At 56.6% G+C, this 57,671-nt stretch carries 51 protein-coding genes, 2 tRNA genes and 2 pseudogenes (1 of these 55 running past the window's edge); 28 read left to right on the forward strand and 27 right to left on the reverse strand.

Annotation, left to right across the window (positions count from 1 at the left end; translation table 11 throughout):
* Positions 1-325 precede the first annotated feature (325 nt).
* The 3 genes from NTD86_RS24365 (at position 326) to NTD86_RS19405 (ending at position 1,227) form a co-directional block, all read left to right on the forward strand.
* A complete protein-coding gene (locus NTD86_RS24365; RefSeq protein WP_410016996.1) occupies positions 326-562 on the forward strand; it encodes a penicillin-binding transpeptidase domain-containing protein in 237 nt (78 codons plus the stop codon).
* Positions 499-726 carry a penicillin-binding transpeptidase domain-containing protein gene (locus NTD86_RS24370; RefSeq protein ID WP_410016997.1) on the forward strand — a complete coding sequence of 76 codons (228 nt, stop codon included), beginning with the start codon at positions 499-501 and terminating at the stop codon, positions 724-726. The genes NTD86_RS24365 and NTD86_RS24370 overlap by 64 nt, the downstream gene beginning before the upstream one ends.
* A gap of 120 nt (positions 727-846) precedes the next feature.
* A complete protein-coding gene (locus NTD86_RS19405; RefSeq protein WP_262204580.1) occupies positions 847-1,227 on the forward strand; it encodes a c-type cytochrome in 381 nt (126 codons plus the stop codon).
* A gap of 122 nt (positions 1,228-1,349) precedes the next feature.
* Here NTD86_RS19405 and tnpC read toward each other — a convergent pair.
* A pseudogene (gene tnpC / locus NTD86_RS19410) lies at positions 1,350-2,883 on the reverse strand (IS66 family transposase).
* Complete coding sequence (locus NTD86_RS24375) at positions 2,880-3,098, reverse strand: transposase (protein WP_410016998.1); 219 nt, start codon at positions 3,096-3,098, stop codon at positions 2,880-2,882. Before NTD86_RS24375 ends, tnpC begins: the two are co-directional and overlap by 4 nt.
* A 240-nt stretch (positions 3,099-3,338) precedes the next feature.
* Between NTD86_RS24375 and NTD86_RS19415 the strand changes: the two genes are divergently transcribed.
* The 12 genes from NTD86_RS19415 to NTD86_RS19470 all read left to right on the forward strand — a co-directional run bounded on the left by NTD86_RS19415 (position 3,339) and on the right by NTD86_RS19470 (position 14,758).
* Positions 3,339-3,998 (forward strand): paraquat-inducible protein A, encoded by a 660-nt coding sequence (locus tag NTD86_RS19415; protein WP_262204582.1) that lies wholly within the window; start codon positions 3,339-3,341, stop codon positions 3,996-3,998.
* Entirely contained in the window at positions 3,985-4,608 is a 624-nt protein-coding gene (locus NTD86_RS19420; RefSeq protein WP_262204584.1) for a paraquat-inducible protein A, read from the forward strand. Before NTD86_RS19415 ends, NTD86_RS19420 begins: the two co-directional genes overlap by 14 nt.
* Positions 4,601-6,904: a PqiB family protein gene (locus NTD86_RS19425; RefSeq protein WP_262204586.1), complete on the forward strand. Its 2,304-nt coding sequence runs from the start codon at positions 4,601-4,603 to the stop codon at positions 6,902-6,904. Before NTD86_RS19420 ends, NTD86_RS19425 begins: the two co-directional genes overlap by 8 nt.
* A gap of 363 nt (positions 6,905-7,267) precedes the next feature.
* Positions 7,268-7,798, forward strand: a complete 531-nt coding sequence (locus NTD86_RS19430; RefSeq protein ID WP_262204588.1) for a fimbrial protein — start codon at positions 7,268-7,270, stop codon at positions 7,796-7,798.
* A gap of 55 nt (positions 7,799-7,853) precedes the next feature.
* A complete protein-coding gene (locus NTD86_RS19435) occupies positions 7,854-8,417 on the forward strand; it encodes a fimbrial protein (protein ID WP_315974760.1) in 564 nt (187 codons plus the stop codon).
* A 1-nt stretch (position 8,418) separates the two neighbouring features.
* Complete coding sequence (locus NTD86_RS19440) at positions 8,419-10,977, forward strand: outer membrane usher protein (RefSeq protein WP_262204590.1); 2,559 nt, start codon at positions 8,419-8,421, stop codon at positions 10,975-10,977.
* Complete coding sequence (locus NTD86_RS19445) at positions 10,967-11,728, forward strand: fimbria/pilus periplasmic chaperone (RefSeq protein ID WP_262204592.1); 762 nt, start codon at positions 10,967-10,969, stop codon at positions 11,726-11,728. Before NTD86_RS19440 ends, NTD86_RS19445 begins: the two co-directional genes overlap by 11 nt.
* Positions 11,721-12,305, forward strand: coding sequence for a fimbrial protein (locus NTD86_RS19450; RefSeq protein WP_262204594.1), 585 nt, complete (start codon positions 11,721-11,723; stop codon positions 12,303-12,305). The genes NTD86_RS19445 and NTD86_RS19450 overlap by 8 nt, the downstream gene beginning before the upstream one ends.
* Complete coding sequence (locus tag NTD86_RS19455; RefSeq protein WP_262204595.1) at positions 12,298-12,810, forward strand: fimbrial protein; 513 nt, start codon at positions 12,298-12,300, stop codon at positions 12,808-12,810. Before NTD86_RS19450 ends, NTD86_RS19455 begins: the two co-directional genes overlap by 8 nt.
* 13 nt (positions 12,811-12,823) lie before the next feature.
* On the forward strand, positions 12,824-13,303 hold the full coding sequence (locus tag NTD86_RS19460; protein ID WP_262204596.1) for a fimbrial protein: 480 nt from the start codon (positions 12,824-12,826) through the stop codon (positions 13,301-13,303).
* Positions 13,304-13,357: 54 nt separating this feature from the next.
* A complete protein-coding gene (locus NTD86_RS19465) occupies positions 13,358-13,870 on the forward strand; it encodes a fimbrial protein (RefSeq protein WP_262204598.1) in 513 nt (170 codons plus the stop codon).
* Positions 13,871-13,963: 93 nt separating this feature from the next.
* A complete protein-coding gene (locus NTD86_RS19470; RefSeq protein ID WP_262204600.1) occupies positions 13,964-14,758 on the forward strand; it encodes a hypothetical protein in 795 nt (264 codons plus the stop codon).
* A 147-nt stretch (positions 14,759-14,905) separates the two neighbouring features.
* Here the strand turns inward: NTD86_RS19470 and NTD86_RS19475 are convergent, their stop codons facing one another.
* From NTD86_RS19475 to mksB, 5 genes are all read right to left on the reverse strand, one after another.
* The gene (locus NTD86_RS19475) at positions 14,906-18,427 is read right to left on the reverse strand and encodes an ATP-binding protein (protein ID WP_262204601.1); all 3,522 of its coding nucleotides are present in this window, start codon (positions 18,425-18,427) and stop codon (positions 14,906-14,908) included.
* Between the two features lie 86 nt (positions 18,428-18,513).
* Positions 18,514-19,131, reverse strand: a complete 618-nt coding sequence (locus NTD86_RS19480; protein ID WP_315974761.1) for a response regulator transcription factor — start codon at positions 19,129-19,131, stop codon at positions 18,514-18,516.
* 571 nt (positions 19,132-19,702) lie between these two features.
* The gene (mksF, locus tag NTD86_RS19485; RefSeq protein ID WP_262204603.1) at positions 19,703-22,543 is read right to left on the reverse strand and encodes an Mks condensin complex protein MksF; all 2,841 of its coding nucleotides are present in this window, start codon (positions 22,541-22,543) and stop codon (positions 19,703-19,705) included.
* Positions 22,540-23,208, reverse strand: coding sequence for an Mks condensin complex protein MksE (mksE, locus tag NTD86_RS19490; RefSeq protein WP_262204605.1), 669 nt, complete (start codon positions 23,206-23,208; stop codon positions 22,540-22,542). Before mksE ends, mksF begins: the two co-directional genes overlap by 4 nt.
* Positions 23,198-24,475: an Mks condensin complex protein MksB gene (gene mksB / locus NTD86_RS19495; RefSeq protein ID WP_262204607.1), complete on the reverse strand. Its 1,278-nt coding sequence runs from the start codon at positions 24,473-24,475 to the stop codon at positions 23,198-23,200. The genes mksE and mksB overlap by 11 nt, the downstream gene beginning before the upstream one ends.
* 178 nt (positions 24,476-24,653) lie before the next feature.
* On the opposite strand from mksB, the gene NTD86_RS19500 reads away from it, so the two are divergent.
* Together NTD86_RS19500 and rimI are read left to right on the forward strand one after the other, a co-directional pair.
* Complete coding sequence (locus tag NTD86_RS19500) at positions 24,654-25,430, forward strand: energy transducer TonB (RefSeq protein ID WP_262204608.1); 777 nt, start codon at positions 24,654-24,656, stop codon at positions 25,428-25,430.
* Positions 25,423-25,875 carry a ribosomal protein S18-alanine N-acetyltransferase gene (gene rimI, locus NTD86_RS19505; RefSeq protein WP_262204609.1) on the forward strand — a complete coding sequence of 151 codons (453 nt, stop codon included), beginning with the start codon at positions 25,423-25,425 and terminating at the stop codon, positions 25,873-25,875. The genes NTD86_RS19500 and rimI overlap by 8 nt, the downstream gene beginning before the upstream one ends.
* A 139-nt stretch (positions 25,876-26,014) precedes the next feature.
* Here rimI and NTD86_RS19510 read toward each other — a convergent pair whose 3' ends face one another.
* Positions 26,015-26,437, reverse strand: a complete 423-nt coding sequence (locus NTD86_RS19510) for a serine kinase/phosphatase (protein WP_262204611.1) — start codon at positions 26,435-26,437, stop codon at positions 26,015-26,017.
* A 155-nt stretch (positions 26,438-26,592) separates the two neighbouring features.
* Between NTD86_RS19510 and can the strand changes: the two genes are divergently transcribed.
* Positions 26,593-27,237: a carbonate dehydratase gene (gene can, locus NTD86_RS19515; RefSeq protein ID WP_262204613.1), complete on the forward strand. Its 645-nt coding sequence runs from the start codon at positions 26,593-26,595 to the stop codon at positions 27,235-27,237.
* Between the two features lie 76 nt (positions 27,238-27,313).
* Here can and NTD86_RS19520 read toward each other — a convergent pair whose 3' ends face one another.
* Entirely contained in the window at positions 27,314-28,732 is a 1,419-nt protein-coding gene (locus NTD86_RS19520) for a short-chain fatty acid transporter (protein ID WP_262204615.1), read from the reverse strand.
* Between the two features lie 212 nt (positions 28,733-28,944).
* Between NTD86_RS19520 and NTD86_RS19525 the strand changes: the two genes are divergently transcribed.
* The 6 genes from NTD86_RS19525 to NTD86_RS19550 all read left to right on the forward strand — a co-directional run bounded on the left by NTD86_RS19525 (position 28,945) and on the right by NTD86_RS19550 (position 35,881).
* Positions 28,945-29,112, forward strand: coding sequence for a metallothionein (locus NTD86_RS19525; protein ID WP_048368434.1), 168 nt, complete (start codon positions 28,945-28,947; stop codon positions 29,110-29,112).
* 154 nt (positions 29,113-29,266) lie between these two features.
* Positions 29,267-30,151: a Dyp-type peroxidase gene (locus NTD86_RS19530; protein ID WP_262204617.1), complete on the forward strand. Its 885-nt coding sequence runs from the start codon at positions 29,267-29,269 to the stop codon at positions 30,149-30,151.
* Positions 30,152-30,266: 115 nt separating this feature from the next.
* Positions 30,267-33,035 (forward strand): ATP-binding protein, encoded by a 2,769-nt coding sequence (locus NTD86_RS19535; protein WP_262204619.1) that lies wholly within the window; start codon positions 30,267-30,269, stop codon positions 33,033-33,035.
* A gap of 11 nt (positions 33,036-33,046) precedes the next feature.
* Positions 33,047-34,243 (forward strand): EAL domain-containing protein, encoded by a 1,197-nt coding sequence (locus tag NTD86_RS19540; RefSeq protein ID WP_262204621.1) that lies wholly within the window; start codon positions 33,047-33,049, stop codon positions 34,241-34,243.
* 285 nt (positions 34,244-34,528) lie between these two features.
* Positions 34,529-35,179 (forward strand): response regulator, encoded by a 651-nt coding sequence (locus tag NTD86_RS19545; protein WP_262204623.1) that lies wholly within the window; start codon positions 34,529-34,531, stop codon positions 35,177-35,179.
* Between the two features lie 57 nt (positions 35,180-35,236).
* Positions 35,237-35,881 (forward strand): response regulator, encoded by a 645-nt coding sequence (locus NTD86_RS19550; RefSeq protein WP_262204625.1) that lies wholly within the window; start codon positions 35,237-35,239, stop codon positions 35,879-35,881.
* A 10-nt stretch (positions 35,882-35,891) separates the two neighbouring features.
* Here NTD86_RS19550 and NTD86_RS19555 read toward each other — a convergent pair whose 3' ends face one another.
* The 7 genes from NTD86_RS19555 to NTD86_RS19585 form a co-directional block, all read right to left on the reverse strand.
* Positions 35,892-36,410, reverse strand: a complete 519-nt coding sequence (locus NTD86_RS19555; RefSeq protein WP_262204627.1) for a fimbrial protein — start codon at positions 36,408-36,410, stop codon at positions 35,892-35,894.
* A 7-nt stretch (positions 36,411-36,417) separates the two neighbouring features.
* Positions 36,418-36,900, reverse strand: a complete 483-nt coding sequence (locus NTD86_RS19560) for a fimbrial protein (RefSeq protein WP_262204629.1) — start codon at positions 36,898-36,900, stop codon at positions 36,418-36,420.
* A 50-nt stretch (positions 36,901-36,950) separates the two neighbouring features.
* On the reverse strand, positions 36,951-37,442 hold the full coding sequence (locus NTD86_RS19565) for a fimbrial protein (RefSeq protein WP_262204631.1): 492 nt from the start codon (positions 37,440-37,442) through the stop codon (positions 36,951-36,953).
* 20 nt (positions 37,443-37,462) lie between these two features.
* On the reverse strand, positions 37,463-38,386 hold the full coding sequence (locus NTD86_RS19570; RefSeq protein WP_262204633.1) for a fimbrial protein: 924 nt from the start codon (positions 38,384-38,386) through the stop codon (positions 37,463-37,465).
* On the reverse strand, positions 38,379-41,006 hold the full coding sequence (locus NTD86_RS19575) for a fimbria/pilus outer membrane usher protein (protein ID WP_262204635.1): 2,628 nt from the start codon (positions 41,004-41,006) through the stop codon (positions 38,379-38,381). Before NTD86_RS19575 ends, NTD86_RS19570 begins: the two co-directional genes overlap by 8 nt.
* A 34-nt stretch (positions 41,007-41,040) precedes the next feature.
* On the reverse strand, positions 41,041-41,739 hold the full coding sequence (locus NTD86_RS19580; protein WP_262204637.1) for a molecular chaperone: 699 nt from the start codon (positions 41,737-41,739) through the stop codon (positions 41,041-41,043).
* A gap of 67 nt (positions 41,740-41,806) precedes the next feature.
* On the reverse strand, positions 41,807-42,382 hold the full coding sequence (locus tag NTD86_RS19585) for a fimbrial protein (protein ID WP_262204639.1): 576 nt from the start codon (positions 42,380-42,382) through the stop codon (positions 41,807-41,809).
* Between the two features lie 183 nt (positions 42,383-42,565).
* Between NTD86_RS19585 and NTD86_RS19590 the strand changes: the two genes are divergently transcribed.
* Positions 42,566-45,814, forward strand: coding sequence for a hybrid sensor histidine kinase/response regulator (locus tag NTD86_RS19590; RefSeq protein WP_262204641.1), 3,249 nt, complete (start codon positions 42,566-42,568; stop codon positions 45,812-45,814).
* A gap of 80 nt (positions 45,815-45,894) precedes the next feature.
* On the opposite strand, the gene NTD86_RS19595 is transcribed toward NTD86_RS19590, so the two are convergent.
* Positions 45,895-46,245, reverse strand: coding sequence for a DUF6124 family protein (locus tag NTD86_RS19595; RefSeq protein ID WP_262204643.1), 351 nt, complete (start codon positions 46,243-46,245; stop codon positions 45,895-45,897).
* 486 nt (positions 46,246-46,731) lie between these two features.
* Positions 46,732-46,808 (reverse strand) — tRNA-Met (locus tag NTD86_RS19600).
* Between the two features lie 170 nt (positions 46,809-46,978).
* Between NTD86_RS19600 and NTD86_RS19605 the strand changes: the two genes are divergently transcribed.
* The gene (locus NTD86_RS19605) at positions 46,979-48,196 is read left to right on the forward strand and encodes an MFS transporter (protein WP_315974762.1); all 1,218 of its coding nucleotides are present in this window, start codon (positions 46,979-46,981) and stop codon (positions 48,194-48,196) included.
* A gap of 89 nt (positions 48,197-48,285) precedes the next feature.
* On the opposite strand, the pseudogene NTD86_RS19610 reads toward NTD86_RS19605, so the two are convergent.
* The 9 genes and pseudogenes from NTD86_RS19610 to NTD86_RS19650 form a co-directional block, all read right to left on the reverse strand.
* Positions 48,286-48,378 (reverse strand): annotated as a pseudogene (locus NTD86_RS19610) (RNA polymerase subunit sigma); the annotation flags it as partial.
* A 60-nt stretch (positions 48,379-48,438) separates the two neighbouring features.
* Complete coding sequence (gene ychF / locus NTD86_RS19615) at positions 48,439-49,539, reverse strand: redox-regulated ATPase YchF (protein ID WP_262204644.1); 1,101 nt, start codon at positions 49,537-49,539, stop codon at positions 48,439-48,441.
* Between the two features lie 23 nt (positions 49,540-49,562).
* Positions 49,563-50,147, reverse strand: coding sequence for an aminoacyl-tRNA hydrolase (pth, locus tag NTD86_RS19620; protein ID WP_122786344.1), 585 nt, complete (start codon positions 50,145-50,147; stop codon positions 49,563-49,565).
* Between the two features lie 164 nt (positions 50,148-50,311).
* A complete protein-coding gene (locus NTD86_RS19625; protein WP_262204649.1) occupies positions 50,312-50,902 on the reverse strand; it encodes a 50S ribosomal protein L25/general stress protein Ctc in 591 nt (196 codons plus the stop codon).
* A 139-nt stretch (positions 50,903-51,041) separates the two neighbouring features.
* Positions 51,042-51,983, reverse strand: a complete 942-nt coding sequence (locus tag NTD86_RS19630) for a ribose-phosphate pyrophosphokinase (RefSeq protein ID WP_003208392.1) — start codon at positions 51,981-51,983, stop codon at positions 51,042-51,044.
* Positions 51,984-52,028: 45 nt separating this feature from the next.
* Positions 52,029-52,103 (reverse strand) — tRNA-Gln (locus tag NTD86_RS19635).
* A gap of 10 nt (positions 52,104-52,113) precedes the next feature.
* A complete protein-coding gene (ispE, locus tag NTD86_RS19640) occupies positions 52,114-52,989 on the reverse strand; it encodes a 4-(cytidine 5'-diphospho)-2-C-methyl-D-erythritol kinase (RefSeq protein ID WP_262204651.1) in 876 nt (291 codons plus the stop codon).
* A gap of 1 nt (position 52,990) precedes the next feature.
* A complete protein-coding gene (gene lolB, locus NTD86_RS19645; RefSeq protein ID WP_262204653.1) occupies positions 52,991-53,617 on the reverse strand; it encodes a lipoprotein insertase outer membrane protein LolB in 627 nt (208 codons plus the stop codon).
* 3 nt (positions 53,618-53,620) lie between these two features.
* The gene (locus NTD86_RS19650; RefSeq protein ID WP_262204656.1) at positions 53,621-55,345 is read right to left on the reverse strand and encodes a tetratricopeptide repeat protein; all 1,725 of its coding nucleotides are present in this window, start codon (positions 55,343-55,345) and stop codon (positions 53,621-53,623) included.
* Positions 55,346-55,567: 222 nt separating this feature from the next.
* Between NTD86_RS19650 and hemA the strand changes: the two genes are divergently transcribed.
* Positions 55,568-56,854, forward strand: a complete 1,287-nt coding sequence (gene hemA, locus NTD86_RS19655) for a glutamyl-tRNA reductase (RefSeq protein ID WP_262204657.1) — start codon at positions 55,568-55,570, stop codon at positions 56,852-56,854.
* Positions 56,854-57,671, forward strand: partial view of a peptide chain release factor 1 gene (prfA, locus tag NTD86_RS19660; protein ID WP_262204659.1) — the 5' portion only. The gene runs 265 nt beyond the window's last position; 818 of the gene's 1,083 nt are visible here — the first part of the coding sequence; it begins with the start codon at positions 56,854-56,856; its stop codon lies beyond the right edge, outside the window. The genes hemA and prfA overlap by 1 nt, the downstream gene beginning before the upstream one ends.

Raw genomic sequence — 57,671 nt, forward strand, 5'->3', positions numbered from 1 at the left:
GCTCGAAAAAATCCCCAAGCGCTGGACAACCCTTTCCACCGTAAGCGGACGGCGAACACACCTACCTAATTCCGGCCCGTGGCTGTACGCAAATTTGTGCGAAGGGCGACATCCGCATCCGTTTGCCATGTGAAAGCTCATGAATGTAGTCTCTATGGCTTACTAGATCTGAAGGATTTGACTGTATGGCAGTACGGAAGCTGGCCGCGGTGGTTGGTCTTTGGGGGGGATGGTGGGTAGTGTAGAGGCTGGCCATATTTGTACTCTGATCAGCGATGTGAATATGTCCGCCATCCTTTATCAGCGTGGTGAGTGCTCGGCCTGAGTGTCACCTGCCTCCACATTCAAGCTGGCGCTAAGCCTAATGGGATTTGACTCTGGTTTTCTTCATGATCGACACAGCCCTGCGCTGGCTTATAAGCCAGGAGATCCTGATTGGGGAGGCCCTAACTGGCTTCAACCCACCGATCCTGAACGCTGGATAAAATACTCGGTAGTTTGGTACTCGCAGCGAGTAATCCATGCATTAGGGATTGCCCAAATCGAGCATTACGCTATATAGCATTCGGATTCGGTAATGCTGATCTTTCCGGTGATCCTGGTGGGTCTAATGGACTTGATAGGTCTTGGATCAGCTCCTCGTTAAAAATCTCCCCCCTCGAACAGCTCCACTTTCAAGAGAAAATCGCTAGGCGAGAATTGCATGTGAGTGAGCTTTCACCTTGACCTCCCGCATATCGCTCCTTGAAACGCACCCTGATGGATGGGAAATCCACGGTAAGACAGGTACCACTTATCCCCGTGACAGGGAGATTTTACTGGGCATTACAATAAGGAGAAAAAACGATGAGGGTTCGCAAGGGATTATGGGCAATATCGGTGACGGTGGCGTGTATTGCACCGGCTTACGCGGCCACCAACGGCAATGGAGAAAGGCTGTTTACCGAACGCTGCGCGATGTGTCATGGATCGGACATCAGGGGCACAGGCCCGCTGGCTCACAAAAGCTCACCACCAACGCCTGACCTGACGAGCCCGGCTTTCAAGAGCCGTCTCGCAGAGTATCCTGGAGTTATCGTGTCGTCGGTCATACTGCGACCCAACGGCGATCTGATCCCTAGAACCTTGAGAGAGAATGGAGTGAAAGTGGCTCCGCATGCTTGGACGGTTAAGGACTTTCGTGATCTGAATGAATACATGGTTGAGATCATCAGGAGATCGAAGTAAGCATGTGCGGAACGACGATCCCCAAAGAGTGGCCTGAGTGTTCAAGCAACGAAAGCCCGCGACTGGAGGCTCCTGAAGCAGGTAAGGCTCGCCGCGCTTCTGGGCACGCCGGCGGCCTTCGGTCACAGGTTGTGCAACGGCATCCAGTTATGCGGCAACAACTCGGCGATCCCACTCGCTCGCTGCGTCGGTAGCCAGGTTAGGACGTCTTTCAGATAAGCATAAGGATTGGATCAGGCTCATCAGCACCGCCGCTTGTTGACCGCTGCGCAGCGATCCTGCGAAGAGCCAATTCTTGCGTCCAAGAGCCCATGGCCGGATCTGCTGCTCTATGTGGTTGTTATCGATAGGCACCGCGCCGTCATCCAGATAACGTGACAACGCCGTCCAGCGTTTCAGGCTGTAGTCCAGAGCTTTGGCGATGGCCACGCTATCGTGCACCAGCTCGCGCTGGGCGATCATCCAGGTGTGCAGCTTATCCATCACAGGGGCGGCTTTTTCTTGTCGTATTCGTCGCCGTACGTCTGGCTCCAGGTCGCGGATTTCACTCTCGATTTCGTACAGCAGCTGGATATAGCGCAGAGCTTGCTCGGCCAGCGGGCTTTTGTTCGTGGCGTGAAGGTCGAAGAACTTGCGCCGCGCATGGGCCATGCAGCCGATTTCGGTGACACCAAGTGCAAAACTGGCCTTGTAACCACCAAAATCGTCGCACACCAGCTTGCCTTTCCAGTCATGCAGGAAGTTGCGTGCATGTTCGCCAGAGCGGCTGGGGCTGAAGTCGTACACCACTGCGCGGATATCGGCAGACGCGGTGTTTGCATAGGCCCAGACGTAGGCCCAATGGGTTTTCTTCGCGCCAGGCATGAGCACCTGTACCGGCGTCTCATCGGCCTGCACCACGTTGTGTCCAAGCACCACTTCGCGCAGTGCATCAAGCAGCGGTTGCAGTTGCACACCACAGATGCCGATCCACTGCGCCAAGGTCGAGCGCGGGATGGCGAGGCCGGCCCGGCCAAAGATCTTTTCCTGACGGTACAGCGGTAAATGATCACCGTATTTGGCGATCATCACGTGGGCCAGCAGACCTGCCGTAGGGGTGCCCTTGTCGATGACCTGCGCAGGAACCGGTGCCTGGATCAGGATCTCGCAGTCACCACAGACCCACTTGCCACGGATGTGTTGTTCAACCGTGAACACGCCGGGCGTGTAGTCAAGTTTCTCGCTGACATCCTCTCCGATACGCTTGAGGGCGCAGCCGCATTGGCAGTGAGTGTTGTCCGGTTCGAGATGGATTTACGTGCGTGGAAACTCGGGCGGCAAGGCGGTGCGTTTAGGTTTTTACCCAGCCCCAGTCGAAGCTGGAGAGGGTTGCAACGCCTCAAGCTCCGCTTCGATGGCCGCGATGTCGGCGTCGATCAGGTCATCGAGCAAGCTGGATTGATAAGGGCTTAGCTGCTCGCTGCGCTTGGCAAACTTGAAGCGCTTGAGCTGTGCGATCTCATGGGTCAGTTTGTCGTTGATCGTTTTGTAGTGAGGAATCTGCTTGTCCATGGACTCGACTTTTTGATCGAGAGTCTCGACACGCTGCATGAGCTGCGCTGCGATAGCGCGCACTTGCTCAGGGTTTAATTGGTCGAAATCAGGAAGCGAAGTCATGCCGCCGATTTTGCCAGAGCAGGCCAACGCCGCGCGGCGACGCTGGTCATGGCAGTGATTACATCAGGGTGATTGCACTGTTTTGTCCAGTGGACGAGGTTGGCGTTGAGGCTGTGGTGGAGCGCGATGCTGGCAATAGAGGCTCCGGATTGTGCGCACGCTTGAATGACTTGGGCCTTGAACGACCTGGAATAGGAACGGCGTTGTGGCTGCATGAAAGACCCTCTTTAAAAGGCTAGAAGTGGTGTCCACTTAAATTGAGGTGGACACCATCGCCTTTGGTATCGGGGTCAGGAAGGTGTGTTGGCTGGCCGGTTACTTTCCACCGCCCCAGGCTCTTGCAGCTTGCAGCTCATCTCAACCCCCTGCGTCCAAAGTCCTACAAATAGGCAAACTTATTTGGGACCCAGCACATTAGAATAGGCCCAGTCATTTTTTAGACAGAGACGCCTTATATGCCAGATCCAGCTGACGCCAGCAGGGTATCGGAATTACCGCTGGACGAGTTAGTGGCCTGCCATGAGTGCGATCTTCTGATGCGTAAACCGCATCTCGCCCTTGGTGAAAAAGCCCAATGCCCGCGCTGCGGTTATGAGCTTTATGCCCATCGTCACAATGTGGTCGAGCGTAGTCTCGCTCTCGTCATAGCCGCCTTGCTGCTGTATGTCCCTGCGAATTTTTTACCCATCATGGAACTCGACTTGTTGGGGCAGGCCTCTCAAGATACTGTCTGGAGCGGCGTTCTCGGCCTCTTTGATACCGGCATGCAAGGTATCGCCATTGTGGTGTTCCTGTGTAGCATGGGGATCCCTTTACTCAAGTTGCTGTGCCAATTGGCCGTGTTACTCAGCATCCGCTGGAACATTGGTCGCTCTTATGGCTTGCTCATCTACAGGATTTATCACCACCTGAAGGATTGGGGCATGCTCGAGGTCTACCTCATGGGCGTGCTGGTGGCCATTGTTAAACTGGTTGACCTGGCAGAGTTGAGGGTGGGGCTCGGCCTTACCTGTTTTGTCAGCTTGCTGTTAGTTCAGGTCTGGCTGGAGGTCGTGATGTCACCTCATCAGATTTGGGAAGCACTTTCAGGGGAGGACACTCATGCGCGCAATTGATGCTGGCATCCTGATTTGCACCGAGTGCCATGCGTTAAATCGACAAGACCCCGACGCTGCTGAGCAAACCTGCACTCGCTGTGGTGCCATGGTGCACCCACGTCGTCCCAACAGTCTGCTGCGCACCTGGGCCTTGTTGCTGACCTCTGCCATCCTTTACATCCCGGCCAATCTGTTGCCGATCATGACGATCAATACGCTGGGCCAAGGCAGCCCCAGCACGATCATGTCCGGGGTGATCGAACTGGTGCAGCACGGCATGATACCGATTGCCGCTGTCGTGTTTGTGGCAAGTATTCTGGTGCCCACCTTCAAACTGGTCGGTATTGGTTTGCTGCTGTTTTCGGTCCAGCGGCATCAGCCGTTGTCGGCTCGGCAACGTATCATCATGTACCGCTTTATCGAGTTTATTGGCCGTTGGTCGATGCTCGATATTTTTGTCATCGCCATTCTGGTGGCGGTGGTGAACTTTGGACGTATTGCCAGTATTGAAGCTAATCTCGGCGCTGTCGCTTTCGCCAGTGTGGTGATACTGACCATGCTTGCAGCTGTAACTTTTGATCCCCGACTGATTTGGGACAACACGGAGTCGGATGACGACCATGAGTGATTTACCAACCGCTAAAACCCGCCCAGCGTCCAATTGGTCGGCCATCTGGATTCTCCCGCTCATTGCTCTGATCATCGGAGGCTGGTTGGGCTGGAAAGCCTACAGCGAGACGGGTATCGATATTCAGGTGCGCTTCGAAAGTGGTGAAGGCATCGTCGCCAACAAGACCGAAGTCGTCTACAAAGGCATGCCCGTGGGCAAGGTCAAAACACTGGCTCTGGATGAGAGTGGTCCCAGCAAGGGCGTCATTGCCACCATCGAAATGAACAAGGATGTCGAGCAGTACCTGAAGACCAACACCCGTTTCTGGTTGGTCAAACCCAGTGTGACACTGGCCGGTATAACCGGGCTCGAAACCCTGGTGTCCGGCAACTATATTGCGGTCAGTCCCGGGGATGGTGAGTCCTCGCGCAAGTTCAAAGCCCTGTCGCAAGAGCCGCCGTTGTCTGACGCCAAGCCGGGTTTGCACCTGACACTGAAAGCCGATCGACTCGGCTCGCTGAATCGCGGCAGCCCGGTGTTCTACAAACAGATCCAGGTGGGTCAGGTTAAAAGCTATGTGCTTTCCGAAGATCACAACACCGTCGAGATCAAAGTGTTTATTGAACCGACCTACGCGAGCCTGGTGCGCAAGCACACGCGTTTCTGGAATGCCAGCGGCATCAGCATTGACGCCAACCTGTCGGGTGTAAAAGTACGCAGTGAATCGCTGGCCAGCATCGTGGCTGGTGGTATCGCCTTCGCGACGCCAGAAAACCGGAAAGACAGCCCGCCAACAGACCCAAATCTGCCATTCCGTTTGTATGAAGACTTCGATGCGGCCCAGGCCGGTATCAAGGTCAAAGTCAAACTCAGCGATTTCGAAGGCCTCCAGGCCGGGCGTACGCCTGTCATGTACAAGGGCATTCAAGTCGGCAGCCTCAAAGCCTTGAAAGTCGACTCAGACCTCAGCAGTGCCAGCGCTGAACTGGCCCTTGATCCTTTGGCCGAAGACTATCTGGTAGAAGGGACCCAATTCTGGGTGGTCAAGCCTTCAATCTCGCTGGCCGGCATCACCGGTCTCGAAGCGCTGGTCAAAGGCAACTACATCGCCATTCGTCCCGGTGACAAAGGTGGCAAACCCGAGCGTGAGTTTGTCGCTCGCCCCAAAGCGCCGCCATTGGACCTGCGCTCCCCGGGCCTGCACATGGTGCTTTTCACTGACAACCTGGGCTCCCTGGATGTCGGCAGCCCGGTGCTCTACAAACAGGTCAAAGTCGGTTCGGTACAGAGCTACCAGTTCTCCCGCACTAAAAAACAATTGGTCATTGGGGTGCACATCGAGAAGGAGTACGAAGGCCTGGTCAACGCGTCAACTCGCTTCTGGAACGCTAGTGGTGTAACCCTGACCGGCGGCCTGACCAGTGGCATTCAGGTTAAAAGTGAATCCCTGCAAAGCCTGATGGCAGGCGGCATCGCGTTTGAGACCCCGAAAGCCACTGCGCCTTTGCAAAAACGTATTCCGCGCTTCCGTCTCTTCAGCGATCGTGATGCCGCCATGCAACAAGGCGTCCCGATCACCATCAAAGTGGCGAGTGCAGATGGCTTGAGCAGCGGCTCACCCATTCGCTTCAAAGGTTTGACAGTCGGCAAGATTGAAAGCGTCGACCTAAGTGACGACCTGCAATCTGTCCTGCTGCAAGCGCGCATCACCGAAGTGCCGGAACGCATCGCGCGGGCAGGCACCCAATTTTGGGTGGTCAAACCCGAACTGGGCCTGATGAAAACCGCTAACCTCGAAACCCTGGTGACGGGCCAGTATCTTGAAGTACAACCAGCGCCCAAAGGCCGTGGGCCGCAAAATGATTTCGTCGCCTTGGAGCGTGCGCCCGATGCAGTTGTCCCTGAAGCAGGGCTGCGCCTGGTATTGAGTGCTGCACGTCGCGGGTCACTCAAAGAGGGCGTCCCCGTGACCTACCGTGAAGTCACTGTAGGCAAGGTTACCGGATACGAACTGGGCAATACCGCTGACCGAGTACTGGTGCATATCCTGATCGAGCCTCGCTACGCGCCATTGGTGCGCAGCGGCAGTCGCTTCTGGAACACCAGCGGTTTCGGTGTCGACTTTGGTTTGTTCAAAGGCGCGACGATTCGTACCGAGTCCCTTGAAACCCTGGTGCAAGGCGGTATTGCCTTCGCCACGCCAGACGGGGACAAAATGGGCAACCCAGCGCGTCCGCAGCAGACCTTCCCGCTCTTCGACAAGTTTGAAGAGGAATGGCTGCAATGGGCGCCAAAAATCCCGTTGGCTAAATAGCCGGACAAGCTGTCCTAAAAAACCGCGATCACTGATCGCGGTTTTTTTTCGTCTACTGATTCTCGCTTGCCGGTCTGCGTTTCTCGCCATCCCACATATTTAATAAACTTCAGAGAATTCCTACGTTGATTTTGTCTTTGGCACGTTAACTTCTTTCCAGTTTCGTCGTTTGGGTCAGACCTACTATACAAGGGGTTAAATAATAGAGGATGACCATAAATAGCGCGGCAAAACTTAGGGGTGTTACTTTTTAAATAACTCATGGATGAGCGTCTTGTTAGAAGGCGCGCGTAGGTGCGCCTCAGGCTAAGTTAAATTTAAACGGTGAGCCCCAGACATTAATCAACTAAAGGAACTTATAAAATGAAGTGTGTAAAAAAAACGGCTTTGATCTCCCTGTTCATGTTGTCGGGCGCAGCCTCGCTGGTTCAGGCGGCTGGTGCTGGTCAAGGTACTGTTACTTTTGAAGGTGCAATCATTGAGGCGGCTTGCTCGATAGCGCCAGAAAGTGTTGATCAAACTATCGGCCTTGGGCAAGTTGCCAAGTCGGTTTTGGATTCGGGTGGTTCCAGTGAGCCTGAAACATTCAAAATCAAGCTGGTGGGTTGCGATACTTCCACCCTTAAAACAGTCAGCACGACCTTCACCGGTGGCGCATCGGCAGATGTTCCGGGCGCTCTGGGCATTGTGGGTACCGCCTCTGGTGCTGGCATCATGATGCGCGATGCGAGTGGCACACTCATCAAACTGGGTACTCCAACGCCGCCGCAAATCATTCAGGACGGCAATAACGACCTGCAATTCGGTGCCTTCCTCCAAGGCAGCGCCACGCCGGATATTATCAAGCCAGGCGAATTCACCGCCATCACGAACTTCTCATTGGCTTACCAGTAAGTCATAGCCCTGCCACTGCGAGGTGGTAGGGCAACTTTTAAATAAGAGCACTTTCGTGAATGTAATAACGCAATTAACTATTACTTCTTCGCTCGCACTTTTAATGGTGTCATTTAATAGTGCTAAGGCTGATGGACCTTTTAATGGTCTTGTTACTCTGAACGGAGAAATTCTTGATACCGCCTGTGCCATAGGCACTAACAGCGCTTATCAAGTGATTGAAATGGATCCCATGCCTGTTGGTCGACTGGTTCGAATTGGTGAAGGTGATCCCTATGCGTTTACCTTGCACTTGGTTAATTGCTCTCTTTCTCGTAACGACCCTGACCGTCCCGGTGAAAAGTTGCCCGACTGGCAACACGTGCGCGTGACATTTGACGGAGAGCCGGATCGGCAAGGCCGTTCCTTCGCCGCCAATGGGTCTTCCCAGGGCGTGGCCATTCACATCACCGATTCCGAAGGGCGCGAAAGCATTCCTGGCGTGCCTATGGCGAAGATCCCGCTCTCAAGTGCTCGGGATCAAGTGCTGCACTACACCCTTAAATTGGTCGGCAATAACCAGCCCCTGTCTGTCGGAAGCCACCGCGCAGCAGTGCGCTTCAGGCTGGAGTATTTCTGACATGTACGGCCTGTTTCCCATGCTGAAAGCACCGATGATTAAAACCGCACTGTCCCCGTGCCTGATGGGCGGGTTGATGGCGTTTGCAGGTTATGCACTGGCCGCCGGTGATATTCAGTTCAATACCGACATCCTCGACCTTAACGATCGTTCCAACATTGATTTGTCGCCGTTCTCGCGCAGTGGCTTTATCTTGCCCGGCGTTTATCCGATGAACGTGCAGCTCAATAACCAGAGCCTTTCTGAACACCGTGTGGCGTTCATGGCGCCCGATGATGACCCCAAGGGCAGTGAAGCCTGTCTGTCACCGGAACTGATTGCACTGATGGGGCTCAAGGAAGACAAAGTCGCAGACCTGATCTGGTGGAAAAACGCCCAATGCCTGGACATGCGTAGCCTGCCAGGCATGGAAGTTGAAGGCGACCTCAGCACCTCGGCCCTGCGTATTTCTTTGCCCCAGGCCTATTTGCAATACACCGCCCAGAACTGGGACCCACCTTCGCGTTGGGATGAGGGCGTGAGCGGGTTGCTGTTCGATTACAACCTGACCACCCAGACCATTCGCGACAACAGCACCTCCAACCGAAATAATTTCAGCGGCAACGGGACACTCGGCGCCAACGTCGGGGCCTGGCGAGTCAGGGCCGACTGGCAAGCGCGGCTCAATGATGAAGGCACCTACCGCACCCAGAGCATGGAATGGAACCGTATCTATGCCTATCGCGCCGTACCTTCGTTGCAAGCCAAGCTGTCGGTGGGGGAAAACTACCTGTACACGGACCTGTTCGACAGCTTCCGCTTTACCGGTGTTTCGCTCAACTCCGATGACAGCCAGTTGCCACCCAATTTGCGCGGCTATGCCCCGGAAGTGGTGGGGGTGGCCCGGACCAACGCAAAAGTCGTTATCAGCCAGCAAGGGCGCGTGCTCTACGAAGCGCTGGTTGCTGCTGGTCCCTTTCGGATTCAGGACCTCAATGATGCGGTCAGCGGCTCGATGGATGTGCGCGTAGAAGAACAGGACGGTACGGTGCAAACCTTCAAGGTCGAATCCGCCACCGTTCCCTACCTGACCCGTCCCGGCAGCCTGCGCTTCAAACTGGCGGCAGGCAGGCCGACCAATCTTCAGGAAGGCGACGCTGGCAGCGTTTTCGGCACCGGGGAGTTTTCCTGGGGCGTGAGCAATGGTTGGTCGCTGTTTGGCGGGGCCATTACCGATAACAATTACCGCGCTCTGTCGGCCGGTATCGGTCGCGACCTGCTGACCTTCGGCGCTGTGTCTTTGGACGCCACCCAGGCCCGCAGCCAACTGCGCGATGGCACCTACAACGGTTCTTCCTACCGGGTCAGTTACTCCAAGACCTTTGAAGAATATGACAGCCAGGTCACTTTCGCCGGTTACCGGTTTTCCCAAAGGGACTACCTGAGTGTCAGCGAATACCTGGACGTCCTTCACTACGGTGGCGACGCGGGTGGCAGTAAATCCCTGTACACCGCCACCTTCAACAAGCAGTTCCGCGAGGCCGGACTCTCGGTTTATCTGGATTACAGCAATCAGTCTTACTGGGACCGCCCGGATACCAAGCGCTGGAACCTGTCCATGTCCCGGTATTTCAATCTGGGGCCGGTCAGAAACATGAGCCTGTCGCTCAACCTGTTCCGCACCCAAGAGCGTGAGCAGCCTGTGAACAACGGGATGTACTTATCGGTCAGTGTGCCGCTGGGGCAGTCGGGATCGTTGTCCAGCAGCTTCAACCGGAACCAGAACACCAACAGTTATTCCACGCGCTACAGCGACCGTGTGAATGAGCGAAACCACTATCAACTGTCAGCCAGCGACACGTCAGTCAGCGCTTACCTGAGCCATGTGGGCGATTACGCGGACATCGATGTTAGCGCCAGCATGGAACAGGGCAATCGCAGCGGCCTCAGCCTGTCAGCCCGCGGCGGTGGCACCCTGACACGCAACGGCGGGGCCTTGCACCGCAGTGGCAGCATGGGCGGTACGCGTTTGTTAGTGGACACCGCAGGCGTCGCAGGCGTCCCTGTTCGCGGATACGGCACCCCGAGTCGCAGCAACGGTTTTGGCAAGGTTGTGATTTCAGACATCAACAGTTACTACCGGACCTCGGCCAGTGTCGATCTCGAAAGCCTGCCGGACAACATCGAAGCCACACAATCGGTCACCGAACTGACCCTGACCGAAGGCGCTATCGGCTATCGCAGCCTGGAAGTAATCGGCGGTGAAAAAGCCATGGCTAACCTGCGCCTGCCCGATGGCAGCGTGCCGCCGTTCGGTGCCACCGTCAAAAACGTCAGGCAACAGGCCACTGGCATCGTCAACGACGCGGGCAGTGTCTACCTGAGCGGCATTGAGCCCAGCTCCGTCATGATCGTCAGTTGGGGCGGCACCGAGCGCTGCACCCTTTCATTACCTGAGGTACTGCCCACTGATGGGCTGACCTCAACCCTGGACCTGTTGTGTCAGCCAACCCGCGCCCACCTCACCCCCGCATCGGCAGACCGGCCCATCGCTTCGGAGAAAATAACTCATGACCTTTAATTCACGCGTGGCGCCTTTTTCGCTCGCCCTGTTGACGTTTTGCCTGGTCAACAACGCCAAGGCTGCCATAGGCCTGGACCGTACGCGGGTGATCTTCGATGGCGGCAAAAGTGCTGTCAGCATGAACATCACCAATAACAACAAAGAATTGCCTTATCTGGCCCAAGGCTGGATCGAAGATGAAAAGGGCATAAAGATCACCAGCCCGCTGACGGTCCTGCCGCCTGTGCAGCGTCTGGAGCCCGGCAAAAACAGCCAGGTAAAAGTCCAGGCATTACCGGCTGCCAAACTCCTGCCCCAGGACCGGGAAACGGTCTACTACTTCAACCTGCGGGAGATTCCACCGCGCAGCGATAAGGCCAACACCCTGCAAATCGCTTTGCAGACACGCATCAAATTGTTCTACCGACCGGCCTCGATCATGCCGACCCAACAGCAACTGGCCAATCCATGGCAGGAACAACTCACTCTGACGCGTCAAGGCGACCATTATCAGGTCAATAACCCGACGCCTTACTACATCACCCTGGTGGATGCGCGCAGCAGCAAAGACGCCAAGACCGCCGCCGGTTTTGAACCGCTGATGATAGAGCCCAAAGGCGCCTTGAAACTCGCACCGACCGTCGCTGACTTGGGCAAGACGCCTTACCTGACCTACATCAACGATTACGGTGGGCGCCCGACGCTGATGTTCACCTGTAACGGCAACACGTGCACGGTCGACGTCAAGGCTTCATCGCGCAATGAATAGCTCCTTGATGATCCCGATCGCCGTGGCGTTCAGCGGCTTGTTGCTGGCGATATCAGCCAGTCATTCCCGAGCAGAAGACGAGGGCATGGGCGGCTTGCTGGACATCACCGGCTCGTTGAATCACGCGCCCTGCATGCTGGAAATGACCTCGGCGTACCAGAACGTCGAACTTAAAAACGTACCCCGTAGTGCGCTGTTGCGCCCCGGCGATATGGCCCCGCCTGTGAGTTTTGAAATGCGTTTTGTGGACTGTCGCCGCATCGCGGGCGGTCTGCCCAACGAGCGCACCGGCCGGTTGGTCTGGAGCCCTTACGAGCCCGTGGTGTCGGTTGCTTTCTTGGCACCGGTCGACGCGGATGACCCGCGGCTGGTCAAAGTCCAGGGCATCACCGGCCTGGGGCTGCGCCTGACCGACTCGCTGGGGCGTGATGTACGCATCGGCAGCTGGGGGCAGCCGCTGTTTCTGGTCCACGGTCGCGACTCCATGACCTGGTATGTACAAGCCACTCGCACGGCTGCTCCTTTGACCAATGGCGCTTTCCGGGCTGTTGTGGATTTCAGGCTCAACTATGACTAATCAAAACCTGATCAAGCCCTCGGCAAAAGCCTGTGTGCTCCTCTTCTGCAGCGCTGTGCTGTGCATGGCTGGGCGCACCGTGCAGGCAGACCTCTCTGTGGGCATCCAGGGCAAGATCATCGCGCCACCGGCGTGCACCATCAACGGGGGCGGCACTGTGGAAGTGCCCTTCGGGGATGACCTCATTACCACCCAGATCGACGGTGTGCAGTACCGCACTGTCGTGCGATACACGGTTGTCTGCACGGGGGGCGGATCGAATGCCATGACACTCAAGCTGACAGGCACAGGGGCGTCATTTGATACGCAGTCTCTTGCCACCAGCAAAACCGATCTTGGGATCCGGTTGTTTATCAATGGTGCGGTATGGCCGCTCAACACGAGCGTGAAATTTACTTACCCTCAGTTGCCGGCGATGGAAGCGGTGCCCGTTAAAAGGCCCACCAGTACGCTGGCGGCCGGTGCGTTTTCTGCGACAGCCACTGTGGTGGTTGCATCGCAATGATGAGGAACCTGTCATGAAACTCTGCAAACTGCTTTCGCTGTACGCCCTGTGTTCCCTGGGAATAAGCACAAGCGCCTCAGCCAACCTTGCGTTCAGTGGCACTTTGGTGGAGCCACCGGTATGCACCATCAACAATGGCAATACGATCACCATTGATTTCAAGGATGTAGGGATCAACAAGGTGGATGGCGTCAACTACCGAGAGGCGGTGAACTACACGATCAGCTGTGCCGGCAGCACCTTGCCATGGGAAATGGTGTTGACCGTCAGGGGCACAGCCACAACGTTTGATCCGGCTGCTGTGCAATCCAATGTGGCCGATCTTGGTATTCATATGCTGCAGGATGGCCGCGCGTTTAACCTCAATACGCCCATGGTCATCAACCCCCAGGCGCCACCCGTATTGGAAGCCGTGCCTGTAAAACTGCTCGGCTCTTCGCTGCGTGCCGGTGCGTTTAACGCTGCCGCAACCTTGCTGGCCGAATACCAATGAGGGGCCCGGATCATGGAGCGTGAAACGCAAACCTCGGGCTGGCACGTGCTGGCAATGACCGCGCTGCTGAGCGCTCCACTGTTGCTCTGCGGCAAAGCGCAGGCGGCGGACAACTTGAGTTTTATCGGTAACCTGGTGGTTGAAGCGTGCACGATTCGACCGGGCGACGAGGCACAGAGGCTGGAGTTCAGAGACGCGTCCAGTCGCGATTTGTACATGCACAGTCGTACAGAAGGACGGGCCTTCGAGATCCATCTTGAGGGCTGTGATACCAGCCTTGCCGATTCGGTTACCACCACATTCAGCGGTATTGAAAACGCCGAACTCCCAGGGCTGTTGAAGCTGGATGGAGGCAGTACGGCCTCGGGTATCGCGATAGGCATCGAAACGCCCGCCAACCAACCCTTGCCCTTAAACGTGGCCAGCGAAAAGCAAACATTAACCGATGGCTCAAATGTTATTTCGCTCAAGGCTTATATAAGAGCTGAGCCCAAAGCGATTAGCGATCGCTTGATCGTAGCAGGTGTTTTTACTGCGACATCAACCTTTACCTTGGATTACCCGTAAGCCAATGAAGGCCACGCGTCAGTCGAACTCTACGAAACGGTCTTGACGCTCTCCCGTCACTTTCACCACGGCTGTCGCCTATGTGGACTCCCTATGTTTAAGATCCTTAGATACACATTCACCAGCGCCGGCATTCTGGCCGTCATCGCTACCCAAAATATGGCCATAGCCGACATTGTCTATGCGAACGGTAATCTCTTGCCCAACCGCGGCTACCTACAGCGTTGGGCGGCTGCTGGTGGGACCACGCCAGGCGTTGTATCGTGCGGCGCGACCACCTGTGCAGTTGGCTTGGCGTACCAGTGGTACAGTCAAGGCCATCCCGGATACTACTGGCACTTTGTTGGCGACTGGGTCATCGTGAATTCAGGGACCCTGTGGAACGATGCGGTACGTCAGTGGATCAACAAGTTTGGGAGATCGGGGAGTGATACCAGCTATTGGGACCCCCGAGGCAGCACGCTCACATCAACCTGCATGCGAGCCAGTCAACCTTACGATCTTGCGGAAGGGCAGATCCCCGTGCGCGCTGCCTGCAATTCCATATTGCCCGCGCCCGCAAAATGCGATTTCAGCACCCAGGCGATCACCCTCAACCACAACACGATCGACAAGAACGCCGTCAACGGCCACACCGCCACCACCCAGTTCAATGTCTCCTGCACTTCACCGGTCACGGTCAAGGTGGATAACGTACAGGGCAACGGGCCCACACAGGTGCTGCCGGGGATAACCTCGACTGTCCAGATAGACGGCCGTGCACTCGGTTCACAGCTGCAATGGCAAACAGGTACGACCACGCACACGGCGACCTCCAGGCTCACGGATACAGGCACGTCACTCGGTGATTTCAACGCCTACATTGTACTGCGCCTTACCATCCTCTGATAAAGCGTGTGCGTACCTATGCCCTTGGTGGCTCACCCCCAAGGGCCGAATCTTTAAACGCGCTGTGTCGTCGCCCGTATTCAGCACGGGATTCACCCCGTGACGCGTTGATCAACATCCGGGTGTCATACATACCGGGCGAACTGTTCACAGCCGGTACACTTCAATCACCTCCAGTAACTGCGACATGGCTTCGTATTGATCATCGACCCGCTCAGCCAATTGCGCCCAGTTGGCCGTCAGGCAGGCTTTTTCCAGATCCTCACAGCACTGCAACAAGTGCCGCGCCCTGACCATCCGTGCACCGCTCTTGACCTTGTGCGCTACCTGGCTCATGCCCGGCAGATCGTGTTTGGTAAAGGCTTGCAGCAGCGCCGCCATGTCCTCTTCCATGCTGTTGATCAGCGGTTCTATCAGGTGTTTGAGAGCCTCGATATCGCCGTGGGTCAAGCGCTGCAGGGCAGCCAGATCGATGTGCGTATCCGAGCTGTGTAAATCGTTGTCCACGGTTTGCGGCACCGGGGCCAGGTCCACGGACGCTAGCCGCGCCTGCAGGTTATGCAGGCTGATCGGCTTGAACAGGCAATCATTCATCCCGGCCGTGAGGCAGCGCTCAACTTCACCGGTCTGGGCATTCGCCGTAAAACCGACAATCAGAATAGGGTGCGCACCACGAGCGGCTTCCTCGCTGCGAATGGCCTGGGCCAATTCATAGCCGTTCATGATCGGCATGGCACAGTCGGTCATGATCAGATCAAACGGCTGCGCTCTCCAGGCTTTGAGCGCTTGTGCGCCTTCGTTGGCCTCCAGCGCGGTATGCCCCAGGTACCCGAGTTGTTTCGTGAGCAGACGGCGGTTGGGCGGGTAGTCATCGACGACCAGAACCTTCAAGGCGCGCGATGTCGGTATCGACTCATTGCCCCGCACCTCCGTTGGCAGGACCGAGAGCAGCGTCACAATATCCAAGGCCAGGGTAATGCGGGTTCCCTTGCCAGGAGTGCTGTCCAATTGCAGGGTGCCGCCCATCATCTCGCACAGTTGGCGGCTGATCTTCAGGCCCAGCCCTGAGCCGCCGGGCTGCCTGTTATGGATATTGATCTGAGAAAAGGGGCTGAACAGCCGTTGCTGATCGTCTTGCGAAATACCGATACCGGTGTCTTCGACCTGGACACAAATACTCAGTCGCTCACCGTCCTGCGAGTTTTTGGCCCGCACGCTCAGCCGCACATGGCCGCTGTCCGTGAACTTGATTGCATTGCTCAACAGGTTCGACAGCACCTGGCGAAAGCGCACCGGGTCAATCAACACATCGGTGTTGATCTTGGGATCGAGCTCAAAACTGACCAGCAGGCCTTTTTTCTCGGCAACCGCTTCAAACACCCGTGCGGTGGACTCCACCAGCTTCATCAGATGCGTGCGCTGCTGGTTGAGTGGCATGCGCCCGGACTCGATCTGCGCAATATCCAGAATGTCTCCAATCAGTTCCAGCAACCCCTGGGCCGCTTGCGAGGCCACTTCAAGGCTGCCGCTGTCCACCAGTCCTTGTTCTGCCTTTTTGGTCGCCAGCTCCAGCATCCCGATCACGGCATTCATGGGGGTGCGGATTTCATGGCTCATGGTGGTCAGGAAATCGCTTTTTGCCATATTGGCTTGCTCGGCCTGCTTTTTAGCATCCTGCAATTGCTCAACCAGTTGCTGGCGCTCGCTGATATCAATCCAGCCGCCGATAATGCCGACCACCTCGTTATCACTCCCCCGATAGGGCAGTATCCAGTGGTAAATGGTCAGAACCTGTGAGTTGGGCAACTCCAAAGGATGATCGCGGACCAGCGCCCGGCCTTCCTGCATGACCTGCATGTAATCCCGGTGATAGGCGGCATGCTGCTGCATCGACGTCAGTGAATGTTCGAGCAGGGTTTTGCCGATCACCGCCTCGCGCTCGACGCCAAACGTATCCAGGTAGCCTTCGTTGCAGATCAGCAGACGACCCTTGCGATCACGCACATAAATGGGGTGTGGCGTGCCGTCAATCAGTGCCCGCATGAACGCCAATTGATCGCTCAAGGCCCGCTCGGCCTGATCCCGTTTGCGCACCACTCGGCGCAAGTAAGTGATCCACACAATCGCGATCACCAGCACTGCGCCCGCAAACGCCGAGATGCGGATGATCGACGAGCGATTGCGCACCCAGAAGCGGTTATCCAGCATCACGGCGCTGTGCCAGCGCGCAGTCAGGCTGTCCATTTCTTCGGGCGTGATACTGGCCAGCGCCTTGCTCAGAATCCCGTGCAGCATGGGGGCCTTGGCATTCACGGCCAATGAAAACTGGGCGGGCACAATGCCCACGGTGCTGCTGATTTTTAATTGCGTGGCGTAATGCTGCTGGATCAGATAACGCGCACTGATCAGGTTGAGCACAGCCCCTTGCACGTCACCTTTGCTGGCCATTTCCAGGGCGTGTGCGGAGTTGTGCGCGGGGATCAGTTGCACGTCCGGATGGTGCTGCGTCAGGTAGGTGCTGACGTTATTGTCGATCACCAGTGCGACACGCTTGCCATTTAGTGTGTCCAGCGCTTGCGGGCTGCCCGTCGGCAGCCGTGTGACCAGTACAAAGGGCGTGGAAATATAGGGTTTGGTAAAGCGCAGTACATGCTCGCGGCTGGGGCTGGCAGTGAATGCCGGCGTCAAGTCGGCACGCTCTTGTTGTACGTCCTCGATCAGATCCGACACGGACTTGCTGCGTACCCATTCGAATGTGATCCCGGTGCTCAGGCTGATCTTGGCCAGCAGATCGGCGGCCAAGCCATTGAACACACCCTGGTCGTTAAAAAAGGTAAACGGCATGAAGTCTTCGGACACGGCCACTTTGAGGCGCGGATGGGCCTCGATCCAGCGCTGTTCAGAAGGGCTCAGTTGCAAAGGGCCGCGTCGTTCGATGCTCATTGTGCTGGCGCCCCAGCGGTGCAGGATAGCGTTGTTGTAGGCGGGCGGAATCGCCGCCAGCGTCGAGTTGATCAGGCGCAGCAGGCGCGGGTTGGGATGATGCACGGCAAACGCAAAGGAGCGCTGTTCAAGGCGCGAAAAATCCCGAATGTACACGTTGTTCAAGTAGTTCTTGGTAATCAGGTAGTGGGCGCTGATGGCGTCCCCCAAATACAGATCCGCCTGGCCGAATGCTACGGCGCTGATGGCGCCAAGTGTTGAGGCATAGAGCTGCAGTTGCACATCCGGATACAGCGCTTTGACCGTCTCGACAGGTTGATAGTGGTACAGCATGGCCATGCGCAGGCCCGAGGGCAGCGAGAGGCTGCTCTGCTTATCGTCGATACGTGAGACCAGCACCGGGGTGTCGAGAGCGTACGCGGACGACAGGGCCAATTGCTCATCGTCGCTTTCATAGGCGTTGGCGGTGCCCAGCAAATCGATTTCATTATTTTTCAGGGCGTCGATGACCTGCGCCCTCGAGTCATAGCGCCTGACCTTGATCTCGAGGTTCAGCGCCTGGGCGAGCAAGCCGGCATAGTCGGCCGTCAAACCTTCGAAGTAATCACTGCCCGACGAAATATCGAAGGGTGCATTGTCTGGGGCCGATGTGCCCAGGATCAACGACTGTTTATCTCTAACCCATTGTGTATCGCCTTCGCTGAGCGGCAGCAAAGGCACGTCCACCTGTGATCGCGCCAGTAATTGCAAGTTTATCGGTGCGGCATGACTTGCCGTTGTCAGGCATAAGGTCAATAACCAGGCCGGATGTTTCATTCGATTAAATTATTGCGCTTGGCAAAGTCAGCCAGATACACCACTGACTTGATATTGAGTTTTTGTAAAACGCGTGTCTTGTAAGTACTGACAGTTTTTTCGCTGAGGAGCATGATTTCTGAGATCTTTTTATTTGAAAACCCGGATACCAAATATTGAAGGGTGCGCAGTTCGCGGTCTGACAGTGTTTTTATTAATTGTTGATCGGTGAGTTTGGGCGACACCTCGACGTCACAATTACTTAAATAAACTCCGCCGCTCATCACTCTGTTAATGGCGATGGTCAATGCGTCGACGTCTTCGGTCTTTTCGATAAAACCAATGGCACCGGCTCGCAGGCAACGGTCGGCAAAAAAAGCGGAATCTTTGGAGGTGAGCACTAAGACTTTGATGGGCAGCCCCAGTATATGCAGCCTTTTAAGCACTTCCAGCCCATCAAGCTTGGGCATCGACAGGTCCAGCACAATCAGGTGGGGTATGTGTTCGCGCGCCAGATCTAGCGCTGAAGCGCCGTTATCGGTTTCGGCCGCAATCTGGAAGTTGGCGTTTTCCAGTACTAACCTGACGACCCGCCGAATAAAAGGATGATCGTCCACTATCAAAGCCTTGCGCATGATAATTCCTACAACGTTAAGAGGGCGCTAATGTCGTGGCGGCAGGTGCGGTCGTAACGACGTGATCGTCAAGCGCTCAATGTTCGAGTTAGATCAGGTGCTAATTATAAGTGCCTATGAATCACTCCATTTTTGATAGCGTCAAATAGCAGGTAATTCCTGGTATTAATATCCGAGAGTGCTGTGCGAATTATCCTACGGTGTTGTCATTTAAAACTTGTAGGTGGGGCAGAGTAAGCGCGATTGATAAGAAAATGCCTATTCAATGAGGGTCATTAAGTTATCGGCAGTGTTTCAAGAATATTCAACTCGCTGAGTGACCGGTCGTCGGGCGTCTTTGAACGGTCATCGCCAAGTATGACTGAGTTCATCGTGTACTTCTCCTTTGTGATCTTTCAGTCGGTCTTACAAAGTATATGGAGGAGTGTGCTTCTCACGATGCAACTTAGGGGTAGGAATTTTCTGAAAAGTTGAAATTTCTTTTCGGCGGGCGTGTTTAAAGGCGCAGGAGCAAGGTTGTTCACGCAGGTTATTCAATAACCTGATAAACACCTGCTCCTGCAGTGGCCGGTCAGAGGGCCGTTTCGTCTTCGCGTTGTGGCTCGTGAGCCGTGCTGCTGGTGACGTCGTCATGCCGGCGAATGTACTTCCAGTCATCCTCGTCGATGTATATCCCGTTAGGACCGCTGCCGCCTTCCAGGTCGATGGCCACATGGGCGCAGACCTGCGGCTTCACACTGGCCAGAATCGGCACGAAGCCCAACTGCAGACTGGTTTCCAGCAGCGCGGTCTGGTTTCGCTCGTCAATGTCCGCCGCCTCATCAAGGTAGTACGGCAAACGAATGCGCCCGGCCAGATCGCGGTCCATCAGGTGCAGCAACAAATACATGTTGGTCAGCGCCTTGATGGTCATGGTCGTACCGTTGGAGGCCGCACCGTCGATGTCGGTGTGAATCACTGGCTGGCCATTGACCTTGGTGATCTCGAACGCCAGTTCAAACAAATCCTTGAGGCCCAGCTGGTTGTGGTTGGCGGCCACCAGACGTGCCAGGTACTCCTTGGCCTCTTCGTTCTTGTTGTCCTGCTCGGCACTCTGGCTGAGGTCGAACACCGACAGCGTTTCGCCTTCTTCATACTGCCCGGCGCTGTGGATAATCTGGTCGATGTGCTTGAGCGCTTCCTTGTTCGGGGCCAGCACAATGCGGAAGCTCTGCAGGTTCGATACCTGGCGCTTGTTGATCTCCCGGTTGAACAGCGCCAACTGGTGCTCAAGGCTGTCGTAGTCGCTGCGAATGTTACGCAGTGTCCGGGCGATGTCCGTGACGGCCGCGCGACGTGCCTTGCCCAGCGTCAGCGCTTCTTCAGTGCGGTGCGCATAGGCGTTGATCAACAGTTGCAGGCGGCGCTCCATGTCGTCTTCGCTGTCGAACTTGGCCACGCCCTTGAGGCGCACTTGCGCATACAAGGCTTCGATCTGGCCGTCGCAGCGCAGCAGGCCTTGCCAGGTGTCCTGATAGTCGTTGAGCAACGGCAGCAGGTTGTCCATCGAATCATCGACCGGGTCCATGAACGGCGTACCGAACGGCAGGTCGGCCGGCAACAATTGGCGCCGACGCAGGCTGTCATCCAGCGTGCGCTGTTTGGCTTCCATGTCGCCCAACTGGCGCGCGACCAACTGCAGCTTGGCCGACAGTTGTTGCACGCGCTCGGTGAAGGCATCGCTGGAGCGCTTCAGTTCATCTTGCGCAGCTTCGGCCTGGGCCAGCAGCTCCATTTTTTCGCCTTCTTCGGCGCTCAAGGTTTGCGCGCGACGGAAGTCTTCCAGCGCCTTCTGTGCGTCCAGCACTTGTTGATAAAGCGACTCGGCTTCGCTCTTGCTCGCGGCCCGGTCGGAGGTCACGGCCTGCTGGGTTTTCAGTTGCTTGAGTTCTTTGTCCAGGCGCTCTTTCTGGTCACGCAATGCAGCGCGGTCAGCCAGGGCTTGCAAGGCTGGCGGCTCGATATGGCTGAGGTCGATAGACAAGCCCGGCGCTTCGAAACGCTCGCCTTTAAAGCCATCGAGGATCGCTTCCAGGGATTTGACCCACGCGTCGCCATCTTCCAGCGCAATCCCTTGCTCGCCCAGTGGCAAGCTGAACAGGGCGCTGTTGAACAGGCGCATCAGGCGCTCAACATCCTGTTGCGAAAACTCTTCGCGCAGGCGGGCGTAGCTGTTGTTGTCCGCATGGTCGAGCTGCTGCTTGACCGATTTGAGGCGCTTTTCCAGATCGCGAACACGTTCGTCCAGATCCTCGGCACTGAACTGTCGCGACTGGGCCAGGGCACCAGCCAGTTCGTCGTGAGCATCCTTGGCTGCCAGCAATTGCTGCTCCAGCACCTTCACGTCGTCCACCAGGGCAAAGCGATGCTTGAGCACCGACAACTCGCCCAGCCAACGCTGAATACCGGTGATTTCACGTTCCAGGCGCATCAACTCCTGAGTGCTGCTGCGCTGATCGTTTTGCAAGCTGTCTTGTTCGTTGCGGTAGTGCTCGGACTGAATCAGCAACTCTTCCTTGCGCGCCCCGGCATAGTCCTGCCAGGTGCCCAGCAACGAATCGAGCAGCGGCGACAGGCGATGCAGCTTGCCGCGCAACAGGTCGCGCTGGCGCACACCGGCAGCCAATGACTCGACCAACGGCCCGGCACCGACCAGTGCGTTGTAATCCTGCTCCATGCGTCTTACATCGCGGAAGGCTTCTTCGCACGCAGCGATGTAATCCACGCTGCCCGAACGCAGGCTGTGTTCAAACGCATCCAGAAACAATTGCTTGAGTTTGGCGGCGGTAATTTCGCGCATGTGCAGCAGGTTGATAAACAGTGCGCGGAAGGTTTTCAGGCTTTGCTCGCTGGTGGAGCGCAGCGGGATCAGCGTCAGGTCCAGCGGAATCGAGGTGTGCCCACCGACCAACAGGCGGCGCAGTTCATCGGGCTTGAGTTCGTAAGCTTTCAGGCCATTGCGCTCAAGGTTGCTGAACAGCTCTTTTTGCCGCAGGCAGGTGTCTTCTTTCTGGTAATGGGCCAGATCGAGCTTGCCGGCATAGGCGAAAAACTGGTGGCCGAAACCGCCACCGGGGCCGCGTCCGACCACACCGATCACGTGCGGGCCGTGGGGCAGCGACACTTCGACGAGGATGTAGCTGGTGTCTGAGGCGAAATAGAAGCGCCGCGATTGTTCGAGGCTGTACTTGCCGAAGCTCATGTCTGACATGCGTGCCAGAATCGGGAACTGCAAGGCGTTGATCGAAGCTGATTTACCGAGGTTGTTGGCCCCGTACACCGACAGCGGGTGTTCCAGCGGGAACAGCCCCAGGCTGTAACCGGCGGTATTCAGCAGGGCGAAGCGGCGAATTCCGTAGCGTTCCTGGCTCATGCATCCAACTCCTGTTGCTCATCGGCAATGGCCCGGGCCAATGCCGCTTCTTCGTCTTCTTCCTCAGCGTCGGCTTCGTCGTCGACCAATACGGGTGTGGGCAGCGGCAAGATGCTGTTCAGGCTGGCAGCTAGATCGCGGTCCTGTTGCACCGACAGGCACACGTCGAGGAACCGGTGCATCGGCGGCAGAAAACGGTAGATACCGTTGTCTTCGCTGGCAAATCCGAGTTGGGTCATGCGCCGCATGATTTTTTCTTCTAGCTCGTCCTGGGTCGTCACTTCGGCCTGCACAAACAGGTCTCGGTACTTTTCCAGCAGCGAGGGCAATTCATCGCGGCCCAGGCTGCCGCCATCGAGCACGGCAATCGGGTCACGGCCTTGGTCGGCCAGATGTTCGACGAGGATAAAGGTGAACAGCGCCAGGCGTTGTGCGGTCTTGTTCACTTGCGCCGAGGCAATGGCGGTGTCGGGCACGAAATAATAAAAACCGCGGGTGTCGCACACCAGTTCAAACCCCAGCGCCTTGAACAGCGCGCGATACTGGTCCTGAAAGTTCGACAGTTGCGCGTACAGCTCCGGGTCGCGGCGGCTGACGTGATAACCCTTGAACAGCTCGCGAAAGATCGGCGCCAGTTGGGACAGTTCAGAAAGATCAAGATGCATGGAGAGGGCTCGCAGAAGTCTCGCTCGCTTCATCGCTGCGTGAAAGCAGGGCGAAGGAGCGCAGGCTGACCAGATGTTCGTGGGTGCGGTATTCGCGGCGCTCAAGGCGTTCGCGCACGAAGCGTTTTTCGCGCGACAGGCGCGAGAACCAATACAGCAATTCGTCGGTGTCGCCGTTGGGCTCCTGATCCAGCAGCCAACCCATCAGGTCCGGCATGGGCAGTGCGTCGCTGCAGCGGTCGAGCATTTCCTTGACCGTGCGCGGGGCCTTGGGCGTTTCGCCGCGATGCGCCTTGTGGGCCTTGGGGAAGCGTGCTGGCTTGGGCTCAAAACGTGCCAGCGCGTAGACATACGCCTCCACCTGGCTGGCACTGCCCAAAAAGGTGCTTTGCGGGCGGGTAAACATCGGCATTGCCGCTTGCGGCACCGCGTCCAGCCCTTTACGGCGGATGGCCGCCAGCGCCAGCGCGGCGCCACGGGTGACCGCGTTGTGCCGTCGTGCTTCTTCACGCAGCGGCAACAACAGTTCGCGGGCATGGCGCAGCGTCAGCTGAGCGCTGGTCTGCATCTCGAGGATTCGCGCATGGGTGCGCAGCAGCATGTCGTCGTCCACCAGGTGGCCGAGGCGCTGCTGTTCGCTGAGCAGCCGCAGTAGCACGTTCTCGACTTTGCGTACGCCTTGTTCGAAGGCGCCGTCGGCGTTCACCAGTTGAATCATCGGTTCGACGTATTCGTCCCACGTCGCCAGCACTTCGGCGTAACGCTGACGCAGGGGGATCTGCCGGTCGCTGGTCTTGGCCCGTTCGGCCACGGCCACCAGCGCCTGTTCGTCATTGGCGAGTTTTTTCAAGACATCGCGCACGCGCATGTCGAGCAAACGCAGTTGGCGCGCCAGATCATTGCCGTCACGAATGTCGAACGCGTCCTGAATGTAACCGGCCAGCCGCTCCAGATGGCGCAAGTAGGCTTCGATTTCCAGACACAACCCGAGGCGGTGTTCGCGGCGCAAATAGGCCAGGAAGTCATGGATTTGCGCATTCAGCTCAAAGCGGTTCGGGCTCTTGGCCACGGGCACCAGAATATCCAGGCGGATCCAGTTGTCGAGCACGTTGGTGATGTCTTGCGGGGTGCTGTCCAACTGGCTGGCGGCTAATTGCAGGCGCAACTCGCTCAGGCTCAAAGTGCCTTGGTCGAAGTGTTCACACAAAGGCTCAAGGAGTGCCCAGTGTTCGGCGAGGGCACGTAAAACGCGCTTGGGTTCGATCATGGGAGGGCCGGTCGATTGCCAATGAAAGGTCGCGATTGTACTGCAACACGGGTTTGAGTCATTACTTGGCGATCAGAGGCGGGATGCGTCAATCAACCGTTGAGCCATCAACAGCAGGCCAGAAGGGCAGAAGGGCGGTAGAATCGCCCATCTTTAGTTATCCACAGATGGCCGACCCTTGTTGAACGAGTCCCGCCGCCGCTCCTATCTGACTGCCATGCAGGTGGTCAGCTGGGTACCGCGCACCGAGCTGCCGTTTGCCGCCCCTTCGCGGCCCGAGCTGCTGGTGCTTCCCGAACCGCCTATCGTGCCTGAAATCATCAGGCCTTCGGTCAAGCCCGCGGCTGCGCCGAGCAAGCCACCTGAGCGGCCAAAAATCGAAGTGCCAAGGCCATCGGTCACACCGCGAGCTGCCAGTAAACCGGTGATTGAGGCTGAAGCGGCGCCAGCGCCGGTCAAGGCGGCTCCGGTTCCACCGCCACGTTTTGCCTTGCAGCTACTGCGCGCCGGTCGCTGCTGGGTGCTGGTGGAGTTACCCACAGGCGGCGCCTTCCAGAGCCGTGACCCGGCTTATTTATTGTTAAAAGATATGTTGCGGGCAGCTGGCCTGCCCGACAGCCCACAAATCATCGGTGAGCCGGTGCGCTGGCCGTTGCTGCGGCGCGGCAACGTTGACCAGGGCCCGGAAGCGGCGCGTGAATTCGTCCAAGGGTTTGTCATGGCCCGTCTTGAAGAGGCCGACAGTGCCTGCTTATGGCTGGTTGGTCTGCCAGCCCTGCGGTTTGCCGGTGATGTGGACGCCGAAGCCTTCAACACTGAACTTGAAATCGAAGGGCTGGGCAGTGCGTGGGCGCTGCCGGGCCTGGAACTCTTAATGGAAGAGCCACACCGCAAAGCGGATGTGTGGCAAGCCATGCGCCGGCTGATGGTGCGCTGGAAACACAACGATGAGTGACGCTGTAAGCTTCCGCGAGATGACCGAAGCGGACCTAGATGCTGTTTTAAAAATCGAATACGCGGCCTTCACCCATCCCTGGACGCGCGGCATCTTTCTAGACGGGCTGGGCAAATATCACATATGGCTGATGTTTGAGGGGGAACAGCAAGTGGGCCATGGCGTGGTGCAAATCATTCTGGATGAAGCGCACCTGCTCAACATCACCGTTAAGCCAGAAAACCAGGGCCGTGGCCTGGGGCTCAAATTGCTTGAGCACCTGATGTCTATTGCCTACCAGCATGAAGCCCGCGAATGCTTCCTCGAATTGCGTGACAGCAACACGGCTGCCTTCAAGCTTTACGAGCGCTACGGCTTCAACGAAATCGGCCGCCGCCGCGACTACTACCCGGCCGTGGGCGGGCGCGAAGACGCGGTGGTTATGGCCTGTACGTTGGTTGACTGAATAAACCCTCACCCGGAGGGAGAGGGCGCGTTACCGAGGTGCTCTCAGGTTCAGCAACAAGAGTTCAGGTTGCGGATGTTATTCAGCATCCCCCAATCAGTCCCCTCTCCCTCCGGGAGAGGGTTAAGGTGAGGGGCTTTTAACGCTTACGCCCCACCGGATCAATATCCGCCAACTCCGCTTCATCCAGCCCTTTACCGGCGCCGATCTCATCCTCATCAACCAAGCGCAACTCTTGGTCTGCCGCATCATCGTTGCCTTGGGCTGCTTCCTTGGCATCGCGGGCGCCGTCTTCGCGGATGAGCATTTCCTGCTCCAGATCATCATCGTCAAAGTCGGCATCCAGATCTTCATCCGGCATGGCCGCGCCGCTTAGCCCGGCGCGCCGCGCCGACTTGCCAGCCACGTGTTTGGCACGTTCTTCGTCAGTAAACAGATCACTGATGCTCTCGTGAACTTCGTCATCCTCAAAGTCCAGCGGCTCCACCGAACCCGAGCGGTCCTCCAGATCGTCTATCTCTGCAGGTTGTTCGGCTCCATACGGGCGACGTGAATCAGACATGGTAATTCCTCATACTGTGGGCTCTTCTACGATGGACTGTAGCCACGGTTTAAGATTCCACCCAACGGACCGGCGGATTTAAGCGCAGATTCCACGTGACCCCGATCTGCGGTCCGCAGTCATAGTGTGCGCATCAACTCTCGAGGGTTTACCGCATGAACGAACTACAAGATCTGATTGATAACAACGAGCGCTGGGCCGATGCGATCAAGCAGGAGGATCCTGATTTCTTCGCCAAGTTGGCCCGCCAGCAAACGCCGGAATACCTGTGGATTGGTTGTTCGGATGCTCGCGTACCGGCCAACGAGATCGTCGGCATGCTGCCCGGTGACCTGTTTGTGCACCGTAACGTGGCCAACGTCGTGCTGCACACCGACCTCAACTGCCTGTCAGTGATTCAGTACGCAGTCGATGTATTGAAGGTCAAACACATTCTGGTCACCGGCCACTACGGCTGTGGCGGCGTCCGCGCATCGATGCAGAACCAGCAATATGGCCTGATTGATGGCTGGTTGCGCTCGATTCGCGACCTGTACTACGAAAACCGCGACCTACTGGCACAACTGCCCACCGAAGAAGAGCGCGTTGACCGCCTGTGCGAGTTGAACGTGATCCAGCAAGTGGCCAACGTGGGTCACACCACCATTGTGCAAAATGCCTGGCATCGCGGGCAGAAGCTGTCGGTACATGGTTGCATCTATGGCATCAAAGACGGCCGTTGGAAAAGCCTCGACACCACCATCAGCGGTCTGGACCAACTGCCTGCGCAGTACCGCCTGCGCCCGCTGACCCCGACCTGACACCCTCTGTAGGAGCGAGCTTGCCTCGCGATCTTTTGACCTTCCAAAAGGCCGCGAACAAGCCCGCTCTCAGTGGTTACGGCATCACGGGCGGCGTGTAGGTCAGTGTTGTCCCCAGCGCCCACAGCAGCACCAGCACCAGCGGTGTATGCACCAGTAACTGCACAAACGAAAAGCCGATCAAGTCACGCGCCTTCAACCCCAGCACGCCCAGCAGCGGCAGCATGTAGAACGGGTTGATCAGGTTCGGCAAGGCTTCGGCGGCGTTGTAGATCTGCACTGCCCAACCCAGGTGATATTGCAGGTCATTGGCGACTTGCATCACGTAAGGCGCCTCAATAATCCATTTGCCTCCGCCCGACGGAATAAAGAAGCCCAGGATCGCCGAGTACACGCCCATCAGCACCGCGTAGGTGTCGTGGGAGGCAATCTGCACGAAGAAGGTCGAGATGTGGTGCGCCAGGGTTTGCCCGTCCACGCCTTTGACCACGGTCATCAATGCGGCAATTGAGCCGTACAGCGGGAACTGGATCATTACCCCGGTGGTGGTCGGTACGGCGCTGGCCACGGCATTCAGAAAGCTGCGCGGGCGCCAGTGCAGCAGGGCACCGAGCATCAGGAACAGAAAGTTGTAAGTGTTCAGGCCCGAAATGGCGTTGATAGCCGGTTTGGTCGAGAACTCGTGAAACAGCCAGCCGGCCGCCAACAGCACCAGCAAAATAGTCAGCAACGGGCTGTATTCCAGCCATTCGCCAGGGCGTGTGCGCGGCGGCAGTTTCGGTGTGTTGAAGCTTGGGTCCACCCCGCATGCCTCGGCGTCGCGGGCCGAATCCGGGCCAGGAGCGGTGGCGTACGCGACGATCAACGACACCACCACCAACGCTGCCAGCATCACCCCGGACTGCCACAGAAAGATGGTTTCAGTGAACGGGATCACCCCGGTAATCGCCAGAATCGAAGGCGGCAGGCTGGCCGGGTTGGCCTGTAATTGCGCTGCCGACGATGACAAGCCCAGCGCCCAAACAGCGCCCAGCCCCAGGTAGGCAGCAGCCCCGGCAGCACGGTAATCCATGCGCAGGTTGGTGCGACGGGCCAGGGCGCGCACCAGCAGCCCGCCAAACACCAGGGACAAGCCCCAGTTGAGCAGGGACGCAACCATGGAAATCAGCGCCACCCAGCACACCGCCTGGCGACCGTTTTTGGGCACGCGGGCCAGTTTGTCGATCAGTTTTACAGCCGGCGGCGAACTGGCGACGACGTAGCCGCCAATCACCACGAAGGCCATTTGCATGGTGAACGGGATCAGGCTCCAGAACCCGTCACCAAATGCCATGGCGGCATCGGTGGGTTTGGCGCCCATAAACAGGGTGGCGAGCGCGACAACGATCACCGCAACGGCGGCAAACACCCAGGAATCGGGGAACCAGCGTTCGGCAAAGTTGGAGCAGCGCAGGGCAAAGCGGGCAGAGCGGCTGTCTGTGATCTCAGCGGCCATGGGGATACCTCGAATTTCTTATGATTATTGGATGCCCACTCTCAGTGCGAGCGCTCAGGTACGCGGCTTTGCAGTGGGCTGGCGGGTACATTAAATGAATTTCATGAAATTTCCGATGGGCTGACTTTTGAACTCTGTCTCAGCGTCTACAGTCACTGCTTGTAAGCGACACGCCTGTCGCTTGGTAACGACCTGACAACATGGAGTTGAATATGAAAGAGCACACGTGTGATTGTCCGAGTTGTAACTGCAAAGTCGGTAGCCACGGGATCGAGCGCGATGGCAAGCATTACTGCTGCCAGGCCTGTGCCGACCATCACCCCAAAGGCCAGGCGTGCAGCACCTCCAGCGGCTGCCACTGTGGCGATAAAGCCAAGTAACGCTTAGCGCCCCTACGCGCAGCCTCGTGCTGCGCGTTCCTGCATAGCCCGTTGCCATGATCTGGCGGGTTCAGCGTGCGTAAGAAAAATGTTTGTCGAGTGACGGATAAAGGACTCGAGGTAGTAAACTCTGGGCTTTCCTGAAGGAGTTTCTATGAGTCTTTACCAGCCTGGCATCCTTGCCAAACCCGTGCCGGCACAGGCGCGCTACATGTTTTTCGCCCTCAAGTCTGTAGAAGCACTGCCGGCTGCACTCGACACCCTGTCGCAGTGGGTAGACGGCAAAAGCGTGGTAGCAGGCTTGGGTTCGCCGCTGGTACTGGCCTTGGGCGCGAAAGTCCCAGGCTTGCGGGTGTTTCCGGCACTCAACGCTGTGGTGGAAAACCCGTCGACCCAACACGCCCTGTGGCTGTGGTTGTGGGGTGATGATCGCGGTGAGTTGTTGCACCGCAGCCAGGCGATTGAAACGGCGCTGGCGCCGGCATTCAATGTGCTCCAAGTGACCGAAGGGTTCCTCTACAACACCGATCGCGACCTGACCGGCTATGAAGACGGCACCGAAAATCCGGTGGACCAGGCAGCCATTGACGCCGCCATCGTCACCGGCGCCGGGCCAGGGCTGGACGGAGGCGCTTTTGTTGCCGTGCAACAGTGGCAGCACGACCTCAATGGCTTTGCCGCCCGCCCGCAGGCCGAACAAGACAACATGATCGGCCGCCGTAAAAGCGACAACGAAGAACTGGACGACGCGCCAGAGTCGGCCCACGTCAAACGCACCGCCCAAGAAAGCTTCTCGCCTGAGGCCTTCACCGTGCGCCGCTCCATGCCGTGGACTGAAAACGGCAAGTCGGGGCTGATGTTCGTATCCTTCAGCCGCGCCTTGAGCGCTTTCGAAGTGCAACTGCGCCGCATGAGCGGCATGGAAGACGGCATCGTAGACGCCCTCTACAGCTTCAGCCGGCCATTGAACGGTGGCTACTACTGGTGCCCGCCGCTCAAGGACGGTCGCCTGGATTTGAGCGCGCTGCGCCCGGCTTGAATCCTGCAGTACTGACGGGTGCCGCCGCCTTGTGTTGCCCGTCAGTGACTCCAGAGAGTCAGGTTTTAGGAATCGTCTGATTATTTTGGGTCTTTTTGCCGCTTAGGCTGGCGGGATGAACTCGACTCCTCAAGCTGCCCGAAAACTGCTCCATTTATTTGCCTCAGGCCTGATCATCGCGGTCGTTGCCGGCTCGTTTATCTATTTGCGCTCGGTGTTTAACGACGAAGTCTCCAAGCGCCGCAGTTTTATGAACGAGGCGGTGTTCAATGCCCAGGATTTTTTTGTCAGCCGCCAGACATTACTCAAGAGTCTGGTGCTGGCGGCGGTGCCTGACAGCACCGGGCACGACGCCTTCATCACGATTGATCCTGAAGAAGAGACGAACATTCGTCTGGGCAACGAGACAGATCGCTGGAGCCTGTGGCTGACCCAGCGAATGATGGAGTATTTGCGCGAGAGCAAAGTCAGCCTGTTGTACGTCCCGCAAACAGAGGAGCCCAAGGTGGTTCGTCTGTTTGATGCTTCCAGCCATCTGGAGCCGGTGCCCAAGGCGGTTTTGCAACGTTTGGTGGATGAAGGCAGCAAGTGGTACACGTTCAGCGATGATTTGTGGCTGACCGATAGAAAAATCCTGGACTCGTCCTTTTATCTGTTTACCCGGCTGGATACCCGTAACCTGACCTCCGGTTGGATGGGCATTGAGGTTGAGGCTCCGGACCTGGTGGCCGCCTTGCGCAGTGACAGCGCTGGGGATTTCATGTTGCTGGACGGCCAAGGGCAAATCATTTTCACCAATGCCGTTCAATCCCCCTTGGTAGAAGCGTTGCCCTCGCTGGCGCCTAAAAACTCGTTCGGCTTTATTGGGCGCGGCTGGCTACCGGACAGCCTGGCGATCCGAAAAAAGCTCGGCTATTCCAGCTGGCAAATCATTTATGCCGTCGATATTCATTCGCTACTGCCTGTGCTGGTCTGGCCGTTGCTGGGCTGTGTGCTGCTGCTGATTGGCGTGTGCATCGGTTTGCGCCTGCTTATCAAGCGTATCGACAAACGCCTGATCACACCGGGTGAAAACCGCATTCAGGCCTTGGTTGAAAGTGAGGCGTTCAACCGCGCGGTGCTGCAGGTCGCTCCAGTGGCGTTATGCGTGATCCGCCGTACCGATGGCACCGTGGTACTGGAAAACTCTCTGTCGCAACAGTGGTTGGGCAACAGCCGAGAGCGCAGCAAGTTGTGCCATGGCTGGATTTACCGCGCGTTTGATCAGCGCGACGTGAGCAGCAGCGATGAGGTGGAGATGGAAGATGGCCGCCTCCTGTACCTCGCGTTTGCCCCGACCCGTTACAACGGCCAGGACGTGTTGATTTGCGCGTTCAGTGACATCAGTGCGCGCAAGCAGATCGAAGTGACGCTGGAACGTGCCCGGCAGTTGGCTGATCGGGCCAATGAGGCCAAGACGTTGTTTCTGGCGACCATGAGCCATGAAATCCGCACGCCGCTGTACGGTGTGTTAGGTACGCTCGAGTTGCTGGCTCGTACGCAGCTCAATGAACAGCAGGATAACTACCTGAAAGCCATCGAGCGGTCTTCCGGCAATTTACTGCAACTGATTTGCGACGTGCTGGATGTGTCGCGTATTGAAGCGGGTCAACTGCAACTGGAACTCAACACCTTCAGCCCCATGGAACTGATCGAAGAAGTGGTCCAGGGCTATAGCGGTGCCGCACAAGCCAAGGGCTTGCAGCTGTTTGCACTGATTGATTCAACCGTGCCCGAATGGCTCATCGGGGATGTCACCCGTATCCGCCAGATCCTCAATAACCTGCTCAATAATGCGCTGAAATTTACCGATAACGGCAAAATCGTCCTGCGGCTCAAGTTGGACAGCCGCGACGATGAACGCGTGCTCCTGCACTGGCAGGTGTCAGACACTGGCAAAGGCATTGCCCATGAAGAACAGGCTCGGTTGTTCGAGCCTTTTTACCAAGTCGAGTCCGCTAAAAATGTCGTGGCCGGCACCGGCCTGGGCCTATCGATCTGCAAGCGCCTCATGCACTTGATGAACGGCAGCATGCGGCTGGTCAGTGAGCCGGGGTTGGGCAGCAGCTTTACCCTGCATTTACCGCTGGAGCAAGTGCGCGACGCCGAGCATGTGAGTCCGTTGGGCGAACTGGCGCCTACGCTGGTGTATGTGGTGTCACCTTTGCGTGAGCTAGCCGAGTGTTATTGCGGCTGGTTGCGTCGCTGGGGCGCACGTGCCCATTTGGGCGCGCCCAGGCCGGGTGAGGTCATTGAAGGTGCCGTATTGCTTGAGCTACACCCAGGTGCTGTCCAACAGGTACTGGAGCCCGAATGGCCGGGCCCGGTGGTGGTGGCTGCCAGTGACCTGTCAGCGACGGCAAACGCATCCGATACCGGTTGGCAGGCTGATCTGAACAGCTTGCGGGACGTCCATCGTGCGCTGTCCAAGGCCCAGGGCGCGAGAGCCGAAACGCTGCTAGAGGCCGGCGTTGCCAAGCAGGAACTCAAACTGAATTTGAGCATTCTGGTGGCTGAAGACAACGTGATCAATCAACTGATTTTGCGTGATCAACTGGAAGAACTTGGCTGCACCGTGACCTTGGCCAGTGATGGCCTGCAGGCCCTGGAGTTGTGGCAAGCAACCCCGTTCGACCTGTTACTGACGGACGTCAACATGCCGAGAATGAACGGCTACGAATTGGCGGCCCAGCTACGCGCCATGAATGTGACAAAGCCCATTATCGGTGCCACGGCCAATGCCATGCGCGATGAGGGCGAGCGCTGCCTGAGCGCGGGGATGAATCACTGTTTGATCAAGCCTTTTACGCTGCACACCTTGTACAACTGTCTTCAGCACTTCTAAAGGAGGGTCCAGTGAAGCCCTATCGTGTCTTGGTCGTTGAGGATCACCCTTTTCAGCATGAGTATTTGCTGAATGTATTCAGTGAGGCGGGCGGCTTTACGGTGGATACCGTATGGGATGGCGATGAGGCGTTGGAGTGCCTGACGCGCCATGACTATGACCTGCTACTCACTGATTTACTGATGCCCGTCATGGATGGTGTGCAACTGATCCAAAAAATTGCCGCGTTAAAAAAACGCCCGGCGTTGGCGCTGATGAGTGCCTCATCACGCCGCATGTTGATCAGCGCTGGGCTGGTGGCTAAAAACCTGGGCATGTCGGTGGTGGGTCTGATTTCCAAGCCGGTCGAGTTAAATGCCGTGATGCGCTTGAAAGAGCGGATGGCAGTTTATTGCTCGAGTGGGGTGACAGACCCGGCGCTGACAATCGAAGTCGACCCGCTCAGCATCGTGCGGGCGATGGAAAACGGTCAGATCCAGGCCTGGTTCCAGCCTAAAAAGTCATTGCGCAACGGCAATATTCTCAGCGCCGAGGCGCTGGTGCGTTGGGTACATCCCGAAGCCGGTACCTTGCTGCCCAAAGACTTCCTGTCGTTGCTGATAAAGCAGGGGCTGGAAGAACGCCTGTTATGGCTGATGATGGAGCAAACCTTGCACGCGCAAAAAAAGTGGCGAGGCCAAGGGTGGGATATTCCTGTCTCCATCAATTTGCCCACGCATTTGCTGGACAACCACCAATTGGCTGATCGCTTGCGTGATTACGTAGTGGCCGAAGGCGGGGAGCCGCGCAGCATTGTGTTTGAGTTGATGGAGAGCTCGATCACCCAGGAACTCAGCAATTATTACGCTGGGGCTTGCCGCCTGCGGATGATGGGGTTTGGCTTGGCTCAGGACGATTTCGGCCAAGGGTTCAGTTCTTACTTCAACCTGGTATCAACGCCTTTCAGTGAGCTCAAGATCGACCGTTCTCTGGTGCATGGCTGTGTCGAAAATGAAAACCTCGCCTCAGCCCTGAGCAGCCTGGTGGAACTGAGCCGCAAGCTGGGCCTGACGGTGGTTGCCGAAGGCGTTGAAACCCAGGCGGAGCTGGCTTTCTTGCGCCGCATTGGCTGTGATCAAGCCCAAGGCTTCCTGATTTGCGCAGCCGTGTCACCCACGGACTTTGGAACTCTTTTATCGGAGGATAGCTCCAAGCCATCATGGGAGTGATACGGCATCAAGGTTGAAGAGCCGTCTGCACGACTCAATTTTTTATTCTTTGAAGCAACGCATTTGCGGTTCCTGGAGGCCACCAGGCGCAGCCTGCTCCAGCCTTTTTACGGGCTGCAAAGCCAGGCTCGCCTTGCCGTCGATGCACTCCAGATTTTTGATCTGTACTTCTGTTTATGCCCTGTTCAGTGGGAGCCAGGTCAGTCGGGCGAACATTGGCCAAACCTTGAAGACACTCAGCGGTAGACAGACCCTAGCAGTGCGTCATTAATTTGGAGCCAGGCAATGCATGAAATAAAGACCGTAATTGCCGATGACCACCCGGTGGTGTTAGTGGGGCTGCGGGAAGTGATCCAGCGCGATGAGCGATTTGAGCTGATCGGCGAGGCCGTCAGCTCATCGCAGTTGATTGAGCTATTGACGTCGGGTCAGCCAGATCTAGTCATTACCGACTTCAATATGCCCGGTGATGACACCTATGGTGATGGCCTCAAACTGATCGAATACATCATCGAACACTTTCCGTTAGTGAAAGTCCTGGTGCTGACCATGGTCAGCAATCAGTTGATCATTTCACGCTTGCTGGAAATGGGCGTGGTCGGGGTGATTGCCAAGCATCATATTCACCAGGAAATTGGCAAGGCGCTGAACGCGCTGGCCAATAATCGGCCCTATGCCGCACCGGCGGTGGATGCCATCTCTGTGCTCACTAACCCCAAAGTGATTGACGAGCGTTTCTCCAACCTTTCACCCCGCGAGGTTGAAGTACTGCGGTTATTTGTAGCCGGCAGCAGCGTGAGTGAAATCGCCCGGCTGTTGAACCGCAGTGTCAAAACCGTGAGCACGCAAAAGGTCGCTGCGATGCACAAGCTTGAAGTGCTCACCGACCACGCGTTACTCACCTACTGTATAAAGGCCGACCCCTTCGAATCATAAAAACTCAGTCAGAGCCTTCGCAGTAACCCGCATTTAAGGACAGGAGTCACATAAGTCATGCCCCAAATGAGAGTCTTGCTGGCCGACGATCACCCGATTGTGTTGATGGGGGTGCGCGAAATCATTGAGCGTGACCCACGTTTCAAGGTCGTGGGCGAGGCCATGAATTCATCGGAGTTGATGACCCTGGTGTCGCAGTTACATCCGGACGTGATCATTACCGATTACAACATGCCGGGAGACGAGCAATACGGTGATGGCACCCGGATGGTGGAGTACCTGCGTCGACATTTCCCTGAGCCGCGGGTGTTAATCCTGACGGTGATTTCCAACCCACAGATTGTGACCTGGCTGTACGAACTGGGGATCAGCGGCGTGATTTCCAAGAACGCTGGGCTGGAGCAGATCCTGGTGGCATTGGATGCGTTCTATCGAGAAGGGCATTACCAGCATGACTCGCTGGAAGGGGCGACGAGTGTCGAGATGGATGGTATCTCGCAGAAGTTGAGTCAGCTCTCGGTCAAGGAGTTTGAAGTCTTGCGCCTGTTTGCTTCCGGCATGAGCGTGAGTGATGTGGCACAGAGTCTGAATCGCAGTATCAAAACCATCAGCACCCTGAAAATTTCAGGCATGCGCAAACTGGATGTCGACAGTGATCAGGCGTTGTTGATCCTGTGTATCAAGGCCAATCTGTTTGCCTGATTGGCCTTGATTACAGGTAGTTCATTTCCAGCAACAGCGTTGAGCTGTAGCTGCCGATGGCTGGCAGTTCTTGCCCGGTTTTCACTGGCCTCACCGATAGCTTGAGCTTTAACAACGTGGCTTCGATGGGGAAGATCAGTTGTTCGCCGAGCTTCAAATCGACGTTTTTCTCGACAGTCGTCATGTCGCTCAGGCGGGTTTTCAACCCAAGCTTATCCAGCGACGTGCGTAGGGTGCTGGTGTCAAACGCGCCATTGCCAGCGCTAAAACGCAGGTGCACAAAACTGCCTTTGGTACAGGTGAAGTCGAGGTCTACATCGGTCCATTCGCTGATGTCTGCGCGCAACGAATTAAGGTTTACCTTGGGGATGCTGACGCTTTGTGAGGCCGGGAAGTTGGCCGTGCAGGGCGGTTTGATCAGCGTGCCCTTGATATCCAGCGAAGGAGCATCTGCCGCACAACTGGCACTGCTCAAGCTCAAGAAGAATGCCGTCAACAGTGCGGTCCACAGAAAGGTTCGAGCGATCATGGGCATGTCACAAGTAGTCGATATTGATAACAGCAGAGGCCGTAAAATCACCTTCTGACAATGTGCCTTGTGAGACGAGCTTGGCCTTCATGCTCAGGTCTACCGCGCCGTTGAGGTTGGTCACGTTTCGCTTGGTTCCCTTGATGTTGATGATCGTGCTGTCACTTTTCCAGAACAGTGAATAACCCAGGTTTGTCCTGCCGGCAGAGGCCACGGTGTCCGACAGGGCAGAGGAGGCCGTGACACTGATATTGAGTACCGAGTTTGGCGGGCAGGTCATGGTCACCGGCACATCGATTTGCGCAGCAGTGCTTACCTGGTCATAACGCAGGGTGCCGAAATCAGCGGTCAGCACTTTATTGCTGGTCAGCGTGCAAGGTGGGCGAATCAACGTACCTTTGACCGTGAGTGTGCTGCTGTCACTGGCCGCAAAAGCGTTGCCGGAAATGACGATGCCCAGCAATGAAAGGGCTAAGAGCTGTTTGTTCATGTTCGGTTCCTATAGCGGGTCGTTAGGCAGAATTGGCGAGCGAAGTGCTGTCACAGGTATTCGATACTGAGCACCGCTGAACTGCTGAAAGTGCCTTCGGTAACAGGCCCCCATGCGAGCAGTTTGATTTTCATGCTCAGGTCTACAGTGCCGCTTTGGTTGGTCAGGCTGCGCTTGGTGCCGCTGAGATCAAGCAAGCTGTTATCGCTTTTGAGATACATGGAGTAGGCCAGGTAATCTCTGCCTGCAAATGCCCGGGTTGTAGAGCCTGTAACAAGTGCGCTTGCCTTAAGGCTGACGCTCAGAGAGGAGTTCGGCGGGCACGTCAGGGTGACCGGTAGATCAATCATTTCGGCAGCGTCGATTTGGTCGTAGCGCAAGGTGCCAAAGTTGGCGGTCAGGGTCTTGCTGCTGCTCATCGTGCAGGGTGGGCGTGTCAGCGTGCCGCTGACATTGATAGTCACGGTATCGGTAATGGCATTGGCCGATGTGCAGGCCAGGCCAGCCATCAGTGCTGCGGCCAGCGATAAGCGTAATGTCATGGTCGAGCTCCTGTGCCTGATCAGAGATAGGTGATGTTGAGTGTGTATTGACTGGTGAAACTGCCGGTGGGCGAAACGCTGGTACTCAAACGCGGGCGAAATCCGAGCCCGATGGTATTGGCCCCGGTTTTCAGGGTTAACGAACGTGGGCTACTGAACGTCACGGCAGTACCGTCATCGGCCCAGGTGGCGGCCATCGACAAGCCGGCCAATGTGGTGGCAGAAACTCCAGTACTACCGCTGATTGCCGCTTGGGTCGGCACTAGAGTGGCTGTAACTTGCGTGCCTTTGGTGCAGTTCATCGTGACATTGGCCACTTGCTGGTTGGTAGCAAAGTCATTGCTACTCAACGTGCCGAACGACAGGTTCATAGTTTTGGCTGAACTCAACGTGCAAGGGGGCTGAGACACGGTGTATTTGATAATGACGGCCGAAATTATGTCCGAGTAGGTTTCCCAGCCCACAGCTGTGACGTACATATTGAAAGTCACGGTGTAATTGCCCGGAGTGGTCCCTGCTTGACCTGTTACTTGCACTTCATATGGAAACGAAGCATTTAGATTAAGAGGGACGCAACTACCCGATAGACAGGCTGAGCTAATTGTTCCCATCCCATCACTGCCCAGGTAATCGCCGCTGGAGGTTTCTTTCGCTAAGTAGGTGTCGCCTTTACCTGTCAGGTATTGCTGCGCAAACGTAAGGCTTGCAGCGATCGGGAATCGGCGTGTGATTCGACAGTTTCCGGTCAGGCTCAATTCAATTTTTTCAGAAGGCGCAACCACTCCTAAATCGACAAGGCCTTGGTTACCCGATGTAGTGCAGCTCACGTTACCGGTGTTAAATGCAAACGCGTGCGGGCTTGCAAAACTCAATAGCAGGCCGATCGACATCAGGATCAGACTGGTCCATTTACAGCGACAGGGTTTAACGTCGAAGTCATTCATCGGATGTCCCTTTTGGGTCTGCCAACTTGGCATCGCAACGCAATTGCAGTTGCCCGATACCCGTGTCGGAAAGGTTGTAGGTACTCAGGTCCAGATCCTTGGCGCACCACGTCTGGCCGTTAACGTTGATTTGCAGGCGTGCCTTGTCGGGCGCACCGGTCATAAATACGCGGCCTTTATCCGCCACCATGGCGCTGCTCAGTAACGAGCCATCCAGCGCAAACAGTTGTGCTTCGGCAGCGAACGGTGCCGGTTTGCCGTTGCTGGACATGACGCTGATCAACAGGCGACGCCCGTTGTGAGTTTCAAAATTGGCCATCACAAAGGCACCGCGGTTGGGCGTTACTTCCTGAACCAGGTTGGCAATATCGGTGTTGTCCGAGAGCGAATCAGTGTTGAGTGATACCTTGTTTTTGCGATAAGGCTGGGCTGACGGAATGATGGTGTAGCCGCTGCCGTTGGTCTTGATCCCGCTTTTGGTCAGTACGCCAACATTGGCAGCGCCAGGTGTGGCGACGATGATGTTGGTCTCGCCCAGTGGCTGGGTGAACATCAGGGTGTCGCGGGTGGCGACTACGCCACCCTCAATCCCGTAATCCATCTGACGGCTGTTTTGATCCTTGTTGTAAGACCCGTGCCAAATAGCGTTGGCGGCGTTGTAACGGGCAGCCACTGAACCACCGAGTACGCGGTCTTCATCACTGATCTGCTGGTTGATACCCAGGGTGTAAGACAACGCGTCATCTTGAAACTGAGAGCCGTTGAATGTCGCATTACGACTGGCATTGCCGGCTGAATCCTGGTTCGTGCTCAGGCCAATCCGACTGCTACTGCCAGGCGTGCCCAGCGGGATGCTCACGCTGAGCGACAGGCTGCGGATGTCGTCGCCAATGCCGCTGTTCTGGGCCAGGCCTACGTTGTATGAAGCGCTGCCGACGCTGAAGCTGTAGCCCACTTGAATCGACGTATTGCTCTGGGCGCGGTTCCAATATTCGTTTTTGGTGACGTTGGCGTACATGCCACCATAACCGCCCAGTTGTTGCGAGACATTGGCGGTAAAGCTGCTTTTCATGTGGCCGCCCAAATAGGGCGAGAAAGCAGTGCTGTTAATGGGGTTAACTGCCTCGTCGACATAGGGGGCCAACGTGTTGTTGGACCGTGCATCAATGGCTTCGTTGAAGCTGTAATAGCCGCTGGTGGAGTAGCGGTACCCCACCAGGCTAAAACTGGTATCGGTCAAGTCGATGGACTTGGAATAACGGAAGCGATACGACTGCCCCGACAGTGTTTTGGAATCAGTGCCCATGTGATCACTGATGGCGTGGGTCACGTCCAGCGAAATGGCGCCGAAACCGGCAAAGTCATGGGCGAACCCCACCAGCGCCGAACGGTACTGATCACTGACGATGGTGCCCCCAAACAAGGTGGTGCCCTCGGTCAGGCCGCGACGGTAGGTGCCTTGAACAAAACTGGGTTTTTGCGAGTTCAACGCGCCGTCTGCCGGGCGATATTGACCGGCTGTCACGGAGTAGCTTTGTTGCCCTTCACGCAGCATGTACGGCACCGACGAGAACGACTGGATATACACTTGGCGCTCGCCATTGGGACCTTCGACGGTGACCTCGATATCGCCGTTGCTGGATGTCGAGTACAAGTCCTTGAGGGCGAATGGGCCGGATGGCACCCACTGTTCACTGATCACGTAACCGCGCTGGCGAAGCGTTACCAGTGAGCGACCGTTGGCCACGCCACGGATCACCGGGGCAAAGTTGCGAGCGTCATCGGGCAGCATGTCCAGATCAGATTCAATACCCACACCGCGGTAGGAGATCGTGTCAAACAGGTCGCTGTCAGTTGAGCTTTCGCCGACCGTGGCGATGGCCATCAAGTTGCCCAGGTCGTGCTGGACATAGGTGTCGACCGATTTCCAGCTACCTTCGACGTTGGTGCTTTTTTGCCAGGTCGAGAAGTTGCGAAAACGCCAGCCCCCGCTGTTAAACCCACTGTGCACGCTGCCGAACTGGGACTGCCGGCTACCGGTCTGGGTTTCGTAGTTACTGCCGGAAAAACTGTAGTTGGCAAACGCCACCTGCTCGCCATTGCTCCAGTTCTTGCGACGGGTTTCGAACGGCACGTCACCGATAAAGGCCTGCGGCACTTGCAGGTTCAGGCGCTGTTTATTGAAGTCGTAGTCGTAGGTAACACCGGTCAGTTCACGGTTGAAGTACACACACTTGTCGGGGCTGATTTCTGCATCTTTCAGACGCACGGGGTCAATGCCCATCTCCGTCAGGGCCTGAAGGCTGAAGCAAGGAAACAGCCCGTTTGGGGTTGAAACCTGAGCCGGGGTTTCGCGCACAAAGTTCATGTCGCGCTGGTCAACCAGTCGGTCATCCACTGACAGGTCAATCCGGTAAATTCCGGGCAATTGACCCAGGCTCATGGCTTTTACCTGCTCAGCCACTTCGCTCGACGCATTACCGCCACCAATCTCCAGGAAAGAAGAGTCGAAACTGAAATCTGCATGGGCGGCGGTAGCAGTGAGGCCGAGAGCACCCAGGCTAGTCGTACTCCAGCTTTTTATTTGGCGCGCGAAGGCGCACATGCGCTCTCGCAGCATGAGTAGATCCTTCTTTCGACTAGGTGTTCAGGGATCAATGAACGGTGATGGGGTTAGCCTTGACGGTGCTGCCGTATTCATTGATGTAGCTGAGTTCCAGCGTGTCGCTGTTCTTCAACGGTATTGCCGTGGTGACGGTGCTGCCGGGTTTGATCACCTCGGGCATGCCTTTGCTGGCAACCTTGTTAATCAGCAAGTCACTGACCACCACGTTAAAACCCGAGGGGTTTTGCACGGTCAATTTTCCGCCGTCATTGCGCCATTGCAGTTTGTCCACTGCCTCTTGCAGAGAGCCTTGCAGGCCAGCAGGGCGGTAAAACAATTTGATCGTGGTCTTGAGTGCAATCTGCAACACGTTCTGGCTGCTTTGCTCGGTACTCTTGGCCGGAATTGCTTTGACATTCAGCAAAAACAGGCTTTCTTTGTCTGTAGGCAGGTGTTGCGTGTTGGTGGCGATGATTCGCAGGATGTTTTGAGCCTTGGCGTCCAGGCGAAACAGAGGCGGGGTGATGATGAACTCATCTGCGCTGTCATCGCGTTTGTCGTATGAGCTGACCCAGGATTGCACCAGATACGGCACGCCATCTTCGCCGGAGTTCGAGAGTGAGAGGTTGGCTTCCTTTTCCTTGCTTTGATAAATGACTCGGGTGGAGCCAACATTGACGCCCGCTTGAACGTGAGGCAGCCAAAACCCTGCTGCCAATGCCAAAAAGGCCGCAACTTTTAAACGCATTAAGAGGTCCTCTGGTTAACGCTAGAGCCCGCGATCAGCCACGGACTCTTGCGTTAAAAAGCATGAGTTACTTGTAGGTAACGTCGAAGGTCGCCAGCGCGTTGACCTTACCGGTACCGATACCACGGACATCCGCTGCACCACCGACGCCTGGGGTATCAGCCACAAGGCGAACATAGGAGGCAGTGAAGTCAAAGGTGTTGGACTGTGGACGCAGTACGTAGTCGGTGCTGGCGGTGTTCAAAGGCAACTTGTCGCCGGTACGCGCGTCGTTGATCTGGATACCGATACCCGTTACCTGGTTGGAGCCGACCATGCCCAGTACGGTTGAATCAGTGCCAGCTTGTTGGCCGCTGAACTTGATGGAGGCGTTTTTCAGGGTCGAACCGCTGCAGTTTTCCAGCGAGATCGAGAAGGGAGTTTCGCCAGCAGTGGCTCCCACAGTGTTAGCGAAGTCAGCGATACGGACTTGGCCCATATCAACAGACTTTTTCACGCTTTCGCTGGTGATAGTGCAAGCGTTATCGTTGACAGTACCGGTGAATTCAACCTGGCCATCCGATGCCTGAGCGGTTGCAGCTGCCATAGCGATCAGCAGTGTAGAACTGCACAGTGCAGTGTATTTGCCGATTGTTTGAAACATGAGAGATGTCCTCTGCAAAAAGTTAGGTGTCATATCCATTTTTAATGTTCCCCCCCTGTTCACGGCTTGCCGCAGCAGGTGATGCATAGGATGCAATTTGCTGAGGTCTAACCCCATCAGACGATTCCTGTTTTAGAACGCTCTATATTTTTGGGCTTTAATGTCCCTGATAGGCTCTCTTTCATGAAGCAAGCAAAAGTTCGCCTAGGTGCATTGGCACTCAGTTCACTCAGACTCAATAAATTGTTGTTGCTGCTGACCGGGCTGGCCCTGTTGTTGGTGAGCATGAGTTATTGGGCGGTTAATCGAGTGTTGAAGGAGGAGGGCGAGAAGACGGACTTCCACTTTGCGCGGCTGATGGAAAGCATTCATGAGCATGAAGCTTTTTTACGCACCGCTGCTCAGAGCTACGGGCAGGGCAACGAGAACTTGTTGGAAGACAGTTCGCCGCGCTCACACATCGAGTTGATGCGCCAGGGCGATGAGAGCCTTTACCAGAACCGCGACACAGCCAAATCCCTGCCCTTCACAGTCAGCCAGCGCGACCGATTCACCCCTGAGCAAATGGCAGGGGTCTATTCGTTTGGCGTTCAATTGACCGATCTTTTTGCCGCGTATTGGTCTGACTCCTATTACGCCGCCCCCCAAGTGTTCGTCTTTTCTCCTGCGGATCTGTTCACCATTGCGGTGCCCGGCATCGAGGGCGCCCGGCAGTTTCCACTGCTGCAGAAAAACAACTTCTTTAGTGTGAGCAGGCGGCTGTATGACCAACTGATGCCCATGCGTCCCAAGCTCGATGGCGACCAAGTGTTATGGGGCCGCGCCCCGGCCGGTCTGATTCAGCAGCGTAAATACATCGTGGGCGCTATTGGGGTAGAGCTGTCTCATCGCTTCCTCCCCGAGCCGGGGAATGACGACACCATCATTCTCACCGCGCTGCTGGATGTGAATAACATCAGTGACCTTGAGCGTTTGTTGATGCGCCCGAACAAGAGTCGTCTCACGCTGATATCGCCTGCTGGGGACGTACTGCTGGGCGACGATCTGGATGCGCACGAATTGCCATTGGGGCTGAGTTTCGAGCCCGATGGCCTGCACTTCAAATTGAGTTCGCAGGGCCCCGATCCCTGGATCGGTTTGTACACCATCAGCTATCAGAACTTCTTCGGGTACGCCAAATGGCCGTTGCTGGGGGCTTTGGGTCTGGTCTTGCTGTTCGCGTTGGTGGGGTGGCGCCTCAACCGTTGGTATCGCCTGCGAATCATCGAACCTGCGCATCGCTCCAACCAGTCTTTGACCGAAAGCGAAGAGTTCAATCGGGTCATGCTCGACAGCGCCCCCGTGGGCTTATGCGTGGTACAGCGTGGCACGGACATCGTGTTGCTTGAGAATCAGCGCGCCCATCAATGGCAAGGCACACCGGAACTGATCGCGCTCCTGAAGCGCGATTACGCCAACCGTGAGCCGGGCGAAGTGCAGCTTGAGGTGGCCGGGCGTTATCTCCAGGTGTGCTGTGCGTTCACCCGTTATAAGGGCAAGGACGTAGTGCTCTGTGGCTTTAACGATATTACTCGGCATGTGGACGACGCCAATCTGAGCGAGCAGGCACGACGCTCGGCTGATGATGCCAGCAAAGCCAAGACCCTGTTCCTGGCCACCATGAGCCATGAAATCCGGACGCCGCTGTATGGTGTACTGGGCAATCTTGAGTTGCTGGAAATGACTCCGCTCAATGAGCGCCAGAAGGAATACCTGCGCACCATTCAGCGTTCATCCACCGTGTTGTTCCAGCTCATCAGCGATGTACTGGATGTCTCCAAGATCGAGTCCGGCCAAATGGCGGTCGAACTGAAAACATTCAGCCCGCTGGATGTCTTTGAAGACGCCGTGCGCAGTTACGCGGCAGCGGCAAGCAACAAAGGCCTGCAAATCTTCGCCTGTGCAGATGCCACCTTGCCGCCTTTGCTGTGCGGTGACGCTGTCCGCATTCGGCAGATCATTAACAACCTCTTGAGCAACGCGATCAAGTTCACCGATTTCGGGCGTGTGGTGCTGCGCCTGAAAGTGACCGGCATCGAGCACGACCATGTCTCGTTGCAATGGCAAGTCTCCGATACGGGTGTCGGGATCAGCGAACAGCAACTGCCAAAACTGTTCAAGCCTTTCTCTCAACTGGGTGCCACAGAGTTGGCGGGTGGCGCGGGTTTGGGTTTGTCGATCTGCTCCCGGCTCAGTGAAATGATGGGCGCCAACTTGCGAGTGGTCAGCGAACCGGGATTGGGCAGCAGTTTTTCACTGCACATACGCCTGCCCATCGTTAAAGGTGTGTTGGCCAATAGTGCGGATATTGACCTTAAAGGCGTGCGTGTTTCTGTGCGTGCGCCGCTCAAAGACCTTGCCCAGAGCCTGGTTGACTGGCTTAGCCAGTGGGGCGCGCGTGCGCAGGTTTTGCCGAGCACCGGCAATGAAGAAAATGAAGCCGTGCTGCTGGACGTCGAGCCGGACTCATCCTCGGCACTCCCGTGGCCGGGGACCAGCGTGGTTGCTACGTGGGCCGCAACCAGCCAGCCGAAACGAACGGACCGTGGTTGGGAGGTCAATGCCTATGACATTCGTGCAATTGCCCGAACCCTGATGCACGTGGCCAAGGGGCGTACTCCCGAGCTCCCGGTCAGCGTGTCTCAACCCGTTTCAAATATGGGCCTGAGCGTGTTGGTAGCGGAAGACAACCCTGTTAACCGTGAGATTCTCAAAGAGCAACTGGAGGCCTTGGGGGTTCGAGTGACCTTGGCCGAAGATGGCGAGCAGGCCTTGCTGCGCTGGAAAGAGTCGGTATTTGATTTGATCATCACCGACGTCAACATGCCCAAGCTTGACGGCTATCAGTTCACTCAACGTTTACGTGAACTGGACACCGAGGTGCCGATTATTGGTGTGACGGCCAATGCCATGCGTGAAGAGGGCGAGCATTGCCTCAAGGTCGGGATGAACGCCTGGCTGGTCAAACCCTTGAACCTCGGCACATTGCGCGAGACCTTGGCGGCTTACTCTCGGCAACCCGTGGCCGTTGCTTCGCCGGTATCGAAAGAAGAAACGCCGGATACGCATCCAGACGACCTTGAAGGCTGGATCACGCTCTCACCCGCCATGCATCGCCTGTTTATCGCGACCATGCAAGAGGACCTGGTCAAGGCCGAGCAGGCGTTGCAAGCGTCCAACACCTCAACGCTGGTCAGCTACCTGCATCGCATCAACGGCTCATTGGCCACAGTGGGGGCGCAGGATTTGGCGGCGGCGTGCAGTGTCTGTGAAATAACCTTGCTGCATGAACCGTTGAATCCTGAGTCGGCCACTGCCGTTGAGGCGTTGTTGAAGCGGTTGCACCGGGTTGTGCTCAGGATGGTCGAGGGAGGGTTGGGGCCAGATCAGTAGGCACAAGGGGTAATTGCCTTATGAGGTATCGCGTCATGGTGAGGGACTAACGCGCCTGCTTGCACTCAGGCGCGTGCTGCTTAGTGGGTCGTCAAACCGTCCAGCGACTTATCCACATACGCCTTGGCCAGCTCCACCAAGTGCATGGTTGATAACACCAGATGGCGCGCATGCCCGCTCAAACCATTCCCCGCCTCACTCGCCGAAGCACCCGCGCAGCGCAACAAGTCTGACGCTTGGGCCAAAGCCGCTTCTAAATTGACACTGTCCGGGATGGCATACGTGGCCTGATCCACATGCCGTGGAGGCTTAGGTTCTTGCAGGTAAAAATTGAGGGCGCGTTCGGTGGCCGCGCGGTCTAGCGACAGTTCATCGCACTGAGCAGCAATGTGAGGGGATAAAGCCGGGGGATCAGGGACAATTTTTTTCATAGGTACAACTCCATGTGGACTTAAGGAGCTGTCACCTGTCGCGACTAAACGAGTGGGTGGCAGCCATGCGCAGGTTAGTCGACCGGTCACACGGAAACCCGGCGCGCCACAAGGGCGCCCTGCGCACGGCCACCATAAAACGTGAGGCCGAAAAAAAGCGCCTCGCGGAGGTGGCGCCTTGCGCCGTGTGACACGTCGGGCGACTAAACCCAACCGCTGATGGACAGCGATGGGCCGAGACTATTCCCCGAATGGCACAGGCACAAGCGAACGGAAGTTTCTAGGATGTTTCAGCGGATTGAAAGGGAAGCGTCGTACGAAATGACTGATTTTGAAGGCGCGACACGGGGTTGATGCGCAACCCCTGGCAGCCTTTGTTTCTTGTCATTGGCAGCAGGGCATTTATCGACAGGCACAAAAAAGCCCGCACTAGGCGGGCTTTCTCGTTGGTTTCATTTCATCTTGCGATGTGGTGAAACCGGTGTTTGGTGGCTACACAGGGACTTGAACCCCGGACCCCAGCATTATGAATGCTATGCTCTAACCAACTGAGCTATGTAGCCGATGGCGCGCATTATTCCTTCGTAAGGGGGGTGTGTCAAGCAAATATCTGAAAATTTTCTCTGCGCTATCAAACGCTTAAGGTTTTTTGGGCTGCGGATGGCAATATCTTGTTAAAAAGTGGCACATTGGGTCACTTGGACGTGCCTTTCTCTGTTGTCTGGAAACCCTTATGGCTATTAGTGACACCACAATAAAAACAACACCCGACCTGCAAATGCCCCAAACCAGCCCGTTAGTCCTGCGCATTATCGGGGCCGTGGCGCTGGCGCATTTGATCAATGACTTGATCCAGGCGGTTCTGCCCTCGATCTATCCGCTGCTCAAAGACAAGTACGATCTGACGTTCACTCAGATCGGTCTGATTACCCTGACGTTTCAACTCACCGCGTCGCTGTTGCAGCCGTGGGTTGGTTACTACACGGACCGCCACCCCAATCCTCTTTTACTGCCCAGTGGCATGGTGTGCACGTTGATCGGGATTTTGATGCTGTCGCAGGTTGGCAGCTTCCCGTTGATTCTGCTGGCCGCCGCGCTGGTCGGTATCGGTTCGTCGACCTTTCATCCTGAGGCGTCTCGCGTTGCGCGGCTGGCTTCTGGTGGGCGTTATGGTTTTGCGCAGTCGACGTTCCAGGTGGGCGGAAACGCGGGCTCGGCGTTTGGACCGTTACTGGCTGCGGCAATCATCATTCCCTATGGCCAGGGCAATGTGGCCTGGTTCGGTCTGTTTGCGCTGTTCGCAGTGGGGCTGTTGTATGTGATCAGCCGCTGGTACCGCAATCACTTGAGCCTGTTCAAGCTCAAGGCGGGGCAGAAGGCGACGCATGGCCTGTCGAAACGGCGGGTACTCAGCGCCTTGGTGGTACTGGGGTTGCTGGTGTTCTCCAAGTATTTCTACATGGCCAGCCTGACTAGCTACTACACCTTCTTCCTGATTCAGAAGTTCGATGTATCGATTGCCAATTCACAGATGTACCTGTTCCTGTTCCTCGGGGCTGTGGCGGCGGGTACGTTTTTTGGGGGGCCGATTGGCGACCGCATCGGGCGTAAGGCGGTGATCTGGTTCTCGATTCTGGGTGTTGCGCCGTTTACGTTGCTGCTGCCGTATGTCGATCTGTTCTGGACCAGCGTACTGAGCTTCATCATCGGTTTTATCCTGGCGTCGGCGTTCTCGGCGATTGTGGTGTATGCCCAGGAGTTGGTGCCGGGTAATGTGGGGATGATTGCAGGGGTGTTCTTTGGCCTGATGTTCGGCTTTGGCGGGATTGGTGCGGCGCTGCTGGGGCATCTGGCAGACATTCACGGCATCGAGTATGTGTACAAATTGTGCTCGTACCTGCCATTGTTTGGCGTGTTGGCGATCTTGTTACCGCGCACCAAAAAAATCTAAGAAGGTAGGGGGCCAATCCTTGGCCTTCTAAAGATGTTTCGTCAACCATGTGCGACTAAGCCGTGGTTGGCAACATCATGTTTTAAGTATCAGCGGCTGGCTTCCATTTTGAGTTGCTCTCTGGCACGTGATATGCGCGAGCGTACAGTACCGATTGGAATCGACAGGGCCAGCGCTGTATCGACAACCAACCATCTTGTCCATTGGTTGGCACATGATGGTTGGTTGTCAATGAGTGCTCACTATACGTTGAAACGGAAGTGCAACACGTCACCATCCTTAACGATGTATTCCTTGCCTTCCAGACGCCATTTGCCCGCTTCTTTCGCGCCTGCTTCACCCTTGTACTGGATGAAGTCGTCGTAGGCGACCACTTCGGCCCGGATGAAGCCTTTTTCAAAGTCAGTGTGGATCACGCCAGCGGCTTGTGGGGCGGTAGCGCCCACTTTCACTGTCCAAGCGCGAACTTCCTGAACGCCAGCAGTGAAGTAGGTCTGCAGGTTGAGCATTTCGTAACCGGCACGGATCACACGGTTCAGGCCTGGCTCTTCGAGACCCAGCGCTTCGAGGAACATGTCCTTTTCTTCGCCATCGTCCAGTTCGGCAATTTCTGCCTCGATCTTGTTGCACACCGGAACAACGGTCGCGCCTTCTTCTTCGGCAATGGCTTTCACCACGTCCAGCAGCGGGTTGTTCTCGAAACCGTCTTCAGCCACGTTGGCGATGTACATAACCGGCTTGGTGGTCAGCAGGTGGAAACCTTTGATGATCTGCTTCTCATCGGCATCCATGTTCTTGATCAGGCTGCGCGCAGGCTTGCCCAGGGTGAAGTGGGCGATCAGCTGTTCCAGCAGGCCTTTTTGAGCAACGGCTTCTTTGTCACCGCCCTTGGCGTTGCGGGTAACTTTCTGCAGTTGCTTCTCGCAGCTGTCGAGGTCGGCGAAGATCAGTTCAAGGTCAATGATCTCAATGTCGCGCTTAGGGTCGACGCTGCTGGCAACGTGGATGACGTTTTCGTCTTCAAAGCAGCGAACCACGTGAGCGATCGCATCGGTCTCACGGATGTTGGCCAGGAACTTGTTGCCCAGGCCTTCGCCTTTCGATGCGCCGGCAACCAGGCCCGCGATGTCGACGAACTCCATGGTAGTCGGCAGGATGCGCTGAGGCTTAACGATCTCGGCCAGTGCTGCCAGACGCGGATCGGGCATCGGCACGATGCCGGTGTTCGGCTCGATCGTGCAGAAGGGGAAGTTCTCAGCCGCAATGCCGGATTTGGTCAGGGCGTTGAACAGGGTGGACTTGCCGACGTTAGGCAGGCCGACGATGCCGCAGTTGAATCCCATGGTGTTTCCCCTCGGAAAAAGAGTCAGGCCTTCTGGCTGTGCAGGTTTTTCATCGCACGGTTCCATTCCCCGGCGAGGATATCCGGCAGCACGCCGAGGGCAAAATCGATGCTGGCGTCCAATTTTTCCTGCTCGGCGCGTGGCGCTCGACCCAGAACAAAGTTGGACACCATGCTCGCGACGCCTGGGTGGCCAATGCCAAGCCGCAGACGGTAGAAATTATTGTTGTTTCCCAGTTGCGCAATGATGTCACGCAAGCCGTTATGACCTCCATGGCCGCCGCCCAGCTTGAGCTTGGCAACACCCGGTGGGAGATCGAGTTCGTCGTGGGCCACCAATATGGATTCCGGCGCAATGCGGTAGAAGCCAGCAAGCGCTGCAACAGCCTGGCCGCTTCGGTTCATGTAGGTGGTGGGAATCAACAGACGAACATCCTGACCCTGATGGCTAAAGCGCCCGGTCAGGCCAAAATATTTACGATCAGCAACGAGATTGACCCCGTTTGCCGCCGCGAGACGCTCAACAAAAAGGGCCCCTGCGTTATGCCGGGTCTGTTCGTATTCGGTGCCTGGATTTCCCAGGCCAACGATCAGTTTTATGGCGGTCACGACAAGGGCCCTTCTATAGAGTTGTGGATAACATCGCCGCTAACGAGAGCGGCGAGTACAGACAAGAAAGCGGTTTACCTGAGTAAACTTCGCGATCCTGTCCGCTTTACTCGCTGCGTGTTAGCTCGCGATGTTTCTCAAAACTCCAACCACAGAGTAATGAATTACTCTGCGTCTGTTTCTGCTGCAACACGTGGAGCGTGAACGTTGGCTACTGCCAGGTCGTTACCGTGTGCCAGTGCTACGAACTCAACGCCTTTAGGAGCGGTGATGTCCGACAGGTGAATGATCGAGCCGACTTCGGCGTTAGCCAGGTCAACTTCGATGAATTCAGGCAGGTCTTTTGGCAGGCAGGAAACTTCGATTTCCGCGATCACGTGGGAGATCTCGCCGCCTTTCTTGATCGGAGCAGCTTCACCAACGAAGTGAACTGGAACGATTGCAGTCAGTTTCTGACCAGCAACAACGCGTACAAAGTCAGCGTGCATCACGTGGCCTTTAGCCGGGTGACGTTGCAGAGCTTTGATGATTACGTTTTGCTTAACGCCACCAACGGTCAGTTCGATAACGTGGCTGTAAGCCGCTTCGTTTTCGAGCAGTTTGGCGATTTCTTTAGCCAGCAGGCTAACGGATTCAGGGGCTTTGTCGCCACCGTAAACAACAGCTGGAACCAGGCTTGCGAGACGACGCAGGCGGCGGCTCGCACCTTTCCCCAGGTCGGAACGCAGTTCAGCATTCAGAGTAAAATCGTTCATGTTGTATCTCCAAAATAACCACATCCGGCCAAGCGTTTGCGACCAGCGCTATGGACGGTATGGGCAAAAAAGCCCCGCCCCAACAGGGTGTTGGGGCGGGGCGCTTTTCGTCAGCGTATGTCAGCCAAGGGCAAAGCCCTTAGCGGAACATCGCGCTGATCGATTCTTCGTTGCTGATGCGGCGAACCGCTTCAGCCACAACCGGCGCGATATCCAGTTGACGGATACGCGAACAGGCTTGTGCGGCTGCGGACAGCGGAATGGTGTTGGTCACCACCAGCTCGTCCAGCATGGAATTTTCGATATTCTCGATTGCCCGACCCGACAGCACAGGGTGTGTGCAGTAGGCGAACACTTTGGCAGCGCCATGCTCTTTCAAGGCTTTAGCCGCGTGGCACAGAGTGCCGGCGGTATCGACCATGTCGTCAACCAGAATACAGGTACGCCCTTCGACATCACCGATGATATGCATCACTTCAGAGTGATTGGCTTTCTCACGGCGTTTGTCGATGATCCCAAGATCAACGCCCAGGGATTTGGCAACAGCACGTGCACGCACGACGCCGCCGATATCCGGGGACACGATCATAAGGTTCTCAAAGCGCTGATCTTCGATGTCATCCACGAGAACCGGGGAGCCGTAGATGTTATCTACAGGAATATCGAAGAAACCTTGAATCTGGTCAGCATGCAAATCAACCGTGAGTACACGGTCGATGCCGACTACGGTAAGCATGTCAGCAACAACTTTTGCGCTGATAGCCACACGTGCGGAACGCGGACGGCGGTCCTGACGGGCATAACCAAAGTAAGGAATAACAGCAGTAATACGAGTTGCTGAGGAACGGCGGAAGGCATCAGCCATCACGACGAGTTCCATCAGGTTATCGTTGGTCGGAGCACAAGTCGGCTGAATAATGAAGACGTCTTTACCGCGAACGTTTTCATTGATCTCAGCGGTAATCTCGCCGTCGGAAAACTTACCGACAGAAATGTCACCGAGAGGGATATGCAGCTGACGTACGACACGCCGAGCCAGATCGGGGTTAGCGTTCCCCGTAAAGACCATCATCTTGGACACGCGCAGTACCTGAAGGCTGAGGGTAACCTGGATGAGTATAAGAAATGGCAGGGGCGGCTGGATTCGAACCAACGCATGGCAGGATCAAAACCTGCTGCCTTACCGCTTGGCGACGCCCCTGTATCTGTTGCTACGAGTACCGTGTACCCGTTTCCTTTGACAGATTTTGTAGCGTTCGATGCAACATTGAGATGTTGCTTCCTTTTGCTACAAACCCTGTAAGGGTCTCTGTAAGAAGGTGCAGCACTTTATCAGCACTTGCTTCATTTGGGAAGGCCCCAAATATACAACTTCCAGTTCCAGTTAATTTTGCTTCGGTGTATTTACCTAGCAAATTCAAAGCGTTACGTACTTCTGGATAACGCTCCTTCACCACTGCTTCGCAGTCGTTTCGGCTGTTTCCCTTGGGAACGGGGCGCACTTTAATGGGCAAAGAGTCACGTGTCAACAAAGGATCTGAAAATATTTCTGCTGTGCTGACAGAGACTTGCGGCACAAGCACGACATACCAAGGTTCTTCTGGCGCGACAGGTGTAAGAATCTCGCCAACGCCTTCTGCGAAAGCGGCGTGCCCGCGGACGAAAACCGGAACATCGGCCCCCAGGCTCAAACCGAGCACTGCCAACTGATCGTGCGTCCAGTTCAATTGCCAGAGGTGGTTGAGGCCCAGCAAGGTGGTGGCGGCATTTGAACTGCCGCCGCCAATGCCGCCGCCCATGGGCAAAATCTTTTTGATCCAGATATCGATGCCCAGTGGGCTGTTGGATTGTTGCTGCAGTTTTTTCGCCGCTTTGACGATCAGGTTGTCGTCATGGGCCACACCGGCAAACTCAGTGTGCAGGCAGATCACCCCGTCGTCGCGCACGGCAAAGCTCATTTCATCGCCGTAATCGAGGAACTGAAACAGGGTTTGCAGTTCGTGGTAGCCGTCTGCACGACGACCCAAAATGTGGAGCATCAAATTCAGTTTTGCCGGGGAGGGCAGAACCAGCACATCTTTTTGCATCTTATTGTCCCAACTGACGCGGTTGCCAATCTTTCACGACCAGCGTGACGTCCAGATCCTTGCCGTGCAGCTTGACGCGTTCAGGCAGCCAGTAACCGTTTTGCTCGAGGTAACTCAGGTATTCGATCTGCCAGCCATCCTGTTCCAGGCTGGCCAGGCGGCTGTCGGCGTTCAGGGTCACGCGGCTTTTGCTGTCGGGGGCGGGCAGCCCGCGAACCCACCAGACTAAATGAGACACCGGCAAGCTCCAGCCCAATTGCTCGCCCAGCAATTGCTCCGGGGTAGTGGCTTGATAGCGGCCTTGGTTGGCGACTTCCAGGCTGACATCGCCAGGGCGGCCGGTCAGGCGGGCGGCGCCACGGCCCAGCGGGCCTGACAGGCGAATGTCGTAGTAGTCCTGGCGTTGTAGCCAGAACAAAGTCGCGCTGCCCGAATCACTGGGGGCGCGAATGCCGACCTTGCCGTTGATTTGCCAGCCGTCCAGTGCCGTCAGTTGCTGTTTATGTTCCGCCCACAAGGCCGGACTGCCATGGCCTTCGACCGATTCGCGAGCACCGAAGCCCGCACAACCGGCGAGCAGGGCGATCAGGCTGAAGGCAATCAGATGGCGTATATGACGTAAAAGCATAAGTTAAGGCGTCTCGGATCCGGTCAAGCGCAAGACGGTCTTGCGCAGGGTAGGGCTGTCAGGATTGTCTTTCAGGAACTGACCCCAGATTTTTCTGGCTTCACGTTGTTTGCCACTGGCCCACAGTACTTCGCCCAAGTGCGCGGCAACTTCCTGGTCAGGGAAGCGGTCCAGCGCCTGGCGCAGCAAGCGTTCGGCTTCTGGTAGGTTGCCCAGGCGGAAATTCACCCAGCCCAGGCTATCGAGTACCGCCGGGTCTTCCGGGTTCAAGTCATAGGCTTGCTGGATGTAGGTTTTGGCTTCGGCGTAGCGGGTGGTGCGGTCCGCCAGGGTATAACCCAGCGCATTCAAGGCCATGGCATTGTCCGGCTCACGCTGGATGATGGTGCGCAGATCGGTCTCCATGTGCGGGAGGTCGTTGCGTTTTTCGGCCAGCATGGCGCGTGAGTAGAGCAGGTTCAGGTCGTCGGGGTATTGCTTGACCGCTTGTTGCAGAACAGCCCAGGCGCGATCGGTCTGATCGTTAGCCGACAGGGTTTCGGCTTCGATCAAGTACAGCTGGATCGCGTAGTCCGGTTGGGCATCACGGGCCGCCGCCAGTTTTTGCGAGGCTTCTGCACCACGGCCTTGGCTGATCAGAATGTCGGCTTGGCGAAGTTGCGCAGGCAGGTAGTCATTACCTGGCCCTACCAGCGCGTATTCAATCAGCGCGCCTTGCGGGTCATTGCGCTCTTCGGCAATACGGCCCAGGTTCAAATGCGCCGAGTCGACATGGCTGTCGCGGTCGATCAGCTCTTGCAGATAACCTTGGGCTTCGTCCCAGGACTTGAGTTCAAGGCACACCAGCGCCAGGGAAAAGCGCAGTTCATCGTCATCCGGGTATTGCTCAACCAGGCTGGCGAATTGCACTTTTGCCTGATCTATCTTGTTTTGCTCGACCAAGGTGCGTGCGTAAGTCAGGCCCAACCGTTTGTCGTCAGGGTTGTCGCGCATGGTTTTTTGCAGCAGTGGCAAGGCTTCATCGCCACGGTTAAGGCTTTGCAACAGGCGTGCGCGCAGCAGGATTGGGGCGATTTCGCCGTCCTGAGGCGGGTGTTGCTCCAGCAACTTCAAGGCCCCGGCAGCGTCGTCATCCTGTTGCATCAACAAGGCTTTGCCGAAAATCAGTTGCTCGTTGTCGGGGTGTCTGACCAGCAGGCGGTCAAAGTTCTTTTGCAGGCCGGCACGGGTTTCGGGGTCTGTCTCGAGCGCCGACAAGGCCAGGAAGTCGAAATGCGTGTCGCCCTTGGCTTGCAGGACTTTTTCCATGTAGGCCATGGAATCGTCATAGCGACCGCTGCGAGCCAGTTGAATGGCGGCAGCGCGTTGCGCGTCCAGATCGTCCGGGGCGTTTCTGGCCCAGATCAGCACTGTGTCGAGCGCAGCCTGATCGGCGCCCAGGTATTCGGCGATGCGAAACGCACGTTCCGCCACCCCCGGGTCCTGGGTGTTGATCGCCTGCGTCACGTAGTTATCCAGAGCAATATCCAGGCGATTGCGCTGGCCGGCCAGCTCTGCGCTCAGCAGGCTGTACAGCGTGTCTTCGCTGAACGAGCCATAGACCGTGGGCTTTTCCGGGGCGGAGGTAACGTCTTCAGTCGCGGACGAAGCATCCGGGGTCGTGGGGGCCATAGCCTGGCAGCCACTGAGAAGGACGAGAGCAAGGAGCAACGCGGAGGATTTGTTCATATAAGAGAAAGGCGACTTACCTGCGGTCTGGGCATCATGACACATGCGATGGTGCAAACCATAACAGGTGCGACTATCGATAGAAGCGATATAAGGCTCTGATGATGCGAGGGTTGATGAGTTCAACAGACGTTAACTATAGAGACAATAGTCAGCAATGGTTGTTCTGAGTCAGATGAAGTAGGACAATTGGCGGCTTCTCGTCACCATCAGCGATCTTGAATGGCCTTCCTCGCACTCGGTATTAACCACAAGACTGCTTCAGTAGATGTCCGCGAGCGCGTGGCATTTACTCCAGAGCAGTTGGTTGAAGCCTTGCAGCAACTCTGCCGCCTCACCGACAGTCGCGAAGCTGCGATCCTCTCCACCTGCAATCGCAGTGAGCTTTATATCGAACAGGACGCGTTGGGCGCCGATGCGGTGCTGAAATGGCTGTCTGAATATCACGATCTGAACTACGAAGAGCTGCGTGCGTGTGCCTATATCCATGAAGAGGATGCGGCCGTTCGTCACATGATGCGCGTGGCCTCCGGGCTCGATTCGCTGGTGCTGGGCGAACCGCAAATTCTCGGCCAGATGAAATCTGCCTACGCCGTGGCGCGTGAGGCGGGCACTGTCGGGCCGCTGCTGGGGCGTCTGTTCCAGGCCACGTTCAACTCGGCCAAGCAAGTGCGCACCGACACGGCGATTGGTGAAAACCCGGTGTCGGTGGCGTTTGCCGCAGTGAGCCTGGCCAAGCAGATTTTCAGCGACTTGCAGCGCAGTCAGGCACTGTTGATCGGTGCGGGCGAGACCATCACTCTGGTCGCCCGACACCTGCATGATCTGGGGGTAAAACGCATCGTGGTGGCAAACCGTACCTTAGAGCGGGCCAGCAGTCTGGCCGAGCAGTTTGGCGCCCATGCGGTGCTGTTGTCGGACATTCCCCAGGAGTTGGTGCACAGCGACATCGTGATCAGCTCAACGGCCAGCCAACTGCCAATTCTGGGCAAAGGGGCGGTCGAAAGTGCCCTGAAGCTGCGCAAGCACAAGCCCATTTTCATGGTCGACATCGCGGTTCCACGGGATATCGAACCAGAAGTCGGCGAGTTGGACGACGTTTACCTCTATACCGTCGATGACTTGCACGAAGTAGTGGCCGAGAACCTCAAGAGTCGTCAGGGTGCGGCCCAGGCGGCTGAAGAGCTGGTCAGCATCGGCGCTGAAGACTTTATGGTGCGCTTGCGTGAGTTGGCGGCGGTTGATGTGCTTAAAGCCTATCGCCAGCAAGGCGAGCGCCTGCGTGATGAAGAGTTGCAAAAGGCCCTGCGGATGATGGCCAATGGCAGCAACCCGCAAGACGTGCTGGTACAACTGGCGCGGGGTTTGACCAATAAATTGCTTCACGCCCCCAGCGTGCAGCTTAAAAAGCTTTCCGCCGAAGGCCGCCTCGATGCGCTGGCCATGGCCCAAGAACTTTTTGCCCTCGGTGAGGGCTCATCGGATAGCTCTGCGGATAAAAAACTGTAATGAAAGCGTCACTGCTTAATAAGCTGGACATCCTCCGGGATCGATTCGAAGAACTGACCGCCTTGCTTGGTGATGGCGAGGTCATTTCTGATCAAACCAAATTCCGCGCCTATTCCAAGGAGTACTCGGAGGTTGAGCCCATTGTTGCCACCTACGGCCAGTGGCTCAAGGTGCAGGACGACCTTGAGGGCGCACAGGCGCTGCTCAAGGACAACGACCCTGACATGCGCGAAATGGCGGTTGAAGAAGTCCGCGAGGCCAAGGAGCAACTGGTCGAGCTGGAAAAAGACCTGCAACGCATGTTGCTACCCAAGGACCCGAATGACGGGCGTAACGTCTTCCTGGAAATTCGTGCCGGTACCGGCGGTGATGAGGCGGCCATTTTTGCAGGCGACCTGTTTCGCATGTATTCGCGCTATGCCGAGCGCCGTGGCTGGCGGGTAGAGATCCTGTCCGAAAGCATTGGCGAGCATGGCGGCTATAAAGAAGTCATCGCCCGCGTCGAGGGCGAGAATGTCTACGGCAAGCTGAAATTCGAGTCGGGCGCCCACCGCGTGCAGCGCGTGCCGGCCACCGAGTCCCAAGGCCGTATCCACACCTCGGCCTGTACCGTGGCGGTACTGCCTGAGCCGGACGAGCAGGAAGCGATCGAGATCAACCCGGCCGACTTGCGCATCGACACCTACCGCTCTTCGGGCGCGGGTGGTCAGCACGTCAACAAAACCGATTCGGCCATTCGTATCACTCACTTGCCGACGGGCATTGTGGTCGAGTGTCAGGAAGAGCGTTCCCAGCACAAGAACCGGGCACGGGCGAT

This window comes from Pseudomonas sp. 7P_10.2_Bac1 (assembly GCF_025465935.1).
Lineage (GTDB): Bacteria > Pseudomonadota > Gammaproteobacteria > Pseudomonadales > Pseudomonadaceae > Aquipseudomonas.

Excerpts from the sequence above, each read along its gene's own strand:
- NTD86_RS19405 (WP_262204580.1), top strand. The coding sequence starts at position 847 with ATGAGGGTTCGCAAGGGATTATGGGCAATATCGGTGACGGTGGCGTGT.
- NTD86_RS24375 (WP_410016998.1), bottom strand. The coding sequence starts at position 3,098 with ATGCAGCCACAACGCCGTTCCTATTCCAGGTCGTTCAAGGCCCAAGTC.
- NTD86_RS19415 (WP_262204582.1), top strand. The coding sequence starts at position 3,339 with ATGCCAGATCCAGCTGACGCCAGCAGGGTATCGGAATTACCGCTGGAC.
- NTD86_RS19420 (WP_262204584.1), top strand. The coding sequence starts at position 3,985 with ATGCGCGCAATTGATGCTGGCATCCTGATTTGCACCGAGTGCCATGCG.
- NTD86_RS19425 (WP_262204586.1), top strand. The coding sequence starts at position 4,601 with ATGAGTGATTTACCAACCGCTAAAACCCGCCCAGCGTCCAATTGGTCG.
- NTD86_RS19430 (WP_262204588.1), top strand. The coding sequence starts at position 7,268 with ATGAAGTGTGTAAAAAAAACGGCTTTGATCTCCCTGTTCATGTTGTCG.
- NTD86_RS19440 (WP_262204590.1), top strand. The coding sequence starts at position 8,419 with ATGTACGGCCTGTTTCCCATGCTGAAAGCACCGATGATTAAAACCGCA.
- NTD86_RS19445 (WP_262204592.1), top strand. The coding sequence starts at position 10,967 with ATGACCTTTAATTCACGCGTGGCGCCTTTTTCGCTCGCCCTGTTGACG.
- NTD86_RS19450 (WP_262204594.1), top strand. The coding sequence starts at position 11,721 with ATGAATAGCTCCTTGATGATCCCGATCGCCGTGGCGTTCAGCGGCTTG.
- NTD86_RS19455 (WP_262204595.1), top strand. The coding sequence starts at position 12,298 with ATGACTAATCAAAACCTGATCAAGCCCTCGGCAAAAGCCTGTGTGCTC.
- NTD86_RS19460 (WP_262204596.1), top strand. The coding sequence starts at position 12,824 with ATGAAACTCTGCAAACTGCTTTCGCTGTACGCCCTGTGTTCCCTGGGA.
- NTD86_RS19465 (WP_262204598.1), top strand. The coding sequence starts at position 13,358 with ATGACCGCGCTGCTGAGCGCTCCACTGTTGCTCTGCGGCAAAGCGCAG.
- NTD86_RS19470 (WP_262204600.1), top strand. The coding sequence starts at position 13,964 with ATGTTTAAGATCCTTAGATACACATTCACCAGCGCCGGCATTCTGGCC.
- NTD86_RS19480 (WP_315974761.1), bottom strand. The coding sequence starts at position 19,131 with ATGCGCAAGGCTTTGATAGTGGACGATCATCCTTTTATTCGGCGGGTC.
- mksF (WP_262204603.1), bottom strand. The coding sequence starts at position 22,543 with ATGAGCCAGGAACGCTACGGAATTCGCCGCTTCGCCCTGCTGAATACC.
- mksE (WP_262204605.1), bottom strand. The coding sequence starts at position 23,208 with ATGCATCTTGATCTTTCTGAACTGTCCCAACTGGCGCCGATCTTTCGC.
- mksB (WP_262204607.1), bottom strand. The coding sequence starts at position 24,475 with ATGATCGAACCCAAGCGCGTTTTACGTGCCCTCGCCGAACACTGGGCA.
- rimI (WP_262204609.1), top strand. The coding sequence starts at position 25,423 with ATGAGTGACGCTGTAAGCTTCCGCGAGATGACCGAAGCGGACCTAGAT.
- NTD86_RS19510 (WP_262204611.1), bottom strand. The coding sequence starts at position 26,437 with ATGTCTGATTCACGTCGCCCGTATGGAGCCGAACAACCTGCAGAGATA.
- can (WP_262204613.1), top strand. The coding sequence starts at position 26,593 with ATGAACGAACTACAAGATCTGATTGATAACAACGAGCGCTGGGCCGAT.
- NTD86_RS19520 (WP_262204615.1), bottom strand. The coding sequence starts at position 28,732 with ATGGCCGCTGAGATCACAGACAGCCGCTCTGCCCGCTTTGCCCTGCGC.
- NTD86_RS19525 (WP_048368434.1), top strand. The coding sequence starts at position 28,945 with ATGAAAGAGCACACGTGTGATTGTCCGAGTTGTAACTGCAAAGTCGGT.
- NTD86_RS19530 (WP_262204617.1), top strand. The coding sequence starts at position 29,267 with ATGAGTCTTTACCAGCCTGGCATCCTTGCCAAACCCGTGCCGGCACAG.
- NTD86_RS19535 (WP_262204619.1), top strand. The coding sequence starts at position 30,267 with ATGAACTCGACTCCTCAAGCTGCCCGAAAACTGCTCCATTTATTTGCC.
- NTD86_RS19545 (WP_262204623.1), top strand. The coding sequence starts at position 34,529 with ATGCATGAAATAAAGACCGTAATTGCCGATGACCACCCGGTGGTGTTA.
- NTD86_RS19550 (WP_262204625.1), top strand. The coding sequence starts at position 35,237 with ATGCCCCAAATGAGAGTCTTGCTGGCCGACGATCACCCGATTGTGTTG.
- NTD86_RS19555 (WP_262204627.1), bottom strand. The coding sequence starts at position 36,410 with ATGATCGCTCGAACCTTTCTGTGGACCGCACTGTTGACGGCATTCTTC.
- NTD86_RS19560 (WP_262204629.1), bottom strand. The coding sequence starts at position 36,900 with ATGAACAAACAGCTCTTAGCCCTTTCATTGCTGGGCATCGTCATTTCC.
- NTD86_RS19565 (WP_262204631.1), bottom strand. The coding sequence starts at position 37,442 with ATGACATTACGCTTATCGCTGGCCGCAGCACTGATGGCTGGCCTGGCC.
- NTD86_RS19570 (WP_262204633.1), bottom strand. The coding sequence starts at position 38,386 with ATGAATGACTTCGACGTTAAACCCTGTCGCTGTAAATGGACCAGTCTG.
- NTD86_RS19575 (WP_262204635.1), bottom strand. The coding sequence starts at position 41,006 with ATGCTGCGAGAGCGCATGTGCGCCTTCGCGCGCCAAATAAAAAGCTGG.
- NTD86_RS19580 (WP_262204637.1), bottom strand. The coding sequence starts at position 41,739 with ATGCGTTTAAAAGTTGCGGCCTTTTTGGCATTGGCAGCAGGGTTTTGG.
- NTD86_RS19585 (WP_262204639.1), bottom strand. The coding sequence starts at position 42,382 with ATGTTTCAAACAATCGGCAAATACACTGCACTGTGCAGTTCTACACTG.
- NTD86_RS19590 (WP_262204641.1), top strand. The coding sequence starts at position 42,566 with ATGAAGCAAGCAAAAGTTCGCCTAGGTGCATTGGCACTCAGTTCACTC.
- NTD86_RS19595 (WP_262204643.1), bottom strand. The coding sequence starts at position 46,245 with ATGAAAAAAATTGTCCCTGATCCCCCGGCTTTATCCCCTCACATTGCT.
- NTD86_RS19605 (WP_315974762.1), top strand. The coding sequence starts at position 46,979 with ATGGCTATTAGTGACACCACAATAAAAACAACACCCGACCTGCAAATG.
- ychF (WP_262204644.1), bottom strand. The coding sequence starts at position 49,539 with ATGGGATTCAACTGCGGCATCGTCGGCCTGCCTAACGTCGGCAAGTCC.
- NTD86_RS19625 (WP_262204649.1), bottom strand. The coding sequence starts at position 50,902 with ATGAACGATTTTACTCTGAATGCTGAACTGCGTTCCGACCTGGGGAAA.
- ispE (WP_262204651.1), bottom strand. The coding sequence starts at position 52,989 with ATGCAAAAAGATGTGCTGGTTCTGCCCTCCCCGGCAAAACTGAATTTG.
- lolB (WP_262204653.1), bottom strand. The coding sequence starts at position 53,617 with ATGCTTTTACGTCATATACGCCATCTGATTGCCTTCAGCCTGATCGCC.
- NTD86_RS19650 (WP_262204656.1), bottom strand. The coding sequence starts at position 55,345 with ATGAACAAATCCTCCGCGTTGCTCCTTGCTCTCGTCCTTCTCAGTGGC.
- hemA (WP_262204657.1), top strand. The coding sequence starts at position 55,568 with ATGGCCTTCCTCGCACTCGGTATTAACCACAAGACTGCTTCAGTAGAT.